47 protein-coding genes and 1 pseudogene (2 of these 48 only partly in view) are annotated in these 57,671 nt (G+C 65.8%); 25 read left to right on the forward strand and 23 right to left on the reverse strand.

Annotated elements, in window-relative coordinates:
- Both sufB and IQ16_RS33735 read right to left on the reverse strand, forming a co-directional pair.
- A protein-coding gene (gene sufB / locus IQ16_RS33730) for a Fe-S cluster assembly protein SufB (protein WP_018641708.1) crosses the window boundary here: on the reverse strand, positions 1-954 show its 5' portion. 543 nt of this gene lie to the left of the window's left edge; 954 of the gene's 1,497 nt are visible here — the first part of the coding sequence; its start codon is at positions 952-954; the stop codon falls past the left edge of the window.
- A gap of 113 nt (positions 955-1,067) precedes the next feature.
- Positions 1,068-2,207: a cysteine desulfurase family protein gene (locus tag IQ16_RS33735; RefSeq protein WP_026311793.1), complete on the reverse strand. Its 1,140-nt coding sequence runs from the start codon at positions 2,205-2,207 to the stop codon at positions 1,068-1,070.
- A 341-nt stretch (positions 2,208-2,548) separates the two neighbouring features.
- On the opposite strand from IQ16_RS33735, the gene IQ16_RS33740 reads away from it, so the two are divergent.
- Positions 2,549-3,196, forward strand: a complete 648-nt coding sequence (locus tag IQ16_RS33740; RefSeq protein ID WP_018641706.1) for an alpha/beta hydrolase — start codon at positions 2,549-2,551, stop codon at positions 3,194-3,196.
- Positions 3,197-3,298: 102 nt separating this feature from the next.
- On the opposite strand, the gene IQ16_RS33745 is transcribed toward IQ16_RS33740, so the two are convergent.
- The 3 genes from IQ16_RS33745 to IQ16_RS33755 all read right to left on the reverse strand — a co-directional run bounded on the left by IQ16_RS33745 (position 3,299) and on the right by IQ16_RS33755 (position 5,508).
- Positions 3,299-3,622: a DMT family transporter gene (locus tag IQ16_RS33745; protein WP_018641705.1), complete on the reverse strand. Its 324-nt coding sequence runs from the start codon at positions 3,620-3,622 to the stop codon at positions 3,299-3,301.
- A gap of 8 nt (positions 3,623-3,630) precedes the next feature.
- Positions 3,631-4,308 carry a glutathione S-transferase family protein gene (locus tag IQ16_RS33750; protein ID WP_018641704.1) on the reverse strand — a complete coding sequence of 226 codons (678 nt, stop codon included), beginning with the start codon at positions 4,306-4,308 and terminating at the stop codon, positions 3,631-3,633.
- 96 nt (positions 4,309-4,404) lie between these two features.
- The gene (locus tag IQ16_RS33755; RefSeq protein ID WP_018641703.1) at positions 4,405-5,508 is read right to left on the reverse strand and encodes an anhydro-N-acetylmuramic acid kinase; all 1,104 of its coding nucleotides are present in this window, start codon (positions 5,506-5,508) and stop codon (positions 4,405-4,407) included.
- A 165-nt stretch (positions 5,509-5,673) separates the two neighbouring features.
- On the opposite strand from IQ16_RS33755, the gene tyrS reads away from it, so the two are divergent.
- The 3 genes from tyrS (at position 5,674) to IQ16_RS33770 (ending at position 8,906) form a co-directional block, all read left to right on the forward strand.
- Positions 5,674-6,927, forward strand: coding sequence for a tyrosine--tRNA ligase (gene tyrS / locus IQ16_RS33760; RefSeq protein WP_018641702.1), 1,254 nt, complete (start codon positions 5,674-5,676; stop codon positions 6,925-6,927).
- Positions 6,928-6,983: 56 nt separating this feature from the next.
- Positions 6,984-8,243: an MFS transporter gene (locus IQ16_RS33765; protein ID WP_018641701.1), complete on the forward strand. Its 1,260-nt coding sequence runs from the start codon at positions 6,984-6,986 to the stop codon at positions 8,241-8,243.
- 219 nt (positions 8,244-8,462) lie between these two features.
- Positions 8,463-8,906, forward strand: coding sequence for a DoxX family protein (locus IQ16_RS33770; RefSeq protein WP_018641700.1), 444 nt, complete (start codon positions 8,463-8,465; stop codon positions 8,904-8,906).
- A 166-nt stretch (positions 8,907-9,072) separates the two neighbouring features.
- On the opposite strand, the gene IQ16_RS33775 is transcribed toward IQ16_RS33770, so the two are convergent.
- The gene (locus IQ16_RS33775) at positions 9,073-9,285 is read right to left on the reverse strand and encodes a hypothetical protein (RefSeq protein ID WP_145831989.1); all 213 of its coding nucleotides are present in this window, start codon (positions 9,283-9,285) and stop codon (positions 9,073-9,075) included.
- Between IQ16_RS33775 and IQ16_RS33780 the strand changes: the two genes are divergently transcribed.
- Positions 9,268-10,962 (forward strand): methyl-accepting chemotaxis protein, encoded by a 1,695-nt coding sequence (locus tag IQ16_RS33780; RefSeq protein WP_018641699.1) that lies wholly within the window; start codon positions 9,268-9,270, stop codon positions 10,960-10,962. The two genes, IQ16_RS33775 and IQ16_RS33780, sit on opposite strands and share 18 nt — an antisense overlap.
- Before the next feature lie 58 nt (positions 10,963-11,020).
- Here IQ16_RS33780 and IQ16_RS33785 read toward each other — a convergent pair whose 3' ends face one another.
- Complete coding sequence (locus IQ16_RS33785; RefSeq protein ID WP_018641698.1) at positions 11,021-14,827, reverse strand: YhdP family protein; 3,807 nt, start codon at positions 14,825-14,827, stop codon at positions 11,021-11,023.
- 195 nt (positions 14,828-15,022) lie between these two features.
- Between IQ16_RS33785 and IQ16_RS33790 the strand changes: the two genes are divergently transcribed.
- Together IQ16_RS33790 and IQ16_RS33795 are read left to right on the forward strand one after the other, a co-directional pair.
- The gene (locus IQ16_RS33790; RefSeq protein WP_018641697.1) at positions 15,023-15,703 is read left to right on the forward strand and encodes a peroxiredoxin; all 681 of its coding nucleotides are present in this window, start codon (positions 15,023-15,025) and stop codon (positions 15,701-15,703) included.
- 112 nt (positions 15,704-15,815) lie between these two features.
- The gene (locus IQ16_RS33795; RefSeq protein ID WP_208751654.1) at positions 15,816-17,183 is read left to right on the forward strand and encodes a M23 family metallopeptidase; all 1,368 of its coding nucleotides are present in this window, start codon (positions 15,816-15,818) and stop codon (positions 17,181-17,183) included.
- 33 nt (positions 17,184-17,216) lie between these two features.
- On the opposite strand, the gene IQ16_RS33800 is transcribed toward IQ16_RS33795, so the two are convergent.
- Both IQ16_RS33800 and IQ16_RS33805 read right to left on the reverse strand, forming a co-directional pair.
- The gene (locus IQ16_RS33800; protein ID WP_018641695.1) at positions 17,217-18,416 is read right to left on the reverse strand and encodes a DUF5666 domain-containing protein; all 1,200 of its coding nucleotides are present in this window, start codon (positions 18,414-18,416) and stop codon (positions 17,217-17,219) included.
- On the reverse strand, positions 18,413-19,309 hold the full coding sequence (locus IQ16_RS33805; protein WP_026311791.1) for a DUF6502 family protein: 897 nt from the start codon (positions 19,307-19,309) through the stop codon (positions 18,413-18,415). Before IQ16_RS33805 ends, IQ16_RS33800 begins: the two co-directional genes overlap by 4 nt.
- A gap of 126 nt (positions 19,310-19,435) precedes the next feature.
- Between IQ16_RS33805 and IQ16_RS45960 the strand changes: the two genes are divergently transcribed.
- From IQ16_RS45960 to IQ16_RS33825, 5 genes are read left to right on the forward strand one after another with little or no spacing between them, the layout of a single operon-like run.
- Entirely contained in the window at positions 19,436-19,597 is a 162-nt protein-coding gene (locus IQ16_RS45960; RefSeq protein ID WP_018641693.1) for a hypothetical protein, read from the forward strand.
- Between the two features lie 8 nt (positions 19,598-19,605).
- A complete protein-coding gene (locus IQ16_RS33810) occupies positions 19,606-21,534 on the forward strand; it encodes a glycosyltransferase (RefSeq protein WP_018641692.1) in 1,929 nt (642 codons plus the stop codon).
- Positions 21,535-21,537: 3 nt separating this feature from the next.
- On the forward strand, positions 21,538-22,278 hold the full coding sequence (locus IQ16_RS33815) for an ABC transporter ATP-binding protein (protein ID WP_018641691.1): 741 nt from the start codon (positions 21,538-21,540) through the stop codon (positions 22,276-22,278).
- Positions 22,275-23,669: a glycosyltransferase family 4 protein gene (locus IQ16_RS33820; protein WP_167526372.1), complete on the forward strand. Its 1,395-nt coding sequence runs from the start codon at positions 22,275-22,277 to the stop codon at positions 23,667-23,669. Before IQ16_RS33815 ends, IQ16_RS33820 begins: the two co-directional genes overlap by 4 nt.
- Entirely contained in the window at positions 23,666-24,946 is a 1,281-nt protein-coding gene (locus IQ16_RS33825; RefSeq protein ID WP_018641689.1) for an O-antigen ligase family protein, read from the forward strand. The genes IQ16_RS33820 and IQ16_RS33825 overlap by 4 nt, the downstream gene beginning before the upstream one ends.
- Positions 24,947-24,997: 51 nt before the next feature.
- Here IQ16_RS33825 and IQ16_RS33830 read toward each other — a convergent pair whose 3' ends face one another.
- From IQ16_RS33830 to IQ16_RS33860, 7 genes are all read right to left on the reverse strand, one after another.
- Entirely contained in the window at positions 24,998-25,924 is a 927-nt protein-coding gene (locus IQ16_RS33830; protein WP_018641688.1) for a DMT family transporter, read from the reverse strand.
- A gap of 67 nt (positions 25,925-25,991) precedes the next feature.
- The gene (locus IQ16_RS33835) at positions 25,992-26,882 is read right to left on the reverse strand and encodes a DMT family transporter (protein ID WP_018641687.1); all 891 of its coding nucleotides are present in this window, start codon (positions 26,880-26,882) and stop codon (positions 25,992-25,994) included.
- A gap of 13 nt (positions 26,883-26,895) precedes the next feature.
- Positions 26,896-27,777 carry an NAD(P)-dependent oxidoreductase gene (locus IQ16_RS33840; RefSeq protein WP_018641686.1) on the reverse strand — a complete coding sequence of 294 codons (882 nt, stop codon included), beginning with the start codon at positions 27,775-27,777 and terminating at the stop codon, positions 26,896-26,898.
- Between the two features lie 30 nt (positions 27,778-27,807).
- Positions 27,808-28,239, reverse strand: a complete 432-nt coding sequence (locus IQ16_RS33845; RefSeq protein WP_145831992.1) for a hypothetical protein — start codon at positions 28,237-28,239, stop codon at positions 27,808-27,810.
- A gap of 59 nt (positions 28,240-28,298) precedes the next feature.
- Positions 28,299-29,430 (reverse strand): peptide chain release factor 2 gene (prfB, locus tag IQ16_RS33850; RefSeq protein WP_145831993.1). Its coding sequence is split into 2 segments (ribosomal slippage): positions 28,299-29,360 and positions 29,362-29,430, totalling 1,131 coding nucleotides; the frame shifts between segments, so codons are not numbered across the junction.
- A gap of 106 nt (positions 29,431-29,536) precedes the next feature.
- On the reverse strand, positions 29,537-32,047 hold the full coding sequence (locus IQ16_RS33855) for a penicillin-binding protein 1A (protein ID WP_018641683.1): 2,511 nt from the start codon (positions 32,045-32,047) through the stop codon (positions 29,537-29,539).
- Positions 32,048-32,292: 245 nt separating this feature from the next.
- Positions 32,293-33,591 carry an N-acetylmuramoyl-L-alanine amidase gene (locus IQ16_RS33860; protein WP_018641682.1) on the reverse strand — a complete coding sequence of 433 codons (1,299 nt, stop codon included), beginning with the start codon at positions 33,589-33,591 and terminating at the stop codon, positions 32,293-32,295.
- A 703-nt stretch (positions 33,592-34,294) separates the two neighbouring features.
- Between IQ16_RS33860 and IQ16_RS33865 the strand changes: the two genes are divergently transcribed.
- The gene (locus IQ16_RS33865; RefSeq protein WP_018641681.1) at positions 34,295-37,375 is read left to right on the forward strand and encodes an Rne/Rng family ribonuclease; all 3,081 of its coding nucleotides are present in this window, start codon (positions 34,295-34,297) and stop codon (positions 37,373-37,375) included.
- 62 nt (positions 37,376-37,437) lie between these two features.
- Here the strand turns inward: IQ16_RS33865 and IQ16_RS33870 are convergent, their stop codons facing one another.
- Entirely contained in the window at positions 37,438-38,118 is a 681-nt protein-coding gene (locus tag IQ16_RS33870) for a helix-turn-helix domain-containing protein (RefSeq protein ID WP_018646977.1), read from the reverse strand.
- Positions 38,119-38,327: 209 nt separating this feature from the next.
- Here IQ16_RS33870 and IQ16_RS33875 point away from each other — a divergent pair, with 209 nt between their 5' ends.
- Positions 38,328-39,824: an amidase gene (locus IQ16_RS33875; RefSeq protein WP_018646976.1), complete on the forward strand. Its 1,497-nt coding sequence runs from the start codon at positions 38,328-38,330 to the stop codon at positions 39,822-39,824.
- Positions 39,825-39,851: 27 nt separating this feature from the next.
- Positions 39,852-41,084: an NAD(P)/FAD-dependent oxidoreductase gene (locus tag IQ16_RS33880; protein ID WP_018646975.1), complete on the forward strand. Its 1,233-nt coding sequence runs from the start codon at positions 39,852-39,854 to the stop codon at positions 41,082-41,084.
- 33 nt (positions 41,085-41,117) lie between these two features.
- On the opposite strand, the gene IQ16_RS33885 is transcribed toward IQ16_RS33880, so the two are convergent.
- The 3 genes and pseudogenes from IQ16_RS33885 to IQ16_RS33895 form a co-directional block, all read right to left on the reverse strand.
- Positions 41,118-41,852 carry a phosphotransferase enzyme family protein gene (locus IQ16_RS33885; RefSeq protein ID WP_026312614.1) on the reverse strand — a complete coding sequence of 245 codons (735 nt, stop codon included), beginning with the start codon at positions 41,850-41,852 and terminating at the stop codon, positions 41,118-41,120.
- Between the two features lie 179 nt (positions 41,853-42,031).
- Positions 42,032-44,172 (reverse strand): annotated as a pseudogene (locus IQ16_RS33890) (tetratricopeptide repeat protein).
- A gap of 48 nt (positions 44,173-44,220) precedes the next feature.
- Positions 44,221-45,057, reverse strand: coding sequence for a helix-turn-helix transcriptional regulator (locus IQ16_RS33895; protein ID WP_018646972.1), 837 nt, complete (start codon positions 45,055-45,057; stop codon positions 44,221-44,223).
- 92 nt (positions 45,058-45,149) lie between these two features.
- Here IQ16_RS33895 and IQ16_RS33900 point away from each other — a divergent pair, with 92 nt between their 5' ends.
- A complete protein-coding gene (locus IQ16_RS33900; protein ID WP_018646971.1) occupies positions 45,150-46,034 on the forward strand; it encodes an SDR family oxidoreductase in 885 nt (294 codons plus the stop codon).
- Positions 46,035-46,053: 19 nt separating this feature from the next.
- On the opposite strand, the gene IQ16_RS33905 is transcribed toward IQ16_RS33900, so the two are convergent.
- From IQ16_RS33905 to IQ16_RS33915, 3 genes are all read right to left on the reverse strand, one after another.
- Positions 46,054-47,388 (reverse strand): dicarboxylate/amino acid:cation symporter, encoded by a 1,335-nt coding sequence (locus IQ16_RS33905; RefSeq protein WP_018646970.1) that lies wholly within the window; start codon positions 47,386-47,388, stop codon positions 46,054-46,056.
- Between the two features lie 84 nt (positions 47,389-47,472).
- A complete protein-coding gene (locus tag IQ16_RS33910; protein ID WP_018646969.1) occupies positions 47,473-48,030 on the reverse strand; it encodes a biotin transporter BioY in 558 nt (185 codons plus the stop codon).
- A gap of 87 nt (positions 48,031-48,117) precedes the next feature.
- Entirely contained in the window at positions 48,118-49,305 is a 1,188-nt protein-coding gene (locus tag IQ16_RS33915; protein ID WP_145831994.1) for a pyridoxal phosphate-dependent aminotransferase, read from the reverse strand.
- 206 nt (positions 49,306-49,511) lie between these two features.
- Here IQ16_RS33915 and IQ16_RS33920 point away from each other — a divergent pair, with 206 nt between their 5' ends.
- From IQ16_RS33920 to IQ16_RS33960, 9 genes are all read left to right on the forward strand, one after another.
- Positions 49,512-50,915 carry a M48 family metalloprotease gene (locus tag IQ16_RS33920; protein WP_018646967.1) on the forward strand — a complete coding sequence of 468 codons (1,404 nt, stop codon included), beginning with the start codon at positions 49,512-49,514 and terminating at the stop codon, positions 50,913-50,915.
- Positions 50,916-51,013: 98 nt separating this feature from the next.
- On the forward strand, positions 51,014-51,781 hold the full coding sequence (locus IQ16_RS33925) for a DsbA family protein (RefSeq protein WP_018646966.1): 768 nt from the start codon (positions 51,014-51,016) through the stop codon (positions 51,779-51,781).
- 214 nt (positions 51,782-51,995) lie between these two features.
- Complete coding sequence (locus IQ16_RS33930; RefSeq protein WP_018646965.1) at positions 51,996-52,829, forward strand: DUF1236 domain-containing protein; 834 nt, start codon at positions 51,996-51,998, stop codon at positions 52,827-52,829.
- Positions 52,830-53,054: 225 nt separating this feature from the next.
- Positions 53,055-53,522, forward strand: a complete 468-nt coding sequence (aroQ, locus tag IQ16_RS33935) for a type II 3-dehydroquinate dehydratase (protein WP_018646964.1) — start codon at positions 53,055-53,057, stop codon at positions 53,520-53,522.
- A 35-nt stretch (positions 53,523-53,557) separates the two neighbouring features.
- Complete coding sequence (accB, locus tag IQ16_RS33940; protein ID WP_018646963.1) at positions 53,558-54,049, forward strand: acetyl-CoA carboxylase biotin carboxyl carrier protein; 492 nt, start codon at positions 53,558-53,560, stop codon at positions 54,047-54,049.
- Between the two features lie 82 nt (positions 54,050-54,131).
- Positions 54,132-55,490, forward strand: coding sequence for an acetyl-CoA carboxylase biotin carboxylase subunit (gene accC / locus IQ16_RS33945; RefSeq protein WP_018646962.1), 1,359 nt, complete (start codon positions 54,132-54,134; stop codon positions 55,488-55,490).
- A gap of 107 nt (positions 55,491-55,597) precedes the next feature.
- A complete protein-coding gene (locus IQ16_RS33950; RefSeq protein ID WP_018646961.1) occupies positions 55,598-57,115 on the forward strand; it encodes a sensor histidine kinase in 1,518 nt (505 codons plus the stop codon).
- Positions 57,112-57,552, forward strand: coding sequence for a response regulator (locus tag IQ16_RS33955; RefSeq protein ID WP_018646960.1), 441 nt, complete (start codon positions 57,112-57,114; stop codon positions 57,550-57,552). The genes IQ16_RS33950 and IQ16_RS33955 overlap by 4 nt, the downstream gene beginning before the upstream one ends.
- Positions 57,549-57,671, forward strand: partial view of a sensor histidine kinase gene (locus IQ16_RS33960; RefSeq protein WP_018646959.1) — the beginning only. It continues 993 nt past the right edge of the window; only the first 123 of its 1,116 coding nucleotides appear in the window; it begins with the start codon at positions 57,549-57,551; its stop codon lies beyond the right edge, outside the window. Before IQ16_RS33955 ends, IQ16_RS33960 begins: the two co-directional genes overlap by 4 nt.

The raw sequence follows: 57,671 nt of genomic DNA on the forward strand, positions 1-57,671 counted from the left end.
GGAGATCTTGGAGTTGGCGCCGCGGCAATCGCCACGCTTGGTGACGAAATTGTAAATGCCGCCCTTGCCTTCCGAATTGCCGGGATACCAGTTCTGCACCGTCGAATATTTGATCTCGGCATCGTCGAGCGCAACGAGCTCGACCACGGCGGCGTGCAGCTGGTTCTCGTCGCGCTGCGGCGCGGTGCAGCCTTCGAGATAGGAGACGTAGGAGCCCTTGTCCGCGATGATCAGCGTGCGCTCGAACTGGCCGGTGTTGCGCTCGTTGATGCGGAAATAGGTCGACAGCTCCATCGGGCAGCGCACGCCCGGCGGCACGTAGACGAACGAGCCGTCGGAGAACACCGCCGAGTTCAGCGTCGCATAGAAATTGTCCGAGGTCGGAACCACCGAGCCGAGGTACTTCTGCACGAGCTCAGGGTGCTCGCGAATCGCCTCAGAGATCGGCATGAAGATCACGCCGGCCTTCTTCAGCTCGGCCTTGAACGTGGTCGCAACCGAGACCGAATCGAACACGGCATCGACCGCGATCTTGCGGCGCGCCGGATCTTCCTCGCCCGGCTTCGGCTCGACGCCTTCGAGCATGGCGACTTCCCGCAAGGGGATGCCGAGCTTCTCGTAGGTCTTCAGAATCTCGGGATCGATCTCGTCGAGCGAGGAGACCGACTTCTTCGGCTTCGGCGCCGCGTAGTAATAGAGATCCTGGAAGTCGATCTTGGGATAGTCGACGCGGGCCCAGGTCGGCTCGGTCATGGTCAGCCAACGCCGATACGCCTCGAGCCGCCACTGGAGCATCCAGGCGGGTTCGTTCTTCTTCTGTGAGATGAATTTTACGATCTCTTCCGACAGCCCCTTGGGGGCCTTCTCGGAGTCGATCAGGGTCTCAAACCCATAACGATATTGGTCGACGTCGATGCGCTTCACGCGCTCGACCGTCTCTTGTACGGCTGGCATTCCATCCTCCGCTCGCGGTTTCAAGGACCGCGGTGGATCAAACTCGGACGAGTATTACGATGTTTTTTGGCAGAAAGCACGGGCTTAGAACCGTTCGAGCCGTGTTTCGTCGCTTAGCCTCTAAGTAGGGTATTACCGAGCTTTCGCCAAGCCTCTAACGTCCTATTGATGTCCTCAGGTTCCGTGGACCAGCCCAGACTGAGGCGCACTGCTCCCTGCGCCACCGCGGGGTCGTACCCCATGGCCGACAGCACATGCGACGGCTGGACCTTACCGGAAGAACACGCTGAACCGGAGGACACTGCGACCCCTTCGAGGTCAAAGCCGATCACGGCAGTCTCCGCCTTGAGGCCGCGCGCTGTGAACAAAGTGGTATTGGGTAACCTCGCCACGTCCTTCGAGAAGACGGTCGCGCCGGCGATCGCCCGGATGCCATTTTCCAAGCGATCTCTGAGGGTTGCCATGCGCTCCGTATCCTCCGGCAGAGCCTGAAGCGCGGCCTTCACGGCAGCGCCGAAGCTGGCGATTCCCGCGACATTTTCAGTCCCGGCCCGCCGGTTCAGCTCCTGCCCGCCGCCCCGGAGTACGGGCTCAAGCCCGGCAATCCCCTCCGCCACGACCAGCGCGCCGACGCCCTTGGGACCGCCGATCTTGTGCGCAGAAAAGGTCGCAAGGTCCGCGCCTATCGCGTTAATATTAAAAGGCATTTTGCCAAGCGCCTGGATCGCATCGACGTGCAGCAGGCCGCCGGCCTCATGAACGATCTGCGCCGCCTCCACGACCGGCTGGAGCGCGCCGGTCTCATTGTTGGCCGCCATGATCGAGACCAGCGCAGGCGGACCGTCCATCAGCTGCGTCTTCAGATAGTCGAGATCGACCACGCCGGCCCGTGTCACCCCGATATGGCCGATCTTGTCCGCCGGGAACCGGCCGCCTGACAGCACCGAGGCGTGCTCCACTGCCGAGACCAGCAGCCGCTCCACGGGACCGCCAGCCGGTCCCCGCAGTCCGGGCGACAGCGCCAGCGCGTTGGCCTCGGTCCCAGCGGAGGTGAAGACGACATTGCGCGGCAACCCACCGACTGCAGCGGCGAGCGTGGCACGGGCGTCCTCGACCAGACGCCGCGCCTCGCGTCCCTCGGCATGGACCGAGGAGGGATTGCCGATCAGCTCCCAGGCCGCGAGCATCGCGGCGCGCGCCTCGGGGCGAAGCGGCGTCGTCGCGTTCCAGTCGAGATACACACGGGTCGGCATAGAGTAATATATTACCTTGTATTCACAGAGGCTCGCCCTCCCGCCCGACATGGGCCGCGGCCGCGCCCTTGGCAACCTGATTCCGGACCCGCCTGTCCCGGTGACGCGCCCATGACACGCTAACGCCTTGAGCCTATTGGCCGATGTTCAAGATGCTTGCTTTTTGCCCCTGCGCCCATGCTAGAACGCGGCCGTCAAGTCACCGTGCGCCGTTTGCGCATCACCGCGAGGCGCACGCCTTCTCTCCCTTCATTCGCGCTTTCGTCGGCATCCGCCGATGAAGCCACAATCGGTTGATTGCCGAGGATCCTCGTTCCAGCACATCAATCAAGAGATCATCGATGCCTGAAGTCATTTTCGCCGGCCCCGCTGGCCGCCTCGAAGGCCGCTATCACCCGGCCAAGCAGAAGAACGCGCCGATCGCGATGATCCTGCATCCGCATCCGCAGTTTCACGGCACGATGAACCATCAGATCGTGTACCAGTGCTACTATGCCTTCGCACATCGCGGCTTCTCGGTGCTGCGCTTCAATTTCCGCGGCGTCGGCCGCAGCCAGGGCTCGTTCGACCACGGCACCGGCGAATTGTCCGATGCGGCGGCGGCGCTCGACTGGGCGCAGACCATCAATCCCGAAGCGCGCGCCTGCTGGGTCGCCGGCTTCTCCTTCGGCGCCTGGATCGGCATGCAGCTCCTGATGCGCCGCCCCGAGGTCGAAGGCTTCATCTCGATCGCGCCGCCGGCCAATCTCTATGACTTCTCCTTCCTCGCACCCTGTCCCTCCTCGGGCCTGATCGTGCATGGTGAGAAGGACGCGGTGGTGCCGCCCAAGGACGTCAACACGCTGGTCGAGAAGCTGAAGACGCAGAAGGGCATCGTGATCGACCAGCAGATCATCCCCGGCGCCAACCACTTCTTCGACGCCAAGCTCGAGCCGCTGATGGAAACCATCACGGCGTATCTCGACATGCGCCTGGCGAACGTGCGGTAACGTCCGCAGCTTTGTAGCCCGGATGGAGCGAAGCGAAATCCGGGACCCCTGTCGCTTGTGGCGTGCCCCCGGATTGCGCTTCGCTCCATCCGGGCTACGCGCTCAAGCCAGCTTCAGCGCGACGATCCCCATCAAGACGAGCGCGATGCCCGCAAGCTTCAGCGCGCTCAAACTCTCGCCGAACAGCACGACGCCCATGACGAAAGTGCCGGCAGCGCCAATGCCGGTCCACACCGAATAGGCGACGCCGACCTCGAGCACCTTCAGCGCCCGCCCGAGCAGGAAGACGAAGGCGACGAGCAGCGCCAGCGAGACGATGGTCCAGCCCACGCGCGTGTAGCCTTCCGCGTATTTCATCGAGATCGCCCAGCCGACATCGAGCGCGCCGGCGACCACCAGCATCAGCCAGGCCACAGAGGACGACATCGGCGCGCTCAGGCCGCGAGCTTGAGCAGATGCGCGTCGTGGCGAACGAGGAAGGCGCGCAGCAATTGCGGATAGTCCGCGCCGACTGCGGTGCGCACGCTCGGACGTTTGGCGAGTTCTGTCCGCCAGGCCCGGACCTTCGGCACATCGCGGAAAATGCCGTGCTCGGTCAATTCGTCGAACAGGTCGAAGTAGCGGAAGATCGGCGCGAACACCGCATCGACCAGGCTGAACGTCTCGCCTGCAAAAAAGGGCCCTGCACCGAGCGCCGCTTCGACACGCGCGAATTTCGCTGCAAGCGCCTGGCGCTTGCTGTCGAACGTCGCCGGATCCGTCGTCGTCTCCAGGCCCCAGACATCGCCGAGGATCGCCGAGCCAAACTCCATCCAGGCGCGGTGCTCGGCCCGCTTCAGGGCATCCGACGGATGCAGCTTGAGGCCTGCTTGCGTCTCCTCGATGTACTCGCAGATCACGTTGCTCTCGAACAGCGCGACCTCGCCCTTCTCCGTCGTCACCACCAGCACCGGCACCTTGCCGAGCGGCGAGAGCTTCAAGAACCAGTCGGGCTTATTGGCGAGATCGATGTCGATCCGCTCGAACGGTACACCCTTCTCTTTCAGCGCGATCACGGCACGCTGCACGTAGGGACAAAGCTTGTGGCTGATCAGTTTCAGTGAAGCGGTCATTGGCAACGATCCCGGCGGTTAAATGCAACTGCATCCAACATAAATGCATTTGCATTTACATGTCAAGATCCATGCATCTGCATTAACCGCCCCACCTCAGGGCCGCGCGATCACCCCACCCGTCATCGGCATCGGCACGCCCGTGGTCGCCGGATAGGACAGCGGCAGGCCCTTCATGCCGCGCACGGCCAGGAAGCCGAAGGCCTGCGCTTCGATGGCGTCGGAAGCCCAGCCGAGCGTTTCGGCGGCCTCGACGGTGGCCGATCCCACACGGTCCCGCAGCATGCGCAGCATGGTGAGGTTGCGGGCGCCGCCGCCGCAGACGATCCAGCTCCGCGGCCGGCGCGGCAGCAGCGGGATGATTCGGGCGATCGCAGCAGCGGTGAAGGCCGTGAGTGTGGCCGCGCCGTCGGCCGGCGCCACGTCGCCGAGCTTGAGCGCGGCAAAGTCGTTGCGGTCGAGCGATTTCGGCGGCGGGCTTGCGAAGAACGGCAACTCCAGCGCACGGGCGATCCAGGCTTCATCCGCCTTGCCGAGCGCCGCGAACTTGCCTTCCGCGTCGAAGGCCTGGTTCATGGTTCGGTACATGAAGTCGTCGAGCAGCGCGTTGCCCGGCCCGGTGTCGCAGGCGATCAGCGTATCGTTGCCGTCGATATAGGTGATGTTGGAGACGCCGCCGATATTGACCACGACGATCGGCCCCTCGCGCTCCAGCGAATTGGCAAGCGCCCGGTGGTAGACCGGTACGAACGGCGCTCCCTGCCCGCCGGCCTCGACGTCGGCGGCGCGGAAGTCGTGCATGACGGGAATATGGATCGCCCTTGCCAGCGCCGGCGCATCGCCGATCTGCACCGTCAGCCGCTTCTCGGGGCGGTGCAGCACGGTCTGGCCGTGGAAACCGACGATGTCGATGTCTTCCGGCCGCATCCGGTTCTGGGCGACGAAGGCGGCCACCGCCTCGGCATGCGCCAGTGTCACCGCGCGCTCGGCCTCGGCCAGGATTCCCGGCCGGGCATAGCGCTGCTGCAGGTGCACCGCCTCGGAGAGCGCTTGGCGCAGCAGGTTGCGCTCGGCCGGGCTATAGGGCCGGTAGCCGGAGGGCCCGAACGCCTTCACCAGCTTTCCATCGGTTTCGATCAGCGCGACATCGACCCCGTCCAGCGAGGTGCCGCTCATCAAACCGAGTGCCGTCAACATCATGGATCAGCGTCCTCAACAGACCCCCTCCGGCATGCCGATCTTGTGCCAGAGGGACACATCTTATAATGCCACAGCGCCAAGTGGCGGGCAGCAACCGAGTTCCCACGGAAGACCCTTAAATTGCTCCCGAAACAGTAAACCAAGAATTGTCAGGCACGCCGACAGATGACTGCTTTTAAATCGGATTTCCTCAACACCCTGCAGGAACGTGGATTCATCCACCAATGCTCCGATTTCGAGGGGCTGGACGCCCTCGCCGCCAAGGGCGAGGCGACCGCCTATGTCGGCTACGATTGCACCGCCCGCTCGCTGCACATCGGCAATTACCTGACCATGATGATGCTGCACTGGCTGCAGCAGTCCGGCAACAAGCCGATCACCCTGATGGGCGGCGGCACCACCATGGTCGGCGATCCCTCGGGCAAGGACGAGACGCGCGCGATGCGCACCGTCGCCGAGATCGAGGCCAACAAGGAATCGATCCGCGGCGTGTTCGCGAAGGTGCTGCGCTATGGCGATGGCAAGAGCGACGCCGTCATGCTCGACAACGCGGAGTGGCTGACCAAGCTGAACTGGATCGAGATGCTGCGAGACGTCGGCCGGCACTTCTCGGTCAACCGCATGCTGACGATGGACTCCGTGCGCTTGCGCCTCGAGCGCGAGCAGGAGATGAGCTTCATCGAGTTCAACTACATGGTCTGCCAGGCCTACGACTTCGTCGAGCTCGCCAAGCGCACCGGCTGCAAATTGCAGATGGGCGGCTCCGATCAGTGGGGCAACATCATCATGGGCGTCGATCTCGGCCGCCGCATGGGCACCCATCAGCTGTTCGCGCTGACGACGCCGCTGCTGACGACGGCGTCGGGCGCCAAGATGGGCAAGACCGCGCAAGGCGCAGTGTGGCTCAATGCCGACCAGTTCTCGCCTTATGATTTCTGGCAGTACTGGCGCAACACCGAGGACGCCGACGTCGGCAAGTTCCTGAAACTGTTCACGACGCTGCCGATGGCCGAGATCAAGAAGCTCGAGGCGCTCGGCGGCTCGGAGATCAACGAGGCCAAGAAGGTGCTCGCGACCGAGGCGACCGCGCTGCTGCACGGCCGCGACGCAGCAAACGAAGCGGCTGAAACCGCGCGCCGCACTTTTGAGGAAGGCGCGCTCGCAGAGAGTCTCCCGACCGTGGAAATTCCGCGCGGCGAACTGGACGCCGGCCTCGGCGTGCTCAACGCCTTCGTGAAGGCGGGCCTGGTTGCCTCCAATGGCGAGGCGCGGCGCCAGATCAAGGGCGGCGGCCTGCGCGTCAACGACGCGCCGGTCACCGACGAGAAGATGGCGCTCTCAGCGGCCAATCTGACGCCGGAAGGCGTGGTCAAGCTGTCCTTCGGCAAGAAGAAGCACGTCCTCATCAAGCCTGCATAGGCGTATGAGCTTTTGATGCTTGTCAGGGCGCACGGATGCGCGCTCCCTGACCGGCAATGGACCAGAACACGCCCAAGGAAGTGTCCAAGAACGAAAGTGTGGCGGCGCCGCAAGGTGCCGTGCGCATCGCGCTCACCGTGCTCGCGCTCTGCTTCACGCTGGCCGTGCTGGGACGCGGGCTCGGCGACAGCTTTACGGTGTTCCTGAAGCCGATCTCGGAAAGTTTTGGCTGGGACCGCGCGCAGATCGTCTCGGTCTATTCGCTCACCTGGCTCGCGAGCGGCCTCACCGCTCCCTTCGTCGGACGCCTGTTCGATCATTCCGGACCGCGCATCGTCTATGCGCTCGGCTTAGCGCTGCTCGGCGCGGCCTTCCTGATCGCGGCGCACGCCCAGCATCTGTGGCAGTTCCAGCTCTCGATCGGCCTCTGCGTCGGCATCGGTATCGCCTTCATCGGCATCGTGCCGAACTCGATCCTGCTCGGGCGCTGGTTCGGGCCGCGCCTGCCGACCGCGATGTCGGTGGTGTATTCGGCGATGGGCGGCGGCGTGCTGGCGCTGCTGCCGGCCTCGCAGGTGCTGATCGATCACATCGGCTGGCGCGACACCTACCAGCTGTTCGGCCTTGCCGCTTTGGGCCTGCTGGTGCCGCTGCTGCTGCTGCCGTGGCGGCTGTTCGCCGCGGGCTCGCCGCACGTCGTGAAGAAGACCGATCCTGATTTCGTCGACAACGGCTGGACGCTGCTCGGCGCGATGCGCCACCACGCCTTCTGGGCGCTGTTCTCGACCTTCTTCTTCACCGCCGTCGGCATGTACGCGATCGCAGCCCAGATCGTGGCCTACCTGATCGATGCCGGCTTCCCGCCGCTCCAGGCCGCGACCGCCTGGGGCTTCTCCGGCGTCGTGCTGGTGTTCGGGATGCTCGGCGTCTCCGCGCTCGACGGGCTGATTGGACGCCGGCCGTCCGTGCTGCTGAGCTACGCGATCTCGATCCTCGGCATCGTCCTGCTCTGGCTGCTGCAGTATTCGCCGAACATCTTCCTGCTCACCGGTTTCGTCGTCTGCTTCGGCAGCATGATGGGCTCGCGCGGCCCGCTGATCAGCGCGACCGCGATGCGGATCTTCCAGGGCAAGCGCATGGGCACCATCTACGGCACGATCTCGATCGGCAGCGGCCTCGGCTCGGCGTTCGGCTCCTGGAGCGGCGGCCTGATCCACGACGCGACCCACGGCTACAACGCGCTGCTCGCCTTCGCACTTGCGAGCGTGATCCTCGGGATGATTCCATTCCTGATTGTGCCCGCCTTGCGGCGTTAGGTATCTCGGGGGTAACCTGATCGCTTTCGCGTCACCGGAAAATTACGGGTGGGACCGGTGCGAATACGCGCAAAAAATACGGGCTGCACGCGGCAGAAACCCCAGCCTGCGGTGTTTTGTCCGACATGACAAAAATGTCAGGGCGAAATTTATCTTGGGTGGCTTGCGAGGAGGAACCGAATGCGGTCCAAGTCGCTACATTGGATGGAGGGCAAACCAATGGACTTTTCTTTTCTCTCTCGCTTTCAACCGGTTCTTCTGAGCCTGTTTCGCTTCATCACCGGCCTCTTGCTGTTCCAGTACGGCATTGCCAAGCTGTTCAAGTTCCCGCCTGTGCCGATGTTCGCAAAAGTCGAACTGATGTCACTCTACGGCGCAGCCGGGACGATCGAACTGGTGGTTGGCGGGCTGTTGATGATCGGCCTGTTCACGCGCCTCGCCGCTTTCATCCTCTCGGGTGAAATGGCCTTCGCGTACTTCATGGGCCACATGTTCAAGGGCGAAGCGCCGGTATTCCTGCCCCTGCTCAATGGCGGCACCGCAGCGATCCTGTTCTGCTTCGCCTGCCTCTACCTGTCGGCCGCCGGCGGCGGACCGATCAGCGTCGATGCCGTGATGGGCAAGGAGAGCGGCGCAGCCGGCGGCGCGTTCGCGCGGCGCTAAGGCGCCCCCGGATCACTCCACAAGCAGCGGCACCGGCGCATCCGCCGGTGCCGTATCAACGCGCCCCAAGCACGTTCCAGATCAGAACGAGGGCCGCGACGAGCAGCACGGACATGATAATGCGATGAACGAATCGATTCATTGCAGGTCCTGCCCTATCCCGTAACTACCAAAATCCAAGATCGATTTTCCCGGGCAGTCCGCAGCGGCGGACGCCAAAACACGGCGATTTACCTGCAGGATTGCGCATCCGGCTGCGCAAGGTGTTGCGCGCGGCAGCGCGCCGCACGCGTCCATTCATGATTGGTAAGAACTTCATGCTACCGACGCGAGCAATAACAACCATTTCGTAGAGGCCGCGATGAAGCTGCTCAGCCATCTGAAGATCCGCACCAAGCTCACCAGCATGGTCTGCCTCGCGGCGCTCACGGTGACGGCCATCATCGGCGTATCGGCGGTGCTCAGCAAGAGCCGCATGATCGAGGACCGCGTCCAGCAGATGCGGACCGCAGTGGAATTGCTCTACAACTACGCACAATCGCTCCAGGACGAGGTCGCCGCCGGCAAGCTGACGCAGGCCGAGGCCAAGGCCCAATTCCACCAGCGCGGCCGCCGCATGAGCTTCAACGGCGGCCAGGGCTACCCCGTCGTCTACAATCCCGACACCTCGCTGTTCGTGAACGGCGCCAACCAGCAGCTTGAAGGCAAGATCACCGGCGCGATCGACTCCAACGGCGTCCTCATCGCCGACGCCATCCTCAACGCGGCCAATCAGAATGCGCAGGGCGGCGTGGCCTCCTATCTCTATCCCCGCCCCGGCCAGACCGAGCCCGTGCGCAAGACCGTGTTCACGCGCAAATTCGCCCCCTGGAACGTGACGATCAGCTACGGCCTCTATGTCGACGACATCGACGCCGACGTGCGCGCGCTGACGCTGGAGCTCGCCGCGATCGGCGTCGGCCTGATGCTGCTGATGGCGACACTGTCGTGGCTGATCGCCCGCGACGTGCTCGGCGCGCTCGACCGCCAGAAGAACCGCATGCAGGAAATCTCCGAAGGCGCCATCGACAAGCCGGTCGAGGAGACCGACCGCGGCGACGAGATCGGCCGCATGGCCGAGACGCTCGAAGTCCTCAGGCAGACCGCGCTGACGGCGCGCAATCTGGAGGCCGAGCAGGTCGCGGCGAAGTCGCGCAGCGAGCAGGAGAAGCGCGAGGCCCTGATCGCGCTTGCCGACCGCTTCGATGCCTCTGTCGGCCAGCTCGTCGGCCTGATGGCCTCCGGCTCCGGTGAGCTCGAGACCACCGCCAAGTCGATGTCGTCGACCGCCGAGGGCACCAACCGCCGCGCCGCCGTGGTCGGCTCCGCCGCGACCCAGGCCAGCCAGCGCGTCCAGACGGTTGCGGCTGCCGCCGAAGAGCTCTCCTCTTCCATCACCGAGATCAGCCGACAGGTCGCGCAATCGGCCGAAGTCACCGGTCGCGCCGTGGACAGCGCCCGCCGCACCGACACCATCGTGCGTGCGCTCTCGGACGGCGCCCAGCAGATCGAGCATGTCGCTGAGCTGATCTCCAGCATCGCAGCCCAGACCAACCTGCTCGCGCTCAATGCCACCATCGAGGCGGCGCGCGCGGGTGAAGCCGGCCGCGGCTTTGCCGTCGTCGCCTCCGAAGTGAAGTCGCTGGCGAGCCAGACCGCGGAAGCCACCCGCGAGATCGGCGACAAGATCGCCCAGATCCAGGGCGCGACCAAGGAGGCCGTGGACGCCATCGGCGGCATCACCGCCACCATCGAGGAGGTCAGCCGCATCGCGACCTCGATTGGAGCTGCCATCGAGGAGCAAGGCGCCGCCACCGCCGAGATCGCGCGCAGCGTCTCGCAGACGGCGGAAGCGACCAAGGAAGTCACCACCAATATCGGCGTCGTCTCCACCGCCGCCAACGAGACCGGCAACGCCGCCGGCATGGTGCTCGCCGCGGCCAGCAGCCTCTCCAAACAGGCCGAGCAGCTCTCCGGCGAAGTCGGCACGTTCCTCAAGGGCGTGCGCGCGGCGTAGGCTGCGGGCGCTGGAGGCTCCGCAGCGTCATGCCGGGCGGGACGCTTGAGCCCCGCTCCTACCGCCGCGCGAGGCTGCAGCCGCTCGAGAGCTGGCGCGTCGAGCCGGTCGAACCGTCGTTGGACTGGGACGGGAATTCCTCGAACGGCGTATTCTGCTTGCCGGTATTGAATTCGAAGATCTTGCGGAACACGCCCGGCACCATCGCGGACACCGGATTGACGCGCATCACGGGCGCGGCCGGTGTGCCGACGACCTCGTAGGTCACACCGATCAGGCCCTCCTTGTCGCCGCCGCCGAGAAACAGCCCGAGGACAGGAATCTGTCCGAACATGTTGTTCAAGCCGTACATCGGCACGAAGGTGCCGCTCATGCACACCTGGTTGCCGGGATAGTCGATCGAGCCTTCGATGGTGGCGCCGATCATCGGGCCCTTGACCACGCCGTCGCGGATCGTGAGCGCGCCGTTCTGGCGGGTGAACTCAGCGCGAAGCGCACTGAAGGAAACGCCGTTGCCGGTGCCGTTCGGCGCGCCGGCGGCAACGCGCTCGAGCTGTGCCTCGCCCTTCACCGTGAAGTCGCGCACGTTGATGAGACCCTCGCGCGAGGTGTTCGGCTCCGATGTCGGCGGCTCCATTGCCACCACCATCTGACCGCCGACCGCCTTGGTGTAGGTGTCGGTGAAGCGCAGCAGCGCGCCGGCATCGTTGGTCTGGAGGTAGATCACCTCGCGGTTGCCCTGGGCGCGGCCGCCGCGCAGGTCAGCCGCAACGGGCGTGTCGCGGCCGATCTTGCCGCTCAGCGTGAAAGCCTTGATGGCGCCGCTGCGCTTCGACATCTTGGCATCGACGCTGCGCATCGCCTCGCCGTTGAAGCCGGCGACCGCACCGAGCTTCACGTCGATGTCGAAATCGACGTTCTTCAGCTTGCTCTTGTCGTCCTTGGAATTGCCTGAGATCGCCGACTTCAGGAAACCGCGGCCGTCGAACACGTCGCCGCGCACGGTGCCGCGCACCACGCCATCCTGGCCGCGCTCGACCTTCAACGACGCCTTGTCACCGTCGGACGGCGCATAGGTCGGGAAGTTCGCGCTCACGAGATCGCCATTCGGATCGAGCTCGAGCGAGCCCTTGATCGAGGCGCCGCTGCCTTCGATGACGATGTCCTCGAAGCGGGTCGATTGCGCCGTCGGCACCACCTTGAAGCTGGCCTTGCCGGACCTGCCCGGCAGCTTGACCCAGCCGGGCAGGATGTTGTCGAGCTTGACCGAGGTCAGGTCGGCCTCGACGCCGAGCTTCGTCGTCTGGTCCGCACCGCCGGCGATCTTGCCGGACAGCTTGATCGGCAATGAACCGCTGACGGCGGGGCTGAGATCGAAGCCGAGGCGCGCGCGGCTTGCATCGTCCAGCGTCGCCTGCAATCGGACGTCGGCATCGCCCTCGGCCGGCTTGCGGTAGTCGAGCGAGGCGGCCTGCCCGTTGATCTTGACGTCACCCTTGACCTGGTAGCCCTGGTTGTTGGCCGCGATCTTCAGATTGTTGGCCTCGAGCTTCTGGTTCATCACCAGCTTGTCGGCGGCAAAGCCGTTGAGGTCGGCGGTGACGGCATAGGTCGTGTCGGACTTGGTCAGTTCGCCCTTGACCGGCATGCCGAGCTGGATGTTCGCCGAGAACGTTCCCTTGCTGGTGTTGGGATCGACCACGGTCGCCGACAGATCGCTCAGCCGATCGTTCGAGAGCATTTCGGCCGCAGCAGGCACGGGACCGTCGACGCGGAACCTGGTGCGCGAGGGCGACGGCTTGGGCGCCATGTCAGGCACCTCGAAGGTGAAGTCGGAGATCGTGATCTTGCGACCGGCCGGCGTGTCGGCGATGCCCTGCCCGATATTCACCGTCGCCGTGCGTCCGGTCACGCGCGCCCTCAAATCGGCATCGTGCACCACCGGCATGCCGTCCACGGGACGAACCGCGACGCCGCTCGCGACGATGTTGACCGACAAGCCGTCGTCCGGGATCGGCGGCCCCTTGCGCGGAAGGTTCCTGGTCGGCGAGTTGATACCGATCTCGATACGCTGGAGTGTGCCGCGCTCGATCCGCTCGATCACCCACTCACGCAACTCGGGAACGACAAGCGTCGGCCACATCCGCTTGAGCGCGGAGGCCGACATCGGCGTTCCCGCAAAGCCCAGCGTCAGCCGCGGCTCGCCGGAATAGTCGATGGCACCGGTGCCGGCGACGCCGATCTCGCCGTTGCTGATATCGGCCTGCGTCAGCAACAGGCGCTTGTGGTCGGTATCGAAGCGGAAACCGATCGCGATGCGGTTGAAGACGAGCGGCGGCTCGTTGTCGATACCGCCGAGGAGGATCGATCCGCCGCTGAAGCCGAGCTGCCAGTCGTTGATGTTACCGTTGGGCGGCTCGACATGGGCCAGAAGCGTCAGACGGTTGGCGCCGGAGAGGATCTTGAAGGGTGCGACCAGCACCCGTCGGTTGGCGTCCCACTCGACGTTGATCTCGGCGGAATCGATTGCCATCGGATAATCGGGCGTGTCGGTGTCGATGATGTTGCCCGCGCCGACTGCGATCTTGCCGCGAAAGAACGTCGGCACGCCGTCGCGGCCGAGCTCGCCCTTGAGCTCGCCGGTCAGCGGCAGGTCGGCGGTATAGGTGAGATCCTTCACCCGCAGCGCCAGCAGGATGTTGGAGGTCGAGACCTTGTCGGCCTTGATGTCGACCGAGCGCACGCCATTCTCGGCCGGACCGATCGTGGCGCGCAGCATCCAGGGACGCGCGCCCTCCTCGCCGAGGCTGAGCGCGACGCCGCCGTGGCTCGGCCGGCGCAGACTGAGCGTGATGTTCTCAAAGCTCCATTTGCTGCCGCGCTGCTGATCGTCAACGATCAGGTTGCCGTTCTTCAGGCCGATCTCGTTGAGGTTCTGGCCGTCGAGGCCGGTCAAACTCAGGCTGTCGAGCCAGTCGAGGCCCTGGAGAATGCCGCTCTGCGCGGTCGCCTGAGGCGCGCCTTGCGATGCGGCTTGAGATGGGTCCTGGCCCGCGGGCGCCGTAGCGAATGGCGGCGGCGGAACGCCGTTGCGCGGGAATGTCGGCGGCAGGCCCGCATCCTTCTTGGAGGCAACGCCGGTTGCCAGCGGTTTGGCGGTGTCGCCGGCCGAGACCGTGACGGTGCCGTCGGGCGCAATCCGGATCGCCAGCTCGGCATCGACGAGATTGAGGCTTTCCGCGCGCAGGTGCCCCATCAGCAAGCCCGCGCCCGACAGCCTCACCTCGGCCTTCGGGGCGCTGGCGACGATGGCATGGTCGCGGTCGCGCACGATGATGTCGCGAATGCGCACGGCGATACGGACCCGCCCGGCGCGCTCGATCTGGGTGCCGCCGACCTCAACCGTGTTGCCGTGGCCGATATTGTCCTCGATGGCGGCGGCAAGCCAGGGCGTCGCGATGTCGAGATTGATGGGTCCGGCGCCGAGCCGCCACCACAGCGCACCGAAACAGCCGATAAAGATGACGATGAGGGCGCCGACGACGACAGCCAGCCGCTTCAGCCAGCGACCGCCGCCCGGCCAGCGGCGCGGCGACCCAAAGCGATGGAAGCCCGAATGGGAACGTGACAACAGCCGGCGCGCCCGGTGGCCCGCCGCCGCTTCCTGATCCGGATCCCAGTCGGCTTCGTCCCATTCCTGCGGCTGTTGTTGACCGCCGCGCCGATCGAAATCCCGATTGTAATCCTGGGGCGACGTATTCCTTGCCATTGCCTCTCGATACAGGCGCCCATCGTAGGACTGAGCACCGCCGGGACCGCAGCCGTCCACGGGACGCGAAGCCCCCTGCGCCGGCACTGCCGCCATACCTCGAATATTCCTGCTGTTCGTCATTTCGCCCCGGGAGCGCGTTCAACGAGCAGTGGGGTGGTGCGTGGAATTCCTTGTAACCATACTCCGGCGTCGTCAGACTTGCCCAGCCAAGGGCGCGATTCCGGCACACCGGACGAGAGCTGCAATACCGCTTCGGTTGACCCGCCGAAAGCGTCGAAAGGAAGGCGTATGTCCAAGAAATCCCGAAAGAAATCGTCCAAAACGCCCTCCGGCAGTCCAACAGCTAAAAAGAAGGCCCCGAAAACCAAGGCAACGACTCAAACAAAGGCCGCGAAAACACAGCGGACACTGGCCAGCAAATCAACCGCAACGATAGCAAAGACAGCATCGCATGGGGCCACATCGAAACAGTTAAAATCCTCCAAATCGGCCTCTGCGGCGAAGCCGGTCCTGGCCGAGGGGCAGAAGGCGCCCGCCTTCCGCCTGCCCCGCGATGGCGGCGGCGTGGCGACGCTGTCGGACTATGCCGGCCGGAAGCTCGTCCTATTCTTCTATCCCCGCGCCGATACGCCCGGCTGCACCCGGGAGGCCATCGACTTCACCCGCCTTGCAGGCGCCTTCGCCGACGCCGGGACTGCCGTGCTCGGCGTCTCCGCGGATTCGTTAAAGGCCCAGGAGAAGTTCCGCGACAAGCACAGCCTCGGCGTTCCCCTGATCTCGGACGAGAAGCACGAGATGCTGGAGGCGTATGGCGCGTGGGGCGAAAAGTCCATGTATGGCAAGAGCTTCCTCGGGATTCTTCGCACCACGGTGCTGGTCGGGAGCGACGGCAGGGTGGCCAAGGTCTGGCGCAACGTCCGGGTCGACGGCCATGCCGACCAGGTGCTGGAAGCGGCAACAAGTCTTTAACCAGCCCGTTAAGTTCTAAGGGTTCCGTTTCCGGAAAATTAACCATGACCGGCCCAGATTGCTGCGGCAATTAGGCCGCAAGGAACCCATCCGACCGGCGCCGGGAGTGCCGATGTCGAAAAGTTCTGCCCAATATTCGCAGTACCCCCAGCATCATCCCCACGACCACGGACGAGCCCTCCGTCGGCGTCCTGTCGCTGTCGCAGCGGCCGCCGCGATTCCCCTTCCCGACGCCGACGACGCCTACACCATAGTCCATCACGGCAAGCAGGTTCGCCTCGGCCCGGTCGTGTTCTGGATCGTGGTCGGCACGATCGTTTTGCTCGGCCTGTGGTCGGCCGCGACCGCCACCTATTTCGCTTTTCGCGACGACGTCCTGACCCGGCTGATCGCCCGCCAGGCCGAGATGCAATACGCCTATGAGGACCGCATCGCCGAGCTGCGCGCCAAGGTCGACCGCACCACCAGCCGCCAGCTCCTCGACCAGGAGCAGTTCGACCAGAAGCTCGACCAGATCATGAAGCGCCAGACGGCGCTGGAGTCCCGGGCGACGGCGCTGGGCGCCATGCCAGACGTGACCGGATCGATCCCGCGCACCGCGCCACAGCGCAGCGATGCCAACCCGAGCGCAACGCAGGGCACGCCAAAACCGTCGCCGATCAGCGACACCGTGATCTTCGTGGCACCGCCGGATCGTGAAGCGCGCCTCGAATCGCGCGCGCCTGCCGTGCTGGCTCCGCCGACCAGCCAGTTCGCCAAGAACCAGGGTTTCGACAACGTCCTGGTCCGGCTCACCACCTCGCTCGACCAGGTCGAGCGCCGCCAGATGGCGGCGCTCAGCGCCGTCGAGGACGGCATGGATTCGCGCATGCGCCGGATGCGCGGCGTCGTCAGCGATCTCGGCCTGAACCTCGCCAGCCTCGAAGCCGCCGTGCCGCGCAGCGCGATGGGCGGCCCCTTCGTCCCGGTCAAGCTGACGGCCAATGCCGGACCGTTCGAGAAGCAGCTCAATCGCATCAACACGACGCGCGCCGAGCTGGACCGGCTCAATCGCACGCTGGCGCTGGTGCCCTATCGCAAGCCCGTCATCGGCGAGGTCGAGTTCACCTCCGGTTTCGGCGTGCGCAGCGATCCCTTCCTGGGCCGACCCGCGATGCACACCGGCCTCGACTTCCGCGCCGCGACCGGCGATCCCGTCCGCGTCACCGCCTATGGCAAGGTGGTCTCCGCCGGCTGGTCCGGCGGCTACGGCCGCATGGTCGAGGTCGATCACGGCAACGGTCTTTCGACCCGCTACGGCCATCTCTCCGAGATCAGCGTCAAGGTCGGCGAGGTCGTGAAGATCGGCCAGGTCGTCGGCCTCGTCGGCTCGACCGGCCGCTCCACCGGTCCGCATCTGCACTATGAGACCCGCATCGACGGCGAAGCGGTCGATCCGCAGAAGTTCTTGCGCGCCGGCGTGCGCCTCAGCGCCGGCTAAGCCCGCGCCCCTCTGTTTCGGTCCACGCCGTCCTTAGCGCCGGCCGCCCATTCCGCCGCCGGGACCTCCGAAGCCACCACCACCCATACCGCCGCCGGGCCCCATCGGGTTGCCACCGGGCGCGCCAAAACCGCCGGGACCTGACGGACCACTCGGCCCTGGCGGCGCGGAACCGGGATTCACACCGGGGGGCGATCCCGGCGCGGGCGTACCGGGAGCGCCGGGCTGACCACTGGTCGGATTCGGCGTGCTGCTGTTCGGATGCAGGATCGAGCCGCCCGGCGACCGGTTCGGCTGGCCAGTGCCACCGGGCGCCTGCCGCGGCGCGCCCGGGAATTGACTGACCGCCTGGGCCGAATCGAGCTGCAGGCCGCGCGAGCGATCGAACACGCCGTTGACCACCATGCGCGCCTCGCCCGCCGCGGGCCCGAAGCGTGAGCCGTCACGTGCGATCAGCCCCGAGCCGAGCTGGAGGTTGGCGCCCGCCCTTTGCACATAGGCCTCGATCGACAGCCGGCTCGCGCCGACGAGATCCGAGAAATCGTCGATCCGCGTGCGCGCGGCCTGCATCGTGCCCTGGCTCGCGCTGCCCTCGATCTGGACGCGCTGGCCGACCAGCAACGGATCGACGCCGTTCAGCCTCAAGCCCCCGATACGCAGGCCATCAGGCCCGCGCACGACGAGGCCGGTGACGCGCGCAACTGAATCGCGCCGCGGCTCGACCAGGCTTGCGACGATGACGCCATCGGTGCGGCGCAGACCGAAGACGGCGACCTGCGTGCCCGCACGAATCTTGCTCTCCTTGTCGCCTGCGAAGATCTTCTGGCCGAGCACCGTCAGCTCGTTGCCCTTCACCTGCTCGACCGGCCCTGCGACCTCGCTCGCAATCGCGATGTTGCGCGTGACCAGCGTGCCGTCAGCCTGCCGGGTCGCGACCACGCGCGCGAGCTGGCCGATGCGCAAGCTGCTGGTGCTGGCCGGCTCGCCGTCGATGCGGACCGGGACGTCGCTGGCATAGGTAACGCGCTCGCCGTTGACGTAGATGCTGCCGAAGCGCTGGATCACGCCGACGATGCCGGTGCCGCCGATGCCGTGATCATCGCCACGCGTGATTCCGGTGCCGCCGATGCCCTGGTCGGTGCCGCGCTTGACCTGCGCGCTGGCCATCGCCGTGCCGGCGAGCCAGCATCCCATCAACAGCAGACGGCGGGAGATCAGCGGCGGCCGGCTCATGAACCGCCCTCTTTGCCGGCGTCCTTTGCACCGTCCTTGCCGCCTGCCTTCGTGTCGCTCTCCTCGTCGGCGTCCTCGCTGTAGATGTAGATGCCGAAATTCCAGCGGGCATCACCGCCCTTGTCCTTGGCCAGCGCCCGGTTGGCCTCGCGGTTGGCGGTCTTCAGCGCGTCCATGGCGAGCTCGCGCGAGCGCGCCTCGAGACGCCGCGCCAGCTTGGGCGAGATGTTGTTGTAGTGCACCGCGCGTTCGAGATAGCGCGGTCCATCCGAGACGTTCTGCGCGGCGGCAGCGATGTGGTCGTGCAGGTTGCGGCCGAGATAGTGCCATTTGCTGTCGTCCTCGCCTGATGGGACGAAGGCGGCCTCGACCAGCTCGATCTCGTCGGCTTCGTTGATCGTGACGAGCTTGCGGTCGATCCACTCGTCGAGCACCGCGCGCGGGCGCACGTCCTTGGTGACGGAGGCGACGAGCTGCTCGAACGACGGCGCATCGCCATCCGCCGTGCGCGGCAGCGCCAGCGGCTCGCCCTTCGCGTCGGTGAATTCGGGCGCGGCGAGCCAGCGCGCGATCACCGCGCTGGTCAGCGACACCGCTGCCGGCGCCTCATGCACCGGCGCCCCTGCGCCGCGCAGCCGCGCCACCTCCTTGCGGTGGATGCCGGTGAGCAGGCTGACGCGGCTGTCGGTCTGCTCTTTCCCCTCCAGCGCGAAATCATGCTCGGCGACGTTGACGAAGAGCTCGCGAAGCAACTGCGCCAGCGCGGGAAAGGTCATGCCGCTGCGGATGCAGAGCCGCACGAGCGGGCGCAGCAGCCGCGCCAGGGGCGCGTGCAGCTTCGCGGCGGCATTCGGCTGTGGTGCCGCTGCTTTCGACCCGGGCTTGGCATTCATGTCTGAATTGTAGCGATCTACGGCGTGGGACACAATCCCACTTTTTCCCGCCTGCCGATTGACGTGGTAAATTTTCCCACATATACGGAACGCCACTGAGGGCGCGACGTAGAGGGACTCACACCCATGGCAGACCGCTTGGTCCGCATTTCCAGTTCACCACGTGTTGTACCGGCTCCCGCTTGGGGCCACGGCGCAATCGAGCCGATGCTGCCCGCACTGCTGCGCGGCGTGATCTTCATCTCGGTGCTGGCCGCACCGTTCCTCGCAGCGCTTCTCGCAGGCTGACCGCGCCCATGCATCACACCAGCGAAACCCCGCGCCGTCCGTCGGTGCTGCACATCTTCAAGATCTACTATCCCGATCTGTTCGGCGGCACGCTCACGGTGATCCGCGACATCTGCGCGAGCCTGAAGGATGTTTTTGCCTCCGCTGTGCTGGTCTGTTCGCAATCGGCCGAGCGGCGCGAGATCATCGTCAACGACGTGCCGGTCGAGCGCGTGCGCTCGTTCGGCAACGTGCTGTCGCTGCCCGCCGCCCCGACCTATCCCTGGCGTCTCTGGCGCAGAAGCGCCGAGCACGATCTGCTCGCGCTCCACGCCCCCTTCCCTCTGGCCGACCTCGTCTTCGCCTTCGGACTCGGCGCCAGGCGGCCGCTGGTGGTGCATTGGCACGCCGACATCGTCACCCATGCCGGCCTGCGCTGGTTCATCGAGCCGCTGATGCGGCGCACGCTGCGCCGGGCCAAGGCGATCATCGTGTCCGACCACGTGCTGGTCGACAACACGCCGCTGCTGCGCGAATTCGAGGACAAATGCCACGTCGTGCCATTCGGCATCGACACCTCGGGCTATGACTGGCCGAAGATCGAGCCGCACCACGTCAACGACCGCGGCCGGCTCGTGCTCGCCTGCGGTCGGCTCGTGCCCTACAAGGGTTTTGACGTGCTCATCCACTCCGCGGCTGCGCACAATTTCGAGACCTGGATCATCGGCGAGGGCGTCGAGCGGCCGCGGCTCGAGCAGTTGATCCAGGAGCTCGGCCTCGGTGACCGCGTTCGCCTGATCGGCTCGGTCAACGATTGCGAGCGCATCAAGCTGATGTGCCTCGCCGACGTCTTCGTAATGCCATCGGTGACCAACGCCGAGACCTTCGGCCTGGTCCAGCTCGAGGCCATGGCTGCCGGGCGCCCGATCGTGAATACGGCGCTCGACACCGCGGTGCCGCGCGTTGCCCGCCACGGCATCGAAGCCATCACCGTGCCGCCGGGCGATGCCGAGAAGCTGGGTGAGGCCATCGACACCCTGATCCGCGATCCCGAGCGGCGCCGCCGCATGGGACTTGCGGCGCGCTCGCGCGCCCTCTCCCGCTATTCGGCCACGGCCTTCAAGCAGGGCATGGAGACTATCTACCGCAACGCCGTCGCCGCCTCCAGCGAGGCGCGACCTGCGACCGCCGAGCCGCCGCAGGCGACCGGCTGGCTGGATACAGTCCGGATCGCGGTGGCGCTTGCCTGGTCCGACATGCGGCACCGCTACGTCCGCTCACTGCTCGGCCCGTTCTGGATGTCGCTGCAGATGGCCATCGTGGTCGTGGTGCTGGGCTCGGTGATCGGCCAGATGTCGAACGCCAACATGACGGCCCGCCTGCCGATGCTGGCGCTGTCGATGACGGCCTGGACCTTCCTCAACGGCGTGGTGCTGGATGCGACCACGGCGCTCCAGAACTCCGCGAGCCTGATCCGCGACCGGGCACTGCCGCCGGTGATCTTCCTCCTGCAATGCACCTTCCGTCACGCGCTGTTCGCGCTCCATAACGCCTGCGTGCCGCTGCTGCTGTGGCTCGTGTTCTCGCCGCACGACCTCTCTCACGCGCTGGCGGCGCTGCCCGGTCTGCTGCTGTTCGTCGCCTGCACCTTCGCCCTGAGCCTCGTCCTCGGCGCCATGGCGACGCGCTATCGCGACCTCAAGCCGATCATCGAATCCACGCTGATGCTCGCCTTTCTCGCCTCGCCGGTGATCTGGTCGTCCGACATGATCAACCACCGCTCGACGGTGATGCGGCTCAATCCGCTGACCCATCTGTTCGCGGTGTGGCGCGAGCCGCTGGCGGGCGGCCATGTCGATCCCGTCAGCATCGTCTACGTCCTCGTCGCGCTGGCGCTCCTGGTCTTCGCGAGCGTGCTGACGCTGGTCCATCTGCGCAAAGCGGCATTCTGGATCTGACGCATGGTCTCGATCAGTCTTCGCAACGTCTGTCTCGATTACCCGCTCTACGGCGCCTACGACTTCTCGCTAAAGCGGCGGCTGCTCGGGCACCTCATCCGCGAGCCGGGCGAGATGCGGATCATCCGCGCCGTCGACAATGTCACGATCGAGGCCGAAGCAGGCAGCCGCATCGGGCTCGCCGGTCCCAACGGCTCCGGCAAATCGACCCTGCTGCGGCTGATCGCCGGGGTGTATCCGCCGAGCAGCGGCAGCATCGCGCTGCAGGGCAACGTCGTGCCGCTGCTCGGCCTCAACGCCGGCGTCAACCTCGATTTCGTGGCGGAGGACAACATCGCGCTGCTGCTGCGGATCAGCGGCCGGAGGCCGACCCGCGCCGTGATCGACGAGATCTGGGCCTTCACCGAGCTCGAGCCCCGCATGCAGCGGCTTCCATTAAGGATGTTCTCCTCGGGAATGCTGATGCGGGTGTTGTTTGCGACCGCGACCGCCTTTCCGGCCGACATCCTGCTGCTCGACGAATGGCTCAGCGTGGTCGACGAGCACTTTGCGGAGAAGGCCGAGGGGCGGCTGCTGCACATGGTGTCGCAGGCGGCGATCGTGATCATCGCCTCGCACGACCAGCCGCTGCTGCGCCGTACCTGCACCAGCATCATCAATCTCGATCACGGCCGCATCGCCTCGACCGTCACGGTCGAGCCCCCGGCCACGCACACCTTTGAGCTCCGCGAGAAACGCGCATGAAACAGAACATCCTCGTCGTCTCCGAGTCGCTCGGACAACCCAACCACAAGCGCGGCATCTTCCATTTCACGCGGGAGCTGGTGCGTTCGCTCGCCTCGGAGGGCCACGAACTCACGCTGCTGGTGGAGACCTCGAAGCGCTACCGCAAGCTGTTGCGGCGCGAGCGGCGCACGAAGCTGTTCGCGGCGCAGTCCCGCAACATCGAGCTGCTTGCGCTTTATCGCTTCCTCGACGAAATCAACGTGAGCGGGCCGGTGACGCTCAGCGGCACGCGCCGCAAATTCGACTGGCTCCGCCACAGGGTCGGCATGTTGCTGTCGCGGGACAACATCCTCTGCCTGCTGCGCGCGATCGGCCTGCGTGGCTTGAACGCGCGACTGATCGAGAACCGGCCCGCCGCGCTCGAATACATACCGCCGGATCTGAGCCACCTCGAACTGTTCGGCGACTTCCAGCTCGAGCCCGGATTCTTCAACTATCAGGACTCCTCGGCCTTCTTCCTGCTCCCGCCGCCGCGGATCGACGCGCGCGACTACGACGTGATCGTCGTGGACACCCCGACCCGCGTGGCGATCAAGCGCAGGCCGGACGCCAAGGTGATCTGCGTCGTCCACGACCTGTTGCCGCTCACCGATCTCAAGCTCAGCGACATCGCCACCCGGCAGTTCCTGGCGCGAATCCGCACCAGCCTGCGCCAGGCCGACGAGCTCGCCTTCGTTTCAAACTACAGCATGATGCGGTTCAGGGAACTGTTGCCGCAATTTGCGCACCTACCGGCGCGGGTCGTGTATCCCCGCACCCGGTTCGACGCCCCGGATGTCCTGCACCTTCCAGCCCCGTCGGGGCGTCCGGGGCGGCCGAGCTTCGTCGTGATCGTCTCGAACGAGCCGCGCAAGAACGTCGCCGCCGTCGTCCGCGCCTTCCGGGCCGTGCCGCAGGCCGATCTCGTCGTGATCGGCTATGCCGGCGAGATCAGCCGGATGCGCAACCTCCCGCCCAACGTCCGCTTCGCCGGCTATGTCGACGAGCACGAGAAGGCCGCCTTGATCGCGGAGGCGCACGGCCTGATCATGCCGAGCCTTGCCGAAGGTTTTGGCGTGCCGATCATCGAGGCGCTGGCCGCGAACACGCCGGTGCTGTGCTCGGACATCGCGGTCTTCCGCGAGGTCGCCGGCGAGCTGGCCGATTATTTCGACCCGTATTCGACGGACTCGATCGCCGCATCCGTCACCCGAGTCCTGACGCGGCAGGAGGACTGGCGCGGCAAGATCCGGGCGCGGCGCCCGGAGCTTGCGAAGCGCTTCGGTTACGAGACGCAGGCCCGCGATTTCCTCGGCCGCCAGGTGCCCGCGGAAAGACTGGTCGCCGCGCCGCTCGCATCATACGGATGACAGCCGAATCCGCGATGTGGTCCGGGCCTGCCGATCGGCAGGGCTGCCGGACGGGATGGCGGAGCTGGCGCAACCGGGTCGCGTTGGTCCGGACGGCAGATGTGCTCGTCATCCTGATCGCGGCATCGCTGCCATGGTCCACCACGGCGCCTTCGATCTTCGTCGGGCTCTGGCTGCTCGCGGTGACGCCGACCATCGCCTGGCGCGACTATGCGCGCCAGCTCGCGCGGCCGGCATTTGCCCTGCCCTTCGTGCTCCTGCTGCTCGCGCTGCTTGGCACGCTGTGGTCGGAGGGGGCGTGGGCGGACCGGCTGCATGCGATCAAGCCGGTCGCAAAGCTCGTGCTGATTCCGCCGCTGCTCTACCATTTCAGCCGGTCCGAGCGCGGCTTGCACGTCTGCATCGCCTTTCTCGCCTCCTGCGCCCTGCTTGCCGTGTTCTCCTGGATCGTGCTGCTCCATCCCGACTGGAAGATCACCGCGACGGCGTCATCAGGCGTTCCCGTCAAGAACTACATCGACCAGAGCCAGGAGTTCACGCTGTGCGCCTTTGCGCTTGCGCTGCCCGCGCTCACCCTCTGGCGCGACCGACGCGCGGCCGCAACAGTCGTCTGCCTGTCCTTGATCCTGCTGTTCGTCACCAACATGGTGTTCGTCGCCGCGGCCCGCACCGCCCTGCTCTGCATCGTGGTGCTGCTGGCTCTGTTCGCCTGGAGGCATCTAAGCCGGCGGGCAGCGCTCCTCCTGCTTGCGGGCGCGGTCACAGCAAGCCTGCTGGCCTGGACGACCTCGCCCTATCTGCGCCAGCGCATCGCCGACGTCGCGATCGAATACCGCTACGGCCATGAGGACATCAGCCGCGCCTCGACCGCGCAGCGGCTGACCTATTGGCGCAAAGCGCTTCACGCCTTCACCGAGGCGCCTCTGATCGGCCACGGCACCGGCTCGATCAAGCGCCAGTTCGAGCGCGCCGCCACCAGCGAAAGCAGCCTTGCTGCCGAAGTCGTCAACAACCCGCACAACCAGACCCTCAACGTCGCGGTGCAATGGGGGCTTTTGGGAGTCGTCCTGCTCTACGCCATGTGGATCGCGCAGCTACAGCTGTTCCTCGGCGAAGGCCTTGCCGCCTGGATCGGCCTCGCCGCACTCGTGCAGAACATCGCAAGCTCGCTCCTCAACTCACACCTGTTCGATTTCCACGAGGGCTGGATGTATGTGCTTGGCGTCGGCGTTGCCGGCGGCATGGTCCTGAAGGCGAAAGCCGGCAGCCAGAAGTGACCTGCGGACGTGACCGACCTCGCCAGGCAAGCGCCGCGATCTTCCGCGGGGTCAAGCGGCGGATCGGGAACTCACGCGGCGCAACAAGCCGAGCACGCGCCCGTCGATCACCAGCAACGCGCTGCCGATGACGATGGCACCCGCGATCTCGCGCATGGAGATCGGCTCCCCCAGCACCAGCCAGCCCAGCAGGATGGCAGTGACGGGAATGAGCAGCGTCACCAGCATGACATTGGTCGCGCCCGAGCGCCGGATGATCTGGAAGAAGACGATGTAGGCGAGCGCCGTTGACAAGCCTGCAAGTCCAAGCACCGCGAGCCACGTCGTGACGGCCGGCATCGGCAGATGCCATGGCTGCTCCACCATGCCGGCGACGACCGCCATCATCACCGTGGACGCCATCAATTGAAATGTCGCCGTTCCAAGCGGCGGAGAGTCCTTGAGCAGCCGCCGCGCGGCCAGCGCCGCAAAGCCATAGCTGAACGCGCCGCCGAGGCAGAGCAGGATGCCGAGCCCCTGCCCCGGCCGCGTCTCGACGCCCCATCCGCGCAGGATGACCACGCCGACGACGCCCAGCGCCACGCCGGCCAGACGCCGCATCTGCAACGCTTCCTCGCCAGCCCCGGCCATGACGATCACCGTGAACAACGGTGTCGTGGCATTCAGGGTCGAAGCGAGCCCGCTCGGAACGAAGGTCTGGCCGATCACGATCAGCGAGAACGGGACGACGTTGTTGAGCAGCCCGATCGCGACGAACGGCGTCCAGCCTGCGGCGCCCTTTGGAAAGCTGATGCCCTGCACGCGGAGCAGCGGCAGCAGAATGGCCGCGCCAAGCGCAACGCGAAGCAACACCAGCGTCAGAGGCGGCAATTCCCGCAGAGCCGCGCCGTTGAAGAAGAACGATCCGCCCCAGAGGATCGAGAGCACAGCGAGCAGCGACCAGTCTCGCGCGTCGATCCGGTTGTCGTTCGAGGGCATGGGGTCTCGCATCGGCAGTCGACTTAGTCCAGACCGGCGGACGGGGCCACCCGATCTCCGATAGACCCTAAGGGCTCGCGCTCTGGCTCTCGTCACGCTTTGGCGCGTCGCCGGCGAGATCGGCGACCACCGCTCCGATCACCAAAGCCCCGCCAATGAGCGCATGGAAGGCCGGCACCTCGCGGAAGGCAACCCAGATCCAGAACGGCATCAAAGGGGTTTCCAGCGTCGCGATCAGCGACGCCTGCCCCGATGGCAGCAGGCGCGAGCCGAGCATGTAGAAGGTCAGGCCGAGCGCGACCTGAAGGCAGCCGAACGCCGCGAGGATGGCAAGGCCGCTGCCACCGACATGGGCGATGTCGTGCGCGAACGGAAGACTGACGAAGCTTCCCAGGAAGTTCGAGAGCGCGGCTGCCGCCACCATCGACGTCTCCCTGTGGCGCCGAACGACGACCGTCATTGCCGAGATGGCGAGCACCATCAGACAGCCTAGCGCGACGCCGCCGATATCGGCCCCTGCCGCGACGCCGCCCACCGTGATGGCCACGCCGGCGAAGGCGACGAGACTCGCAGCCAGCGTCCGCCATGTCGCGGCCTCACCGAGCCACAGCCATGCGAGCGCCGCAGCGACAAACGGTTGCGTGGCGATCAGCACGGCGACGTTCATCACCTTGGTCATCTGGAGCGCGGGGATGAAGGAGACCATGCCGATCGTCGACAACGAGGCCACCATCAGGCCGCCGCGGCCCGGCACCACCAATTGCCGCAAGCTGCCGCGCCCCTGCATCAGGACGAGAAACACCGTGATGAGGCTGCCGCCGAACAGGCCGCGCCAGAACAGGATGGTCCAGGGATCGAACGGCAAGAGACGGGTGAAGAACGGCGCGGTGCTCCAGGCAACCGCGGCAGCGACGACGAGGGCAATGCCGAGACCGCGTTCCGAACGTGGCTGCCCCATGTGAATGTACCGGCTAGGATGGCTTCTTCGGCCGCGACACCAGCTCGATCATCTTGCCTTCATCGTCATCCGGCATCACCGCTTTGGCCTGCGCGTAGGCCTCGACGGCCGCGCGCGCGACCAGCGGCTTGCCGGCGAGCAGGCTCTCGGCGAGCGTCACGGCGTAGGCGGCATCCTTGTGCCGCAGCGCTGCCGTGAAGGTCGCGCCGGAAAAATCGCGGGCGACCATGCGCTTCGAATGACGCTGCACCTGCGGGCTGGCGGCGACGCCTGCCTGGATCGACTCCAGCACGAGGTTCATGTCGAGCCCGGCCTGCTCGGCGATGGCGAGGCCTTCGGCGAGCCCGGCGATCTGGATCGCGCCCATGAGATTGTTGATGAGCTTGTAGACCGTGCCGGAGCCGACGGCGCCGAAATGGCGGATGGTCGAGCCGATCGGTTCGAGGAACGGGCGGGCGCGTTCGAGATCGGCGGCGTCGGCGCCGACGAGCAGCGTCAGTTTTCCGGCGGCCGCGGCGTCCGGCAATCCCGTCACGGGGCAGTCGATATAGATCAGCCCACGCGCATTGAACTCGCGGCCCATCTCGCGGGCGTGGTCATAGGAGACGGTAGAGCATTCGATCGCGATGGTGCCGGCCTTCGCCGTCTTGGCCGCGCCTTGCGGCCCGAGCCAGACCGCGCGCGAAGCCTCGTCGTCGGCAACCATGGCCACGACCGCATCGGCATCGATCGCAGCATCTTCCGGCGAGGTCGCCCAAAGCGCGCCGCGCGCGATCAGGTCCTCCGCCTTGGCCTTGCTGCGATTCCACAGCGTCACCGTGAAGCCGGCATCGAGATAACGGCCGGCCATCCCGTGGCCCATGCGCCCGAGGCCAATGAACGCAACTCGCATCATCTAATTTCCTGCCTTTCGAGAGGCGGCATACTAATCGTCATGCGGTCGAAGGAACGGTGGCAGGGCCGCATTCGGCTGGTTCATTTCACTGATCGGATCAGCCAATGAACGAAACCTGTCGAAAGCCTTCAACAGAACCATTGGCTCTCTCGGAGTGATCAGAACGTACCGAAACCAGCCGCGCGATTTCTTGATCCTGCACATCTTACGGATGCCGTTGCACAGGTCAATTTGCGCAGACCGTTTGGGAAATGTCGATCCGAGCTCTATTTCAACAATCTCGGAATACGGAATGACCATCAATCGGAAGGCGGAAAATCGTATCTTCAGCTCGGTGTCGCCGATCTCATAATTGAGATAATAGCCATCCTGCAGTTCGTGAAATCTGCGTTCTCGTTCGGCCAATGCTGCCTGCTCATCGGCCCGACGCGCCAGCTCTGCGAGCGTCTCTTCCCTCGTCATGGTTTTCTCCGAGGTCTGGTCGATAGAGCAAGACGGCTTCAGCACTGGCAGGCTAGTCGTTAATCCACATCCTCGATGTCGCCGTTGGTGGTGCCGAAGGCGCGCTGCGCCAGCGTTGCGGCCATGAACTCGTCGAGATCGCCGCCGAGCACGCCCGACGTGTCGGAGGTCTGCACGCCCGTGCGCAGATCCTTCACCATCTGATAGGGCTGCAGCACGTAGGAGCGGATCTGGTGGCCCCAGCCGATATCGGTCTTGGCGGCCTGGTCGGCGGCGGCCTTCTCCTCGCGCTTCTTCAGCTCGATCTCGTAGAGCCGCGCGCGCAGCATGTCCCAGGCCTGCGCCCGGTTCTTGTGCTGGGAGCGGCCGGCCTGGCAGACCACGGCAACGCCGGTCGGGATGTGCGTCAGGCGCACCGCGGATTCGGTCTTGTTGACGTGCTGGCCGCCGGCGCCGCCCGACCGCATCGTGTCGGTGCGGACGTCGGATTCCTTGATGTCGATCTTGATGCTGTCGTCGATGACGGGGAACACCTGCACGCTCGAGAACGAGGTGTGCCGCCGCGCGTTTGAATCGAACGGCGAAATGCGCACGAGGCGATGCACGCCCGCTTCCGTCTTCAGCCAGCCATAGGCGTTGTGGCCGGAGACCTGGATGGTCGCCGACTTGATGCCGGCCTCTTCGCCTTCGGACTCTTCGAGATACTCGACCTTGAAGCCGTGCGTTTCGGCCCAGCGCGTGTACATGCGCAGGAGCATCTGCGCCCAGTCCTGGCTCTCGGTGCCGCCGGCGCCGGCATGGACCTCGAGATAGGAATCGAAGCGGTCCGCTTCGCCCGACAGCAGCGCCTCGAGCTCGCGCCGCGCGACTTCCTTCTTGAGGTTCTTCAGCGCAGCTTCGGCTTCGGCAACGACGCCGTCATCGCCCTCGGCCTCGCCGAGCTCGATCATGCCGATGTCGTCTTCGAGCTCCTGCTCGACCTTGCCGATGCCCGAGAGCGAATCCTCGAGCGAGGTGCGCTCCTGCATCAGCTTCTGGGCCTTCTGGGGATCGTTCCAGAGATTGGGATCTTCTGCGAGCTTGTTCAGCTCGGCGAGGCGTGCCGTCGATTTCTCGACGTCAAAGATGCCTCCTCAGCAGCCCGACTGACTGCTTGATCTCTTCTACCAACCGTTCGATTTCGGCGCGCATGTCGTTCTCTGATGTCGCGGAATTGGTCCGCGTTCGATTGCAACGGGATGTAACGGCGACGGCTGCAAAGCGCAACCGCCGGAACCGCGATCGTCGCTGTTATCCGCTACCACAGCCCGCCGGTGCCCGGCCGTATCAGGAAGCCGGAATCCGGCTGCTGCTGCTGCGAGGCCGGCATGCCGCCGCGCGCGTCGGCGTCGGCGACTCCGATAACTGCGTAGTTGTCCGGCGGCGCCGTGCCCGGCTTGAAGGCCTCGAGGATGGTTCCACCGGTCTCGCCGGGGCCGGCACGCATGCCGGTCTTGGCGACGACGCGCACCAGCTTGATGCCGGCCGGCACCTTGAACGGCACGGCGGGCTTGTCGGCAAGCGCCAGCTTGAGGAAATCACGCACGATTGGCGCGGCGAGATGGCCGCCGGTCGCCGCATTGCCTCTGCCGAGCGGACGCGGCTTGTCATAGCCCATATAGACCGCGACCGCGATGTCCGGCGAGTAGCCGACGAACCAGGCGTCCTTGGCCTCGTTGGTGGTGCCGGTCTTGCCCGCGATCGGCTTGCCCACTTCCTTAAGTACTGTTGCCGTGCCGGCCTGGACCACGCCTTCCAACAGCTCGGTGATCTGGTAGGCGGTCATGGAATCCAGCACCTGCTCGCGGCGGTCGATCAGCTGCGGCTCGGGCTGGTTCTTCCAGCCGCCCGGCGCGTCGCAGCCGCGGCATTCGCGCTGGTCGTGCTTGTAGATGGTATGGCCGTAGCGGTCCTGGATGCGGTCGATCAGGGTCGGCTTCACACGGCGGCCGCCATTGGCGAGCATCGAGTAGGCTGTGACCATGCGCATCGCGGTGGTCTCGCCGGCGCCCAGGGAGTACGACAGGTAATTGGGCAGCTCATCATAGACGCCGAAGCGCCTGGCATACTCGCCAATCAACGGCATGCCGATGTCCTGGGCAAGCCGCACCGTCACGGTGTTACGCGACAGTCGAAGCGCATTACGCAGCGTCATCGGACCGTTATATTTGCCGGCATCAAAATTCTCCGGCCGCCACACGCCGGCGCCCTGGCCCTGGTCGATTTCGATCGGCGCGTCGAGCACGACCGTCGAAGGCGTGTAGCCGTTGTCGAGCGCGGCCGAATAGACGATCGGCTTGAACGACGACCCGGGCTGCCGGTAGGCCTGTGTGGCGCGGTTGAACTGGCTCTGGTCGAACGAGAAGCCGCCGACCATTGCGAGCACGCGGCCGGTCCAGGGATCCATCACCGCCATCGCGCCGGAGACTTCGGGGATCTGGCGCAGCCGGTACTGGCCTTCGACCGGCTGTCCCTCCTTGCTGTAGAGCGGATCGGCATAGATCACGTCACCGGGCGCCAGCACTTGCGCCACTGAGGTCGGCGTCTTGCCCTTGGCGTTGCCCTGGACCGCCCTCGCCCAGCGCACGCCGTCGAGGGTGACGAGGCCGGTCTCGCGCTGCTTGCTGACGGCACCGCCGAGTTCGCGGCTCGGCTGGAAGCCGATGCGCGCCGACTGATCGCTGGTCTCCAGCACCACCGCCATGCGCCACGGCGAGATATCCGACAGCGACTTGATCTCGGCGAGCTTCACGCCCCAGTCGCCGGAGATATCGAGCTTGCTCATGGCGCCGCGATAGCCCTGCTGCTCGTCATAATTCACGAGGCCGGAGACCATGGTCTTGCGCGCCATGACCTGGATCTTGGGATCGAGCGTGGTGCGGACGGAGAGACCGCCCTCATACAGCTTCTTCTCGCCGTAACGCTCGAAGATGTCGCGGCGGACTTCCTCGGCGAAATATTCGCCGGCGAAGGTGTGGGCGGCGTTGGAACGGTTGGTGACGGCCAGCGGCTCCTTGCGCGACTTGTCGGCGTCGGCCTGCTTGATCCAGCCATTCTCCACGAGACGGTCGATCACGTAGTTGCGGCGCTCGATGGCGCGGTCGCGGTTGCGCACCGGATGCAGCGTCGCCGGCATCTTCGGCAGCGCCGCCAGATAGGAGGCTTCCGCCACCGTCAGCTCGTTCACGGACTTGTCGAAATAGACCAGCGAGGCGGCGGCGATGCCGTAGGCGCCGAGGCCGAGATAAATCTCGTTCAGGTAAAGCTCGAGGATCTTGTCCTTCGAATAGGTCTTCTCGATCCGCATCGCCAGCAAGGCTTCCTTGATCTTGCGCGAGAAGGAGACCTCGTTGGTCAGCAGGAAGTTCTTGGCGACCTGCTGGGTGATCGTGGAAGCGCCCTGCGGACGGCGGTTGGAGCCGAAGTTCTGAAGATAGAGCACGCCCGCGCGCGCCATGCCGGTGTAGTCGATGCCGCCATGCTCGTAGAAATTCTTGTCCTCGGCCGCGAGGAAGGCGTTGATCACGAGCTTCGGCACCGCCTGGATCGGCAGATACAGCCGCCGCTCCTTGGCGTATTCGCCGAGCAGCGAACCGTCGACCGCGTGCACACGCGTCATCACCGGCGGTTCGTAATCCTGAAGCTGAGAGTAGTCCGGCAAGTCCTTGGAGAAATGCCAGATCAGGCCTGCCACGGCTCCGACACCGACAAGGAACACCACTGTTCCCGCGGCGAACAGGAAGCCCATGAACCGCACCAGCAAGCGCATTATGTGTTTATCCGTTCAAACTCTGGATCAGCCCAGTATCAGCCCCATAGGACCTAAAAACTGGCACCCCAAACTGGCGCCAACCTCACGTCGCGAATTCACCGGCCTACGCAATCACATCAAGCTGGGCCTAAAGACGCTTGCCGAGCGGGATTCTCTCCGATTCCGGAACCCCCTGCGGCATTTTTATAAAGCGTCCGCTGTGGCCAAACTAGGGCCTTTGCGGCGGGACGGAAAAACCCTCTTCAATTCGACGCGCCTGCGGACGTCGCCAGCCGTTTGGCCAGGAACCCGTCGATCGCCTGCGCCATCGAGCCCACGGCCTTGGACCGCCAGCCCTCGGACACCAGGTGCTCGAGGTCGCCCTTGTTGGAGACATAACCGATCTCGACCAGCACCGAGGGCACGTCCGGGGCCTTCAGCACCCGGAAACCGGCCGATTTCAGCGGATGCTTGTGCATCCGCACCGTAGACTTCATTTCGCCCATCAGCAGATGGGCAAAACGATTTGAAAACGTGCGGGTTTCACGTTGCGTCAGGTCGATCAGGATGTCGGCGACATCGGTCGGCTCCTCCGCGAGGTTGAAGCCGGCGATCGCGTCCGCGCGGTTTTCCGCATCCGCCAGACGCTGGGCCTCGGCGTCAGAGGCCTTGTCGGACAGCGTATAGATGGTGGCGCCCTGGGCATCGCCCTCGGCCCGCGGCAGCGCATCGGCATGGATCGAGACGAACAGCGCGGCCTTGAGGTTGCGCGCGACTTTGACCCGGTCATTGAGCGGGATGAAGGTATCGTCGTCCCGCGTCATCACCACGCGATACTTGCCGGCCTTGTCCAGCCGGTCGCGCAGCGCCCGGGCAAAGGCCAGCACCAGGTTCTTCTCACTCTCGCCGCTCGACTGCGTGCCGTTGTCGATGCCGCCATGGCCGGGATCGATCACGACGACCGGCCGGCTGTCAGCCTTCTGCTGCGCCGTGTCCGGGGCTGCTACGGCGGGAACGGTTGCAGGCGGCGCCTCGGCGACCGCAGGCCGCAGCTCTGGACGGTTTTCCGGGCCGAGCGACTGTACGAAGGCGGCGCGGTCGACCTCCTCAAGCTCGAGCACGAGCCGGGCGGGCTGGCCGTTGGCCGCCTCGACCACATAGGAATTGGCAATTTTGGCCGGCCCGGTCAGGTCGAACACGATTCGCGAGCCGCCGGGCATGACGAGCCCGTAGCGGAACGCCTTGACCAGGCCCCGTCCCGCCGCTCCGGTCCCCGCAGGGAGCTGAAAATTGACCTGCGGGACGTCCACCACCACCCGGTATGGGTCGGCGAGCGTCACGGCGCGGAACGTCACGGTCTGGTCGATGTCGAGGATGAAGCGGGTCTGCTTACCGTCACCGGCCAGCCGGGCACCCGAGGCGATTGGAAAATTTGCTGCCGCAACAGCGGGTTGCGACCGGCTCTCCGCCGCGCTCAGGCGCGAGGAATCGGCGCACGGCAATGCCGCAGCGCACAACAGCACGCATCCCAGCAAGACCCTTTGTTTTGCGCGGCTCGCCACCGATTTCCGTGCCTCCGAGCAGCTATTTTAACGCAATAGAACCACAGGGTTAATCGATCCTTAATGACGAATTCGCGAAACTCGCTGACTGTGACCGCCGTGCGACGCTCCCTTGCACCGATGGTCCATTCCTCGTATGTACGGAATGCTGACGGCCGATATTTCCGGTTGTGTCGCATTCAGCCTCCCGGTGCAGCGCCGGAGCTCCCAAGATTTGGGAATTCCAGCGTTTTCCGTTCTCCTCTAAGGCCAGCGCGGTGCGCGGCAGCGAGGCGGAGCGGGCCAAGCCCCGGCGGCGGACGGTTTCCGGTTACCTCGTTTCCGGGACGGTTCAGACAGCGACGTAACCCATTACCCGGTCCCTTGACCCCAAGGGGACGGTTCGTGATCCCCCAGGGCGAGCGCGCTCGCGCCATGCCTGGCCTGCAGCAACTGATTGAGGGGCGGCCCCGCCGCCCAATGTTTCATACGGGCCGACGCTTGATGCGCCAGACTGTGCCGACGAACTCTGAAGGACCATTCGCGACGCTGCGGAGTGACAATCCCGCGCGCCGCTGTGGTCCTGAAGCTTCCGGTTCGGCAAGGCGCGAGAGACGGCGTTTCGGCCTTCCCCTCACCCCCGAATCAGGTGGACCGTCGCGTCACCCGGCAGCGCAGATTGCGCCCACGGTGAGTCGCGCCCGCCGCCGCCAAGAGTTAAGACATGCCCAACAAGATGTTGATCGATGCCACCCACCCGGAAGAGACCCGGGTCGTCGTGGTCCGCGGCAATCGCGTCGAAGAGTTTGATTTCGAGACCGCGCAACGCAAGCAACTGCGCGGAAATATCTACCTCGCCAAGGTCACAAGGGTCGAACCCTCGCTCCAGGCCGCCTTCGTCGAATATGGCGGCAACCGCCATGGCTTCCTCGCCTTCAGCGAAATCCATCCCGACTACTACCAGATCCCGGTCGCCGACCGGCAGGCGCTGATCGAGGCCGAGGAACAGGCCCATCGCGAGGCCGAGGAAGAGAGCGAGAACCGTTCCCACGGCCGCCGCCGCTCGCGCCACCGCAATGCCCGCCGCCGCGGTCATGGCGAGCGCGTGCGCAGCGAGATCGTCGAGGGTCTCGGCGCCGATCCCGCCGCCCAGCCGCTCGAGGGCGCGCCGCAGCCGGACTACACCGAAGGCGCTCCGCTCGAAGGCGAGCATCTGCACACCGAGGCGGAGCACCACGGCGATCACGAGCACCACGAGCACGGGCACGACGACCATCACCACGCCCATGACGATGATCACCCTCACGATCATGGCGACCATGGTCATGACGGCGAACACGATCATCATGACCATGATCATGCCGACGAGACGCCCGCGCCCGTCGGCGCCGAGCCTGTCGTGGCGAGCGAGCCCGTTGCCGAGCCGCAGGAGGCCCAGACCGTCGAAGCTCACGCCTTCGAGGCGCACGCCGAGGCTCTCGCCGAAGCCGTGACGTCGGCCACCGAGCCGGCCGATGCCGTCTACGCCGCCGGCGAGAGCGTTGAAGCGCCGCATGCCGAAGCCGCGGAAGCAGCCGGCGAAGACGACGACGACGAGGACGAAGAAGACGGCGAGGAAGCCGAAGAGGAAGTCGTCGAATCCGTCGGCGGCGACGACGTGCTGGAGGAAGTGCCGGAGCGTACCTTCCGCCCGCGCCGCCAGTACAAGATCCAGGAAGTCATCAAGCGCCGCCAGGTGATGCTGGTGCAGGTCGTCAAGGAAGAGCGCGGCAACAAGGGCGCGGCACTGACGACCTATCTCTCGCTCGCCGGCCGCTATGCCGTGCTGATGCCCAACACCGCGCGCGGCGGCGGCATCAGCCGCAAGATCACCAGCGCGCAGGACCGTTCTCGTCTCAAGGAGGTCGTGCAGGACCTCGACGTGCCCGAAGGCATGGGCATCATCCTGCGCACCGCAGGCGCTTCCCGCACCAAGCCCGAGATCAAGCGCGACTTCGAGTACCTGATCCGGATGTGGGAGACGGTGCGCGACCTGACGCTGAAGTCGCAGGCCCCGACCCTCGTCTATGAGGAAGGCTCGCTGATCAAGCGCTCGCTGCGCGACCTCTACAACAAGGAGATCGACGAGATCCAGGTTGCCGGCGACGGCGGCTACCGCGAAGCGCGCGACTTCATGAAGATGCTGATGCCCGCCAATGTCAGCGCGGTGAAGCAGTATCGCGACGGCCAGCCGCTGTTCTCGCGCATGGGCGTCGAGAGCCAGCTCGATGCGATGTTCTCGCCGACCGTGCAGCTTCGCTCCGGCGGCTATGTCGTGATCAACCAGACCGAGGCGCTGGTCTCGATCGACGTCAACTCGGGACGATCGACCCGCGAGCACCATATCGAGGACACCGCGCTCAAGACCAATCTGGAAGCGGCCGAAGAGGTCGCCCGCCAGCTTCGCCTCCGCGACCTCGCCGGCCTGATCGTCATCGACTTCATCGACATGGACGAGAAGCGCAACAACCGTGCGGTCGAGCGCAAGCTGTCCGACTGCCTGCGCCAGGACCGCGCGCGCATCCAGGTCGGCCGCATCTCGCATTTCGGCCTCCTGGAGATGTCGCGTCAGCGCATCCGCGCCAGCGTGCTCGAGAGCTCGACCGATCCCTGCCCGCATTGCGGCGGCACCGGCCACGTCCGTTCGGTGTCTTCGGTGGCGCTACAGCTCTTGCGCGGCCTCGAAGAGATCCTGATGAAGGGCGCGACCCACAATCTCGTGGTCCGCACCCGCACCGACGTCGCGCTCTATGTGCTGAACCACAAGCGCGGCCATCTGCGCGACCTCGAGAACAGCTTCAAGGTCACGCTGTCGGTCATCGCCGATCCCAGCGTCAGCGGCCCGCAGGCCTATCTCATCGACCGCGGTGAGCAGGTGCACACGCTGGAAGCCGCCAAGGCGCTGCTCGCGGCGCAGGCGGCTGCGAGCCCGCCGCCCTTGGTCGAAGACGCCTATGACGACGAGGAGTTCGATTCGGAGCTGGAATCCGAGATCGAGTCCGAGGAGACCGAAGGTCTCACTGAGGAGCAGGCTTCTGGAGAGGCTGCCCCCGAGCAGGACGGTCAGCGCCGCAAGCGCCGCCGTCGCCGGCGCGGCCGCGGTGGCCAGCGCGAGGGCGAACTGCGTGAGGATGGTGCGCCCAGTCTCCCCGAGGCGGCCGTGGCAGCCAGCGAAGGCGACGAGGATTCCGAGTCCGAGCAGGACGGCGAGGAAGGCGAGGAGCAGGCAGCCCGTGGCGAGCAGCAGGGCAGCGGCGAGCGCCGGCGCCGGCGCGGTCGTAGGGGCGGACGTCGCCGTCGTGGCGGCAATGAGGAAGGTCTCGCCGGCTCCATCAGCGACGAGCTCGCGGCCAATGCCGCGCCGGAAGCAAGCGATGCAGTGGCCGATTTCGACGGCGCCAGCGGTGAGGCTGCGCCCTCGATCGCGCAGGTCGAAGACACCACTGAACCGCAGATCGCCGAGCCCGAGCCGCGTGCCGAAGTTCAGGCTGCGGCGCCGGCCCAGCTCGAGCCGGCTCCCACTCCTGTTGCGATGGAAGAAGAATCCACCGACGACAAGGCCACGCGGCGCCGTTCCACGGTCCGCGAAAAGGTGAGCTTCCTGTCGAGCAGCGCGAGCGAGCCGGCAGCGCCGGTTGCACAGGCAGCCGAGCCGGTCGCTCCGCCGGCACCGGCCCCCGAACCCGCGCCGGAAGCGGCAACCGAGACGCCGGCTGCCCCACGCCGCGCCGGCTGGTGGTCCCGCCGCTTCGGCGGCGGCGAGTAAGCCGAACGCCAAACAAAAAACGCCCGGCCAAGCCGGGCGTTTTTCATTTCAGGGGGCCGCCCCTACGACGGCAGCTCGTCATCCCCGAGCGGCGCGACGTCGCGCGCGGCGATCTGGCGGAGCTGGTCGTAGAGATCGGGCGCCTCGCTGGTGCAGAGGCAGACGCCTGTTGCCGAAGGTCCTTCGCCGGCATTGAGGTAGGCGTGGCCCATGGTGCTGTCGAGATAGATGCCGTCGCCCTCGCCCAGGATCTCCGGCGCATAGAACTCGGTGTGGACGGCGACGCGTCCGCGCGTCACCACGAAATACTCCTCGCCGCCGTGACGCAGCAGCGGACCGAACTCCTCAAGCGAGCGCGCGCGCACTTCGGCCACGATCGGCACCATGCGTTTGCCGATCAGGTCGGTGCATTGATAGGTGTAGGTGTAGAACTTCGTGGTGATCACCTGCCCCTGCCCGGCCCGGCTGATGCTCCGCCGCGCAGTCACCGGCCGGCCCCGCGCGGGCGCAGCGACCGCGGGATTAAACAGCTCGGCGATTTCCATCTTCAGGCCCGAGGTGAGCTGGAGCAGCTTGTCGTAGGTCAGCGACATCAGGCCGTTCTCGACCTTGGACAGGGTCGAGAGCGCCATCCCGGTCCGCTCCGCCACCTGCTTGAGCGTCAGGCCGCGCGCCTGGCGGGCGGCCTTGAGGCATTGGCCGAGCTGGGAATTGGCAGTTTCTGATGTCGTGATCTCACTCATGTCGCGATGCTAGCACGACCAAAGAAAAATAGTTGATCGATAGATCTAATCTTTTCGACCTAAACAGTCCGAATCGACCCTAATTGGGCGCTGATCGGGCAGGCCGTGCTCCATTGGCGCATGAAAATAGCTCAGACTGACGAATTTTGGCGCCCCACTCTGCTTTCCGATATGCTAAATCGTTTTCATAATCTGAAAGGGAGCGGGCGTTGTCCGAACTGTGCGATTCCAGTGCCGTTGAGCTGCGCCGCCTGCTGGCTGCGCGGACGATCTCGCCTGTCGAGCTGCTCGATGCCTGCCTCGCGCGCATCGCCGCCGTCAATGGCGCCGTCAACGCTGTCGTGACTCTGGACGAGCCGGGCGCGCGCGCTGCGGCGAAGGAGGCCGAGGCAGCCATCCTGCGCGGTGAGGATCGCGGCGCGCTGCACGGCCTGCCGGTCCTGATCAAGGACACCCAGGACACCGCCGGGATGCGCTCCACCTATGGCAGCCCGCTGCTGCGCGACAACGTGCCGGTCGCCGACCAGGGCTCGGTTGCTCGCATACGGGCCGCCGGCGCCATCATCTTCGGCAAGACCAACACGCCGGAATGGGCGGCCGGCGGCAACACCCGCAACCCCGTGTTCGGCGCGACCGGCAATCCGTTCGATCCCATGCGCTCGGCGGCTGGCTCCTCCGGCGGCTCGGCGGTGGCGCTCGCCTGCGGCATGGCCCCGCTCGCCTCGGGCTCCGACACCGGCGGAAGCTTGCGCAATCCGGCCGGCTTCTCCGGCATCGTCGGCATACGTCCGTCCTATGGCCTTGTCCCAAGCGAGAAGCGCATCTTCGGCTGGTCGAACCTGTCGACCGACGGGCCGATGGCGCGCAACGTCGCCGACGCCGCGCTGATGCTGTCGGTGATGGCGAGCGACGATGCCCGCGATCCACTCGCCTACACCCTGCCCGGCGAACCGTTGCGTGCGCGCGCCGAACGCTGGGCCGCGCCGCGTCCCGCCGATCTCGGCAAGCTGCGTCTCGCCTTCACCGAAGACTTCGGCTTCGCGCCGACCGAACAGGCGATCCGCCGCGTGTTCCGCAATCGCGTCAGCAAGCTCGCGCCCCTGTTCGCCGAAAGCCGCGAGGCAACGCCCGACTGCTCCGGCGCGGACGACGCCTTCGCCGTGCTGCGCGCGGGCATGTTCCTGGCGACGCATGGCAAGAACTATAAAGAACGGCCTGACATGCTCGGTCCGAACGTCCGCGCCAATGTCGAGGAAGGCCTCGGCTACACGCTCGAGGACCACGCGCGCGCGGCCACGACGCAGACGCGGATCTATCGCGCCTACCAGAGCTTCTTCGCGCGTTGCGACGTGCTGATCAGCCCGACCATCACGCTGAGCCCGCGTCCGTGGTCGGAGCTCTATCCCGCCGAGATCGACGGCGTGCCGACCAAATCCTATTTCCACTGGCTCGCGCTCGCCTATGCCGTTACGCTTGCCGGCCACCCGGCGATCAGCATCCCGCTCGGCCTCGATGAGGCCGGCCTGCCGTTCGGCCTGCAGATCGTCGGCCCGCGCGGCGGCGATGCCATCGTGCTCTCGGTCGCCGCGAGCATCGAGGCGGCTTTCGCGAACGACGCACACATGTGCCGGCCCATACCCGACCTCGCGCGGCTCGCCGCGGCGCCGCCGCTGTCGGCCGCGCCCGATTTTCTCACCTGGGAATGACCCGGGCCTGACAGGAGAATTTGTCCGATGCAAAGCGCGATCGTTCTCGGCGGCGGCATGGTCGGTGTGGGTGCAGCGCTGCACCTGCAGCGGCGCGGCTGGGCCGTCACGCTCGTCGACCGCAGGGAGCCCGGCCGCGAGACCAGCTATGGCAATGCCGGGATGATCCAGGCGGAAGCCGTGCGCCCCTATCCGATGCCGCGCGACCTCTCCACACTGCTGAAGATCGCGACCGGCCGCACCAATGACGTGCGCTACAGCCTGTCCTCGCTGCATCGTCACATCGAGCCGCTGCTGCGCTACTGGTGGCATTCGGCGCCGAAGCGGCATCGCGAAGCCATCGTCGGCTGGGCGCGCCTGATCGGCGACGCCACGAGCGAGCACGACATCCTCATCCGCGAAGCCCACGCCGACAATCTGATCCGCCGCGCCGGCTATCGCGCGCTCTATCGCGATGCCGCCGCCCTGGAGCAGTCGATCAAGGACGCGGAACAGGACCAGCGCGAATTCGGTGTGAACTTTCGCGTGTTGTCAGGCAGCGAATTGACCAAGGCCGAGCCGATCCTGCGCGACGACCTGCCCGGCGCGATCCATTGGCTCGACACCTGGACCGTGTCCGATCCGGGCGCACTGGTCACGGCCTATGCCGAGCTGTTCGCGCGCCTCGGCGGCAGGATCGTGCTCGGCGATGCGCAGTCGCTGCAGCAGACTACGAGCGGCTGGTCGGTCGACACCGATCAGGGACGCATCGACGCCGCCCACGCCGTCGTGACACTCGGGCCATGGTCGCCCGATCTGTTGTACAAGTTCGGCTATCGCATCCCGCTGGTGCGCAAGCGCGGCTACCACATGCATTACAGCGGCGGCGCCTCGCTCGATCTGCCGCTCGTCGACAAGGGCGGCGGCTACGCCATGGGCCCGATGGCCAAGGGCATCCGCATCACCACCGGCGCCGAGCTGACCGGTCCGGATGCGCTCGCAACGCCGGTGCAGCTCGCCAGCGCCGAAGCCTCCGCACGCGAGCTGATCGATCTCGGCAAGCGCGTCGAACCCGATCCGTGGTTCGGCACCCGCCCCTGCACGCCCGACATGCTGCCGGTGCTCGGACAGGCCCCGCGCCATCCCGGCCTCTGGATGAATTTCGGCCACGGCCATCAGGGCTTTACGCTGGGACCTGCGACCGGGCGCCTGCTCGCCGAGATCATGAGCGGCGAGACGCCGTCGATCGATCCCGCGCCGTACCGGCCGGAACGGTTCTAGGATGCGGCGTCTATGATGCGGCCGCGCGGCCGTTCAGACCGCGCGAACTTCGGCGAGCCGCTTGATTGCGTACTCGTCGTCCCAGCAGACGGCGGCTTCCCATGCGGCCGACGCTTGGGCGGCAATGTCGTGCGCGCCAGTGTCGAGACCGGCGGCGTTGTGGGGCAGCACCAGATCGAGGTCGGAGACGTCGACGTGCGACTCGTCCCAGTCGATCAGTGCGACCCGGTTCGCGGTTATTCGGACGTTACCAGGATTGTTAGGGTTGCCGTGAACGACGGATGTCTGCCGTCCGGCGAGCCGTGCCCACGCTGCTCGGCATCGAGCAACGCTCTCAGGCGGCATCGCGCCGAGATCGATCCTCGTCCCGGTTTCGACGTGCAGGAGGTCGGTCGACGATCGCCAACCTGGGCGCTGCGGCCAGCCCTGCGTCAACTGATGCAGTCGGCGGAGCGTGTCCGCCACGCGACGCCAGTCGGCCTCCGTCTCGGGCGGTCCGCCTTCCACGTATGTCATCACCACTAGACCGTCCGCGAACAACCTGCCGTCTGTCGTCGGGATCGGCACCGGCACGGTTAGACCTTCACGATCGAGGTGTTGGAGGAGGTCGGTTTCCCATGCGAGATCAGCGTCGCTCCTCGTACCGAGACGACCGACTGCGAGGTGCCCGTGGACTCGCACGCTCCACACGTCGTTGGCGACTCCGCCAGTGAGGGGTTCGATGCGAGCGACATCTTCACCCCACTGCCGGATTGCCTCCCATCCCACTGGCGACATCAAAGGCGCTCCTCATCGAGTTGGCTGGCAAAAGACGTTTTGGCGAATGCCACTATTGGCCCGAAGCAGACGATGCAACAGGCCTGCCGTGACGGCCGTATCCGATTGTTGCGCCCCCGCAACACGAAAGGCCCCGGCTCCAATGAGTACGCGCCCTAGTCCCGCGCGGCCTACTTCGTCGCCCCATCTGCAATTGAGCTGCGGCAGCAAGCATTGGTCCAGCTCTCCGCGCTTGCGGCAAGCACCGCGAGCGCAGCCGAGAGGCGCAGCAACGGATCGTCCCATTCGCGGGGGCTGCGCTGACGGAACAGCCGCATGGTCGGGTACCACGGGCTGTCCTCGCGATCCCGCAGCCAGCGCCAGTCCAGCGCGTAAGGCGTCAGCATCCACACGGTGCGTCCCAGCGCGCCCGCGAGATGCGCGACCGACGTGTCGACGGCGACGACGAGATCGAGCGCAGCAACCGCTGCCGCCGTGTCGGCGAAATCGCCGAGCGCGGGCGCAAGATCGATGATGTCCGTGCCGAGTGCGGCCAGCACCGCGGCATCCTCCGGCCGCGGCTCCTTTTGCAAGGAGTAGAGCTGCACGCCCGGCATCACGAGGCGCGGCAGCACGGCTTCGGCTGACAGCGAGCGCTGCCGGTCGCCCTTGTGCCTGGCATTGCCGGCCCAGACCACGCCGACCTTCAGCGCCGTCACATCCGCAAGCGCCGCGCGCCAGCGCGACAGTTTTGCGGGATCGGGATGGAGGTACGGGACATCAGCCGGAACGGTGTCGAGCGTGGTGCCGAAGATGCGCGGCAGGCTCATCAGCGGCAGTTGCAGATCGAACGGCGGCAGCGGCACGCCGCGCGGGATCACGGTGACGTCGGGAAGCTGCTGCAGCAGCACGGCGAGCGCAGGCTGAACCTGCAAAATGATCCTACCGCCCTTCGCCGCCACCATCGGCACATAGCGCACGAAATGCAGGGCGTCGCCGAGGCCGTATTCGGCGAACAGCAGCAAGGTGCGGCCCTCGAGCGGCTCGCCCTGCCATTCCGGCTCGTCGAATGCGGGATCGCCGTCCGACAGCGTCTTGCATTTGCGTCGCCAGCGATAGGTCTCGAAGCCTTCCGCGAAATCGCCGTTCATCAGCAGGAAATGCGCGTGGTTATATTGCGCGAGCGGCTGCTCGGGATCGAGCGCGATGGCGCGATGCGAGACCGCGAGCGCTTCGTCGATCTCGCCGGCATTGCGCAGCGCGACCGCGAGATTGGCGTGCCCCTTGGCATAATCAGGGTCGGCGACGACCGCACAGCGGTGCGCCGCGACCGCGTCGGCAGCGCGCTCCTGTTTCTCGAAGATGATGCCGAGATTGGTCCAGGTCGGAGCGTGATCAGGCTTCAGCAGCAGCGCGTGCTCGCAGGCCGAGATCGCCTCGTCCAGTTCGCCGAGCTCGGAGAGACAGGCACCGAGGTTGCTGCGATCACATGGTCCGACGGATCGCGCGCAAAGCTCCGCCTGTAGGCCTCAGCGGCCTCCTGCAGATGACCGGCCTCGTGCAGGACCAGACCGAGCAGGCGCAGCGCCGGAGCATTGTCGGGTGCAAGCGCGATGGCGCGGCGATACTGGACGATGGCGTCCTCCAGCGATCCTTGCCGATAGAGTGCGGCCCCGAGATTGCACAGCACGCCGGGATCATCAGGATCAACGTCAAGCGCGTGGCGATAGGCCGCCTCCGCCTCGCCGAGCCGCGCCTGGTCGATGAGGAGATTGCCGAGATTGAGCCAGACGCCGCGATACGAAGGCTCCCGCGCGATGACCGCGCGATAGGCCTCTTCGGCCTCCGCAAGCCGCCCCTGTTCCGCAAGCACGACGGCGAGGTTGAAGCACGCCCGCGTCAGTTGCGCATCGAGCGCCAGTGCGCGGCGATAGGCGGCCTCGGCCTCGTCGAAGCGCGCGAGCTCGCCGAGCGCGACGCCGAGCTTGTTGTGCAGGCCGGCATCGTCGGGCCGCCGCACCAGCGCGCGCCGGAATGCCGCGACCGCCCCCTCCTGCTCGCCCTTCACCGCGAGTGCATCGCCGAGCGTGACGAGCGCCGGCGCGTGCTCGGGATCGACGCTGAAGATGCGTCCGAGCAGCGCGGCGCCCTCCGCCGCGCGGTCGCTGACGAAGGCGGCGACGGCGGCCAGATGCAGCGCCGGGACGTGATCCGGCTCTGCCTTCAGAACCTCGGCGCACAGAGCATCCGCCTCGTCCGGCCGCCCCGCCGCAAAATGCTCCGCCGCCTGCAACACAATCGGATTCACAGCCGCGTCGCTCACGATACCCACCCCTCAAGCTCCGAGATGCGGGTTAAACGCGCGAGCTCGAAAATTCCGTCAGTCGGCGCGCTCGGCGAGCAATGTCCTGATGCGATCGGCGTCACCAGGCGTCGCCGGGTTGTAGACGATCATGCTGAGATCGGAGCGGCCCTCGACGTTGAAGCTCGAATATTCGAACGACATGGTGCCGTGAACGGGATGGCGCAGCCGCTTGGTGCCGTCGCCATGATGGCGCACGTCATTGTCGCGCCACAGCGCTGCGAATTCCGGACTGGTCCGGCACAGCTCGTCGACGAAATCGGCAACATGCGAGACGGCACCGGCGCGCGCGGCATCCGCCCTGAACGCCGCCACCACAAAACGGGCGACGCTGTCCCAGTCGTACTGCGCGGCGCGCACGCGCGGATCGCAGAAGATGAAGCGGAGGATGTTGCGCTGGCCCGGCGGGATCGCGCCATAGTCGGTGAGCACCACGCTCGCGGCCCGATTCCAGGCAACGACGTCCCAGGTCGCGGTCCGCACCAATGCAGGGCTGAATGCGAGCGCATCGAGCACGCGCTGCAGCCGCGGCGAAACGCCTTCCGCCGCCTGGTAACGCACCTCGGGCGGGCGGCCGAGGCCGATCAGGAACAGATGCTCGCGCTCGACATCGGTCAGCATCAAGGCGCGGGCGATACGGTCGAGCACGTCGGCCGAGGGTGCCCCGCCGCGGCCCTGCTCCAGCCAGGTGTACCAGGTCGGGCTGATATTGGCGCGCTGCGCCACCTCCTCGCGACGGAGCCCGGGCGTGCGCCTGCGGCTGCCACTGAGGCCGAACGCGGCGGCATCGAGCCGGGTGCGGCGGTCCTTCAGGTAGGTCCCGAGCAGGTTCTCGGCTGGGGCGGTCTCGCTCATCCTGTTAGCTATTATACCCTGATAACGTCACTACTTTACCCGGATAAGTCTAGCGCAGATGGTCCTCGCCACCAACCCCGAGGAGATATCTCATGCGCGTATTCGTCACCGGCGCCACCGGCTTTGTCGGCTCCGCCGTCGTTCGCGACCTGATCGCCGCCGGCCACGCTGTCACCGGCCTTGCCCGGACCGACGCCGGTGCTGCGACCGTCGCGGCGATGGGCGCCGCGGTCCATCGCGGCTCGCTGGAGGACCATGCCTCCTTGCGCAGCGGCGCGGCCGCATCCGACGGCGTGCTCCACCTCGCCTTCAACCACGACTTCTCGAAATTTACCGAGAATTGCGAGCTCGACCGCCGCGCCATTCTGGCGATCGGCGAGGAGCTCAAGGGCTCCGAGCGCCCGCTCATCGTGACCTCAGGCGTGGCGCTGCTTGCGCCCGGACGCCTCGCGACCGAGGACGATGCCGCAGCCCGCCACTTTCCGCGCGTCTCGGAAGCGACCGCCGAGGATCTCATGCAGCAAGGCGTCCGCGCCGGCATCGTGCGGCTGCCGCCCACCACCCACGGCGAGGGCGACCACGGATTTGTCCCGCGCCTGATCGCGATCGCCCGCGAGAAAGGTGCTGCGGCCTATATCGGCGATGGCAGCAACCGCTGGCCGGCCGCGCACCGCCTCGATGCCGCGCGCGTCTACCGGCTCGCGCTGGAGCAAGTCGCATCCGCCCGCCGCTATCACGCCATCGCCGAGGAAGGCGTGCCGTTCAAGACGATTGCCGAAGTGATCGGCAAACGGCTCGGCGTGCCCGTGGTCGCGAAGTCCAGTGACGACGCCGAGTCCCATTTCGGATGGTTCGCGCGGTTCGCCAGCATCGACGTTCCGACCTCGAGCGCGAAGACGCGTGCGGCACTCGGCTGGGAGCCCAAAGAAAAAGGGCTGATCGAGGATCTCGACCAGCCCTGTTACTTCGAGGTCTGACGCGTGGCTCGCGTCCGGATCAGTCCGTCGTGATCGCCGTCTCCATGTCGGTCGGATCGACCTGCTTGGAGAGGTTGGCGTTGAGCTTGTCGCGGTCGAGCTCACCTTCCCACCAGGCGACGATCACGCAGGCGACGCCGTTGCCGCACAGATTGGTCAGCGCACGGCACTCGCTCATGAACTTGTCGATGCCGAGCACGATCGCCATGCCCGGCACGAGGCGCGGATCGACCACGGCGAGCGTTGCCGCCAGCGTGATGAAGCCCGCGCCGGTGATGCCGGAGGCGCCCTTCGAGGTCAGCATCGCCACCACCAGGATGGTCAGCTGCTGGCCGAAGGAGAGATCGACGCCGAGCGCCTGGGCGATGAACAGCGTCGCCAGCGTCATGTAGATGTTGGTGCCGTCGAGGTTGAACGAATAGCCCGTGGGCACCACGAGGCCGACCACCGACTTCGAGCAGCCGAGCCGCTCCAGCTTCTCCATCAAGGACGGCAGCGCGCTTTCCGAGGAGGAGGTACCGAGCACGATCAGCAGCTCGTCCTTGATGTAGGCCAGGAACTTGAAGATCGAGAACCCCGCCATCCGCGCGATGATGCCGAGCACGACGAACACGAACAGCGCAGCCGTGACGTAGAACGTCGCGATCAGGCCGATCAGATTGAGGATCGCGCCGGTGCCGAACTTGCCGATGGTGTAGGCCATCGCGCCGAACGCACCGATCGGCGCCGCGCGCATCACGATGGAGATGACGCCGAACACCGCATGCGCGGCATCGTCGATGAAGCTGCGGATGGTGTGGCCGCGCTCACCCAGGCTCATGATGGCGAAGCCGAACAGCACCGAGAACAGCAGCACCTGCAGGATCTCGCCTTGCGCAAAGGCGCCGACCACGGTGTCCGGAATGATGTGCAGCACGAAGTCTACGGACTTCTGGCCGGCGGCCTGCTTGGCGTAGTTCGCAACGGCCGCCTCGCTCGCCGCCGCATTGCCGAAGCCTGCGCCCGGCCTGACGAGATTGCCGACGATGAGACCGATCACCAGCGCGAAGGTCGAGACGACCTCGAAATAGACCAGCGCCTTGACGCCGATGCGGCCGACCTTCTTGGCGTCCTGGATGTGCGCGATGCCCGACACCACGGTGCAGAAGATGATCGGGGCGATCACCATCTTGATCAGCTTGATGAAGCCGTCGCCCATCGCCTTGATCCAGTCGTTGGTGGCGAACGACGGCCAGAGCCAGCCGACGATAGCGCCGAGCACGATGGCGATCAGCACCTGGACATAGAGGACTTTGTACCACGGCTTTGCTGCGGCCGGCGCGACCGGCGCCCCCGCCATCGTTGTCGTCGTCATCGTTTCACTCCCCCTCGAACATTGGGGCCAGCCAAGATCAACTTGGCCGGCCCTGTCAATTGGAACCGCTCGGAATGGTGCGCTTTACCCGCGACGATCGACGAGCCGGCGCGCCGCCGGCATCAGCGTCGCGCCCAGCGCGTTCTTGACCAGGGACGCCGCGATGAACGGCGCAAGGCCCACCTGCCAGGCTTTCGCCGCGCCCAGACCGAGGCCGAAGGCCAGCCAGCCGAAGCCGGCGGCCAGAATGACGATGTGGCCGACGGCCATCGCGGCGAACAGCAGCACCACGCTGCGATCCCAGCCGCGCTCGGCGAGCCAGCCGGTGACGAAGGCAGCGAGCACGAAGCCGAACAGATAGCCCGCGGTCGGGCCAACCAGCGGTGCAATCCCACCCACGGGACCGGCGAACACCGGCAGGCCAAGCGCACCCTCGACGAGGTAGGCGATCATGGTTGCGCTGCCAAGGCGCCAGCCGTAGGCGGCGCCGATCATCAGCACCACCAGCGTCTGCAACGTCATGGGCACGTAAGGCAGCGGCAGGTTCACCTTGGCTGATAGCGCCATCAAGGCGGTGCCGAGCGCAATCAGCGCGACGGCACGCAGTGCACCGACTGTTTCGCCCGGACGGGTCGGCCACATCAATGCGGCGAGAGGAGAATGCGTGGCGGCGGTGGGCACGGAACGGTCAGACAAGTTGCACTCCGGAAGGCTGGCGAAAACTGGCGGCTATTTAAGCCAGTGAGCGATCCGGTCAACTGCCTCCCGCATCTCTTCTGCCGAACGGGCATAAGAGAACCGTATGAATGAACGGCCATGGATGGGATCGAAATCGACGCCCGGCGTCGCCGCCACATGGGCCTGTTCCAGCATCTGCTTGGCGAATTCGAAACTGTCGGAAGTGAAGTCCGACACATCGGCATAGAGGTAGAACGCACCATCGGCCGGCAAGAACTTGCTGAGCCCCGCCTTGGGCAGTCCCTCGATCAAAATGCGCCGGTTTTCCTGATAGCCGTGCTTGATCTCCTCCATCTCGGCGGCGCCGTCGAAGGCGGCCTCGGCGGCGATCTGCGACAGCGAGGGCACCGAGATCGACAGGTTCTGCTGCAGCCGCTCGATCGGGCGCACCAAAATCTCCGGCACGACCATCCAGCCGACGCGCCAGCCCGTCATGCAAAAATACTTCGAGAACGAATTGATCACGAGTGCGTGGTCGGACAGCGCCGCGGCCGTCACCGCCGGAAACGCGTAGTCCAGCCCGTGATAGATCTCGTCCGAGATGAAGCGGATTTTGGCGTCTTCCGCCGCCGCGATCAGGCCGGCGAGCGCCTCGCGGGACATCATCGTTCCCGTCGGATTGGCGGGACTGCCGACCAGCACGCCCTTCAGCGGCGCCTTGCGATGGGCGGCAAGCAGCGCCTCGCCGGTGAGCGCGTGGCGTGTCTCGTTCGTCGTCTCGATCAGCACCGGCTCGCAGCCGAGCGCAGTCAGGATGTGGCGGTATGGCGGATAGCCCGGCACCGTCACGGCGACGCGGTCCCCGGGCTCGAACATCGACAGGAACGCGAGGATGAATCCGCCGGACGAGCCCGTCGTCACCACAATCCGCTCGGGGCTGACGTCACACCCATGGACGTCGCGATAGTGCCGCGCGATCCGCTCGCGCAAGGAAGGGATACCGAGCGCGGAGGTATAGTCGATCCGGCCGGCCTCGAGCGCGGCATGGGCGGCCGCGATCGCGGTTTTCGGCGCGCCGGCCGCGGGCTGGCCGACCTCCATGTGGATGACATGGCCGCCGGCGGCCTCGATTCGGGCCGCGGCGGCCATCACGTCCATCACCATGAACGGGGGAACGTCGCTGCGGCGGGAGGGCTCGAGCCACTGCCCCAACCGGTTCCTCAATGTCGCATCCTGCATCGATTTCTGCTATTTCGCTGGCGGACCGGTCCGTCCGGTCCTTCAAAACGGGGCGCTTGCGCCCCAGACTGGCCGCATTGTACGGCTCATAAGGGGTACGGCTCATAGGCCATATCGCGTATCCGGTCCGCCGCCAATCGCCAAAACCAATCACGAAAACTGCATTCCAGGTCCCTTTGCCGAGACCGTTTGACCAAGACCGCCTGATGTTGCTCCAGACCGCATTGCGCAAGAAGGCCTCCGCCCTCACCGCCCTCGTCACGGCCGCGGCGATCGCACTGGCGCCGCTCCCGGCGGCACGCGCGCAGAGCAAGGGTCCGCCGATCCTGCGCGATACCGAGACCGAACAGCTCCTGCGCGAATATACCCGCCCGATCCTGCGCGTCGCCGGTCTGGAAAAGCAGAACATCCAGATGGTGATCATCAACGACAGCGCGTTCAACGCGTTCGTCGCAGACGGCCGCCGCATCTTCGTCAATTACGGCGCGATCCTCCAGTCGGAGACGCCGAACCAGATCATCGGCGTGCTCGCGCACGAGACCGGGCATCTGGCCGGCGGGCATCTGTCCAAGCTGCGCGAGCAGCTCGCCAACGCGCAGACCCAGATGATCATCGCGATGCTGCTCGGCGCCGGTGCGATCGCAGCCGGCAGCACCCGCAGCTCAAGCAGCGCCGGCAACAACGGCCTTGCCAATGCGGGCGCCGCCGCGATCGCCGGACCGCAGGAGATGATCCGCCGCACGCTGCTGTCCTACCAGCGCCAGCAGGAGGAGAACGCCGACCGCGCCGGCGTGAAATTCCTGACCGCGACCCAGCAGTCGCCGAGGGGCATGTACGAGACCTTCAAGCGCTTCACCAGCGAGAGCCTGTTCGCCGCGCGCGGCGCCGACCCCTATCTCCAGTCGCATCCGATGCCGGCCGAGCGCGTCGCGGCACTGCAGGAGTTCGCCAGCAGCAGTCCCTATTGGGAGAAGAAGGACGATCCCGCACTCCAGCTCCGCCACGACATGGTGCGCGCCAAGATCTCGGCCTTCATGGAGCGGCCGGAGACGGTGTATCGCCGCTATCCGCAGACCAACGACAGCATGCCGGCGCGCTATGCCCGGGCCATCAGCACCTATCTGCACGGCGATCTGCGCAGCGCCCTCGCCCAGATCGACGCCCTGATCCAGGTCCAGCCCAACAACCCGTATTTCTACGAGGTACGCGGCCAGGCGCTGCTCGAGAGCGGCAAGCCCGCCGAGGCCATCGCTCCGCTGCGCAAAGCCGTGCAGCTCTCCAACAACTCGCCCCTCATCGAGATGTTACTTGGGCAGGCTCTGGTTGGAACCGATAATAAAGCCTACACCGAAGACGCCGTTCGGATTCTTCGCACCGCCGTGGCGCGGGAGCCCGAGGCGGTGCTCGGTTATACCCAGCTCGCGATGGCCTATGGCCGGAAGGGCGACTATGCCGAGGCGGATCTCGCATCGGCTCAGGCCGCTTACCTGCGCGGCGACAACAAGACCGCCCGCGAGCTTGCAACGCGCGCGAAAACCCGTTTCGCCGTCGGCACGCCCGGATGGGTCAAGGCCGACGACATCGTGGCGGCCAAGCCGCCGCGCAACTGAAAACTGGAACGACGCCTTGAGACCACGACGTCACGACACCGAGCTTTGAGTCCGCCGGGACGTTTTCCGAAACCTGCTTTGGATAAGAGGATTTGCCTATGCCTTCGCTGCGTCTGCTTGCCCCCGCGCTGTTTGCGCTCGCCATGTTCGGCGCAGCCGCGCCCGCGTCGGCCGACAGCTTCTCCGATGCCCAGCGCACCGACATCGAGGCGATCGTCAAGAACTATCTCGTCACCCATCCCGAGGTGCTCGAGGAAGCGATGACCGAGCTCACCAAGCGCCAGGCCGCGGCCGAAACGCAGAAGCACGAGGCCAGCATCGCGCAGAACTCAGAGGCGATCTTCAACTCGCCGCGCCAGGTCGTGCTCGGCAACAAGGACGGCGACGTCACCTTCGTCGAGTTCTTCGATTACAATTGCGGCTACTGCAAGCGCGCGATGGATGACATGCTGACCCTCATGAAGGGCGATCCCAAGCTGAAGGTCGTGCTGAAGGAGTTTCCCGTGCTGAGCCAGGGCTCGGTCGAAGCCGCGCAGGTCGCGGTCGCCGTGCGTATGCAGGATCCCTCCGGCAAGAAGTATCTCGACTTCCACCAGAAGCTGCTCGGCGGCCGCGGCGCGGCCGACAAGGCGCGCGCCATGCAGGCGGCCAAGGACGCCGGGCTCGACACCGCGAAAATCGAGAAGGACCTCACCAGCCCCGAAGTGCGCGCCACCATCGAGGAGAACTTCAAGCTCGCCGAGGCGATGGGCATGAACGGCACGCCGAGCTACGTGATCGGCAAGCAGATCGTGATCGGCGCGGTCGGCGTTGAAGGCCTGAAGGAAAAGATCGGCATTGCCCGCTGCGGCAAGGCGACCTGCTGAGCGACACGACATTGCGTTGAAAGAGGCCGGCTCACCGCCGGCCTCTTTTTTTGCGCGGGTTCGCACGCAGTTTGTCGCGATCCGGGCGAGACCGTTCATCCGGCGTTCAATAAACAAAGCGCGTCGGAACCCCCTGGAATTCGGAACGACCACGCTCTCCTTTCGTTGTCGGCGCGGGCAATGACGCAAAGAAATCACGTGAGGAGAGGTTCAAATGACTAATCGCTTTTTGGTCTCGGTTGCAGCCTTGGCGCTGATCTCCGGCACCGGTTTTGCCAACGCGCAAGGAACCGGAACCAAGGACTACGGGGGTGGCCAGCAGACCCAGCACAGTACGCAGCCTTCTGGCGAGCGCAGCGGCTCCATGGGCAAGCAAGAGTCCATGGACAAGCAAGACAAGCATGACAAGGGAACAGTCGGCCAGGCCGGCGGCATGAAGGATCAGCCGAGCGCTCATGACAAGTCGACTCAGTCCGACAAGATGAACAAGGACCAACCGGGGGCGACGCGTGAGAAGTCGACGCAGTCGGAGAAGTCGTCGACGGTTGGCCAGAGCCCGCGGAGCGACGAGAAGTCCAAGGGCAGCATGAGCAAGGAAACCGAGACCAAGGGCACCAAGGACATGAAGGCTGAGGGCAGCAAGAGCGGCACCTCGACCAACAATGCCGAGAGCCAGAAGGGGACCACGAGCACCAACCAGAACGCTCAGGGTCAGACCGGCACCGGCACCAACCAGAACGCCCAGGGCCAGACCAGCACCAACACGACGGTCGGCCAGGCTGGCGCTGGCGCCAAGCTCTCGACCGAGCAGCGGACCCAGATCACCTCGGTGATCCGCGAGCAGCGCGTGGCCCCTGTGAGCAATGTGAACTTCGCGGTCTCGGTCGGCACCCGCATTCCGCGCGAGGGCATCGAGCTGCACGCCCTGCCGTCCCGGGTTGCGACGATCTATCCGGAGTGGCGCAACTACCGCTACGTCATGGTCCGCGAGCAGATCGTGATCATCGATCCGAACACCTACGAGATCGTCGCGGTTCTCGACGTCTAGGGCTGATGACGACTATCTCGGAGGCGGGCCGCAATGCCCGCCTCCTTGCGTTTGGCCGGCAGCCATGCTTTGGACTGGTTAACAAGCAATTTCCGTAGCTTCCGCACAGGTTTTTGCACCCCGGATGAGGTGCCTGAAGCCCCTTGGGAGGTCCTTCAAGGCTTCCCCTAGGGCGCTTTGTTACCTATAACCCCGCCACGCCGAAGCACCTCTTCCGGGATTGGAATGGCAGAACCAGCAACCGACACGATCCTCGTTCTCAACGGGCCGAACCTCAACATGTTGGGGACGCGCGAGCCTGAAAAGTATGGCCATGCGACGCTGGCCGACGTCGAGGCGCTGTGCCGCGAGACGGCGGCGACGTTCGGCCTCAAGGCCGACTGCCGCCAATCCAACCGCGAGGGCGAGCTGATCGACTTCATCCACGAGGCGCATGCGCGCAAGATGAAGGGCATCATCATCAATGCCGGCGGCTATTCGCACACCTCGATCGCGCTGCACGACGCGCTGCTCGCGGTGCAGATCCCGACGGTCGAGGTGCATGTGACCAACATCCACGCCCGCGAGAGTTTTCGTCACCACTCCTACACCGCGCGCGCCGCGTTCGCCTCGCTGTGCGGTTTCGGCATCGAAGGCTACCGCCTCGCCATCCAGGGCCTTGCCGCCAAGCTCGGCATCAAGCCCAAAGCCTGACGCTCCCTTCCAACAGAACATTCGGATCAAACAACATGGCGCGCCAGCCAGACGACAAAGCAGCCGCAAAGTTTTCCAGCGAGGATTCCGCGCTCGTGCGCGAGCTCGCCCTTCTGCTCGATGAGACCAGCCTCACCGAGATCGAGATCGAGCGCGCGGGCCTCCGCCTGCGCGTCGCCCGCAACATCAGTGTCGCGGCGACCATGCCGATGCCGGTCGCGGCCGCTGCCGCCCTGCCTTTGGCGGCAAGCGCCGCCGCGCCCGCTTCCGCCGCGGCCGATTTGTCCAAGCATCCGGGCGCCGTGACCTCGCCTATGGTCGGCACCGCCTATTGGGCGCCGGAGCCCGGCGCCAAGCCGTTCATCGAGGTCGGCTCCAAGGTCTCGGTCGGCCAGACGCTGCTGATCATCGAAGCCATGAAGACCATGAACCAGATTCCCTCGCCGCGCGCCGGCACGGTGACGCAGATCCTGGTCGAGGACGGCCAGCCGGTCGAGTACGGCGAGCCGCTGGTCATTATTGAATAAGCGAGTGGCGAATGGCGAATAGCGAATGGTGCCTGTCTTGCCACTCGCTATTCGCTGCTCCCTATTCGCCCGCTGAGGCACCATGTTCGACAAGATCCTCATAGCCAATCGCGGCGAGATCGCCCTTCGCATCCTCAGGGCCTGCAAGGAGCTCGGGATCGCGACCGTTGCCGTTCACTCCACGGCCGACGCTGATGCCATGCATGTGCGCCTGTCGGACGAGAGCGTCTGCATTGGGCCGCCGGCGTCCAAGGACAGCTATCTCAACGTGCCCGCGCTGCTCGCGGCCTGCGAGATCACCGGCGCCGATGCCGTGCATCCCGGCTACGGCTTCCTCTCCGAGAACGCGCGCTTCGCGGAAATCCTCTCCGAGCACAATCTGCATTTCATCGGCCCCAAGGCCGAGCACATCCGCCTGATGGGCGACAAGATCGAGGCCAAGAAGACCGCCAAGAAGCTCGGCATCCCCGTGGTGCCCGGCTCGGACGGCGCGGTCGGCCCCGACGATGACGCCATGGCGATCGCGAAGAAGATCGGCTTTCCCGTCCTGGTGAAGGCGGCGGCGGGCGGCGGCGGCCGCGGCATGAAGGTCGCCCACAGTGAGGCCGACCTCCAGCTGGCGCTGTCGACGGCGGCCAACGAGGCCAAATCCGCCTTTGGCGACGCCTCGGTCTATCTCGAAAAATACCTCCAGAAGCCGCGCCACATCGAAATCCAGATCCTCGGCGACGGCCGCGGCGGCGCGATCCATCTCGGCGAGCGCGATTGCTCGCTGCAACGCCGCCACCAGAAGGTCTGGGAGGAAGGCCCCTCGCCCGTGCTGGCCGCCGCCGCGCGCGCCAAGATCGGCGAGACCTGTGCCAAGGCTATGCGCGAGATGAAATATCTCGGCGTCGGCACCATCGAGTTCCTGTTCGAGGACGGCGAGTTCTACTTCATCGAGATGAACACGCGTATCCAGGTCGAGCATCCCGTCACCGAGAGCATCACCGACATCGACCTCGTGCTGGAGCAGATCCGCATCGCCGCCGGCGGCGAGCTGCCGGCGAAGCAGAGCGAGATCCAGATCATCGGCCACGCCATCGAGTGCCGGATCAACGCGGAGAATCCGCAGACCTTCCGGCCCTCGCCGGGCCGCATCACGCAATATCACCCGCCCGGCGGGCTCGGCGTGCGGATCGATTCCGCCGTCTATCAGGGCTACACGATCCCGCCCTATTACGATTCCCTCGTCGGCAAGCTGATCGTGCACGGCAAGACCCGCGCCGAATGCCTGATGCGGCTGCGTCGGGCGCTGGACGAGATGGTGGTCGAAGGCATCGAGACCACACTGCCGCTGTTCCGCGACCTCGTTCGTCAGGACGACATCATCAACGGCGACTATCACATCCACTGGCTGGAACAGTATCTGGCCGGCAAGGCGGAACCCGCCCCCAAATAAATCCCCCACCCCCGGGAACCCGTTGCCTTCACGGGCGTTTTGAGCAGCTGGGAGCTGTTTGAAAAGGGGCGTTGGATTTCCATTGATCTCGACTGGGCGACACCGTCGTGACGGCTGAAGCGCAGCGGCGGCGCGCGTTTTGGCACATCCTGCTGTTCGCAGCGGGCCTTGTGGTGCTGACCGTGATCAGCGCCGGCTCGGTCTACCTCGTCAACAAGGCGCGCGACGACAGCAAATGGGTGCTCCACACCATCGAGGTGGAGAACCAGGTCAACACGCTGCTGCTCGAGGTCCGACGGGCCGAGAGCAGCGCTCGCGGCTTTCTCCTGACGCAGGGACCGGATTTCCAGGCGGATCATGAGCGGGCCATCGCAGCGATCATTCCGGCGCTCGACAAGCTCACGCGCCAGATCGGCGACAGTCCGGCGCAGCGCGACAGCGTCGAGAAGCTCAGCGCCGCGATCGAGGTCCGGCTCGGCCAGTTCGCGCGCGAGATGGATTTCGTCAAGCAGGGTCAACTCGACAATGCCAAGGCCCTGGTGCGCGAGGCCGCTGCAGGTAACACCACCACCACTATCAGCAACCTCGCCAATGCGATGATCCGCGAAGAGGAGCGGCTGTTCCGGCTCCGCTCCGCCAATGCCGACCGCAGCCAGACGCTGGCCGCATCTCTCACCGGCATCGGCTCAGGCCTCGTCGTGGTGCTGGCGCTGATCTCGATCTGGCTGCTACGGCGTTCGGCGCGCATGCGTGACGAGGCCGAGACCCGCCTGCGCGACGCCTACGCCAATCTGGAGGCCCTCGTTGACGAACGCACGGCAGACCTGCGCGAGGCCAACAACGAGATCCAGCGTTTCGCCTATATCGTGAGCCACGATCTGCGCTCACCGCTCGTCAACATCATGGGCTTCACCAGCGAGCTCGAAGAGCTCGGCGGCGACATCTTCCGTCGCGTCAGCAGCCTCACCCACGTCCCGGCCGACGGGCCGCCCTTGCCCTCCGGCGAGATCGCACTCGAAGGCCCCGACAAGCAGCTTTCCGAGGATTTCTCCGAGGCGCTCGGCTTCATCAAATCGTCGATCGCCAAGATGGACCGGCTGATCTCGGCGATCCTCAACCTCACCCGCGAGGGCCGGCGCGAATTCCAGCCGGAGAAGATCGACATCCGCGAGTTCGTCGAGGCCATCGTGTCGACGCTGGCGCATCAGGCCGTCGAAGCGCAGGCCGAAATCCACGTCGAGCCACTGCCCGACATCGTCAGCGATCGCCTTGCGCTGGAGCAGATCTTCTCGAATCTGATCGACAACGCGATCAAGTACTTGAAGAACGGCGTGCCCGGCGAGATCAGAATTCGCGGGCGGACCAAGCTCGGCTACGCTATCTTCGAGATCAGCGACAACGGCCGCGGCATCGACGCTAGGGATCATCAGCGGATATTCGACCTGTTCCGCCGTGCGGGAACCCAGGACAAGCCGGGACAGGGCATAGGTCTTGCACATGTGCGTGCACTTGTGCGTCGTCTCGGCGGCACCATGTCGGTATCGTCGGAACTCAACGCGGGCAGCACGTTCACCATCACGCTGCCCGTCGCCTGGAACGCCACCACCCGGAAGACAGATCGATGACGCAGCCAGTCACCATCATCATGATCGAGGACGACGAGGGGCACGCCCGGCTGATCGAGCGCAACATCCGCCGCTCCGGCGTCAACAACGAGATCATCTCGTTCGCCAACGGCACCGATGCGATGAAGCATCTGTTCGGCGCCGACGGCAGCGGGCTTCCCCAGAAGGGCAACGCCCTCCTGATCCTGCTCGACCTCAACCTGCCCGACATGAGCGGGATCGACATCCTGAAGCAGATCAAGGAAAACAGATATCTCAAGGCCTCGCCGGTGGTCGTGCTCACGACCACCGACGATTCCCAGGAGATCAAGCGCTGCTACGAGCTCGGCTGCAACGTCTACATCACCAAACCCGTCAATTACGAGAATTTCGCCAACGCCATCCGGCAGCTCGGGCTGTTCTTCTCGGTCATCCAGGTTCCGCCCGCCGCCCCATGAACCAGCCAACGCCGACACTGCTCTATATCGACGACGACGACGCGCTCGCGCGCCTGGTCGAACGCGGCCTGACGCGGCGCGGCTACAGGGTCATCCACGCCGCCAGCGGCGAGGAAGGC

The organism is Bradyrhizobium huanghuaihaiense, from assembly GCF_007830635.1.
Taxonomy (GTDB): Bacteria; Pseudomonadota; Alphaproteobacteria; order Rhizobiales; family Xanthobacteraceae; genus Bradyrhizobium; species Bradyrhizobium huanghuaihaiense.

Coding starts and splice junctions, on each gene's coding strand:
- IQ16_RS33735 (WP_026311793.1), bottom strand. CDS start 2,207: ATGCCGACCCGTGTGTATCTCGACTGGAACGCGACGACGCCGCTTCGC.
- IQ16_RS33740 (WP_018641706.1), top strand. CDS start 2,549: ATGCCTGAAGTCATTTTCGCCGGCCCCGCTGGCCGCCTCGAAGGCCGC.
- IQ16_RS33745 (WP_018641705.1), bottom strand. CDS start 3,622: ATGTCGTCCTCTGTGGCCTGGCTGATGCTGGTGGTCGCCGGCGCGCTC.
- IQ16_RS33750 (WP_018641704.1), bottom strand. CDS start 4,308: ATGACCGCTTCACTGAAACTGATCAGCCACAAGCTTTGTCCCTACGTG.
- IQ16_RS33755 (WP_018641703.1), bottom strand. CDS start 5,508: ATGATGTTGACGGCACTCGGTTTGATGAGCGGCACCTCGCTGGACGGG.
- tyrS (WP_018641702.1), top strand. CDS start 5,674: ATGACTGCTTTTAAATCGGATTTCCTCAACACCCTGCAGGAACGTGGA.
- IQ16_RS33765 (WP_018641701.1), top strand. CDS start 6,984: ATGGACCAGAACACGCCCAAGGAAGTGTCCAAGAACGAAAGTGTGGCG.
- IQ16_RS33770 (WP_018641700.1), top strand. CDS start 8,463: ATGGACTTTTCTTTTCTCTCTCGCTTTCAACCGGTTCTTCTGAGCCTG.
- IQ16_RS33780 (WP_018641699.1), top strand. CDS start 9,268: ATGAAGCTGCTCAGCCATCTGAAGATCCGCACCAAGCTCACCAGCATG.
- IQ16_RS33775 (WP_145831989.1), bottom strand. CDS start 9,285: ATGGCTGAGCAGCTTCATCGCGGCCTCTACGAAATGGTTGTTATTGCT.
- IQ16_RS33785 (WP_018641698.1), bottom strand. CDS start 14,827: ATGGCGGCAGTGCCGGCGCAGGGGGCTTCGCGTCCCGTGGACGGCTGC.
- IQ16_RS33790 (WP_018641697.1), top strand. CDS start 15,023: ATGTCCAAGAAATCCCGAAAGAAATCGTCCAAAACGCCCTCCGGCAGT.
- IQ16_RS33795 (WP_208751654.1), top strand. CDS start 15,816: ATGTCGAAAAGTTCTGCCCAATATTCGCAGTACCCCCAGCATCATCCC.
- IQ16_RS33800 (WP_018641695.1), bottom strand. CDS start 18,416: ATGAGCCGGCCGCCGCTGATCTCCCGCCGTCTGCTGTTGATGGGATGC.
- IQ16_RS33805 (WP_026311791.1), bottom strand. CDS start 19,309: ATGAATGCCAAGCCCGGGTCGAAAGCAGCGGCACCACAGCCGAATGCC.
- IQ16_RS45960 (WP_018641693.1), top strand. CDS start 19,436: ATGGCAGACCGCTTGGTCCGCATTTCCAGTTCACCACGTGTTGTACCG.
- IQ16_RS33810 (WP_018641692.1), top strand. CDS start 19,606: ATGCATCACACCAGCGAAACCCCGCGCCGTCCGTCGGTGCTGCACATC.
- IQ16_RS33815 (WP_018641691.1), top strand. CDS start 21,538: ATGGTCTCGATCAGTCTTCGCAACGTCTGTCTCGATTACCCGCTCTAC.
- IQ16_RS33820 (WP_167526372.1), top strand. CDS start 22,275: ATGAAACAGAACATCCTCGTCGTCTCCGAGTCGCTCGGACAACCCAAC.
- IQ16_RS33825 (WP_018641689.1), top strand. CDS start 23,666: ATGACAGCCGAATCCGCGATGTGGTCCGGGCCTGCCGATCGGCAGGGC.
- IQ16_RS33830 (WP_018641688.1), bottom strand. CDS start 25,924: ATGCCCTCGAACGACAACCGGATCGACGCGCGAGACTGGTCGCTGCTC.
- IQ16_RS33835 (WP_018641687.1), bottom strand. CDS start 26,882: ATGGGGCAGCCACGTTCGGAACGCGGTCTCGGCATTGCCCTCGTCGTC.
- IQ16_RS33840 (WP_018641686.1), bottom strand. CDS start 27,777: ATGATGCGAGTTGCGTTCATTGGCCTCGGGCGCATGGGCCACGGGATG.
- IQ16_RS33845 (WP_145831992.1), bottom strand. CDS start 28,239: ATGACGAGGGAAGAGACGCTCGCAGAGCTGGCGCGTCGGGCCGATGAG.
- IQ16_RS33855 (WP_018641683.1), bottom strand. CDS start 32,047: ATGCGCTTGCTGGTGCGGTTCATGGGCTTCCTGTTCGCCGCGGGAACA.
- IQ16_RS33865 (WP_018641681.1), top strand. CDS start 34,295: ATGCCCAACAAGATGTTGATCGATGCCACCCACCCGGAAGAGACCCGG.
- IQ16_RS33870 (WP_018646977.1), bottom strand. CDS start 38,118: ATGAGTGAGATCACGACATCAGAAACTGCCAATTCCCAGCTCGGCCAA.
- IQ16_RS33880 (WP_018646975.1), top strand. CDS start 39,852: ATGCAAAGCGCGATCGTTCTCGGCGGCGGCATGGTCGGTGTGGGTGCA.
- IQ16_RS33895 (WP_018646972.1), bottom strand. CDS start 45,057: ATGAGCGAGACCGCCCCAGCCGAGAACCTGCTCGGGACCTACCTGAAG.
- IQ16_RS33900 (WP_018646971.1), top strand. CDS start 45,150: ATGCGCGTATTCGTCACCGGCGCCACCGGCTTTGTCGGCTCCGCCGTC.
- IQ16_RS33905 (WP_018646970.1), bottom strand. CDS start 47,388: ATGACGACGACAACGATGGCGGGGGCGCCGGTCGCGCCGGCCGCAGCA.
- IQ16_RS33910 (WP_018646969.1), bottom strand. CDS start 48,030: ATGTGGCCGACCCGTCCGGGCGAAACAGTCGGTGCACTGCGTGCCGTC.
- IQ16_RS33915 (WP_145831994.1), bottom strand. CDS start 49,305: ATGCAGGATGCGACATTGAGGAACCGGTTGGGGCAGTGGCTCGAGCCC.
- IQ16_RS33920 (WP_018646967.1), top strand. CDS start 49,512: ATGTTGCTCCAGACCGCATTGCGCAAGAAGGCCTCCGCCCTCACCGCC.
- IQ16_RS33925 (WP_018646966.1), top strand. CDS start 51,014: ATGCCTTCGCTGCGTCTGCTTGCCCCCGCGCTGTTTGCGCTCGCCATG.
- IQ16_RS33930 (WP_018646965.1), top strand. CDS start 51,996: ATGACTAATCGCTTTTTGGTCTCGGTTGCAGCCTTGGCGCTGATCTCC.
- aroQ (WP_018646964.1), top strand. CDS start 53,055: ATGGCAGAACCAGCAACCGACACGATCCTCGTTCTCAACGGGCCGAAC.
- accB (WP_018646963.1), top strand. CDS start 53,558: ATGGCGCGCCAGCCAGACGACAAAGCAGCCGCAAAGTTTTCCAGCGAG.
- accC (WP_018646962.1), top strand. CDS start 54,132: ATGTTCGACAAGATCCTCATAGCCAATCGCGGCGAGATCGCCCTTCGC.
- IQ16_RS33955 (WP_018646960.1), top strand. CDS start 57,112: ATGACGCAGCCAGTCACCATCATCATGATCGAGGACGACGAGGGGCAC.